Source organism: Polaribacter sp. NJDZ03 (assembly GCF_019263805.1).
In the GTDB taxonomy this organism is placed as follows: domain Bacteria; phylum Bacteroidota; class Bacteroidia; order Flavobacteriales; family Flavobacteriaceae; genus Polaribacter.
The window spans coordinates 3443086-3500756 of the sequence record NZ_CP079195.1 but is presented as its reverse complement, the minus strand read 5'-3'; the positions used below and the strand labels follow the sequence as shown (position 1 = coordinate 3500756).

Here is a 57671-nt window from a genome sequence, read left to right as displayed (position 1 = left end):
AATATGTCTCTAGGTTTTTAAAAGCTAACTACGTTAACTGCTGATAGAAAACATTGCAACCATTTTAAAAGATAATACCTTATACTTTTAGTACGTAATTTTTACGCTAACATATAATAGCAATTTCACACTATAAATTGAATAAAAATGAAATCATACAATTCAAATGTTGCTTGGAAAGAAATAAACGCTTTACTTCCCTTCGACTTTCAAATTAAAGAAAATAACCATCCGGTAGAAGAATCTTGGGATTGGAAAGGCAATCAAATTCATCTTGACCGGTATCCAAATTCAAAATCAGAATATCGAATTTTTCTTCATCACGGAGTTGGAACAAACGGTAGACAGATGAATATGATTTTGGGTCATAAATTAGCAGAACTGGGCTATGATGTTGTTGCTATGGACAACTTAGGCTACGGAATGACCGAAGTAAACCAGAAAGATATTACGTACGATAATTGGGTTCATTGCTTTGCAGACTTCGTTAACGAAGAAACCAAACGAGATTATAAAAAGCCCGTTCTTTACGGATTAAGTGCAGGCGGAATGCTTTGCTACAATTCTGCTTGTCATATGGACGAAGTTCACGGAATAATAGGAATGTGTTTTTTAAAAAATGACGATAAAGAAGTAGGTAAAGCAACTGCAAAATTTGGTTGGTCTAATTGGTTTCTTTTTCCAATTGCTAACCTTTTAATAAAAATGGGTATAAAACGAGTACCATTTCCAATGAAAGCTGCCTCTAAGATGAATGCTTTAACAAACAATAAACAAGCGTTAAAAATTTTCTTAGAAGACAATGCATCAGCAGGGGCAAATATACAATTGCAATTTTTGTATGATTATACTCACTATAATTTACCTATTCCGGTAGCTGAATTTGACAAATGTCCTATCCTTTTAACACAGCCAGAAAAAGATAATTGGACACCTTTACACTTAAGCGAAATTTCAATGAAAGGAATAAAAGCACCTTACACTGTAAAGATTCTAAAAGGTGGTGGTCATTACCCAATGGAAGAAACCGCATTAAATGAATTATTAAAATATAGTAATGAGTTTATAAAAAATCTAAATTAAAGACCGGCTAATAGCAATCTATATAAAGAATGCTACGCTTCATGTACTAAACGGTAACGAAACTAAAAATTAGCAACAACAAAAAACGAACTCTCACAAGTTCGTTTTTTTTATATAAAATATTTCATAAAATCTATTCAAACAAAACTGCTCCAGAAGCAGCAACAGATCTATCAATTTTACGCATTAAACCCTGTAACACTTTACCCGGTCCAACCTCAACAAATTCTGTACCACCATCAGCAATCATTGCTTGTATACATTGTGTCCATTTTACTGGTGCCGTTAATTGTGCTATTAAATTCTCTTTAATTTCTTCCGGACTCGTAACTGCCTTTGCAACCACATTCTGGTACACAGCACATGTAGGTTTACTAAAAGTAGTTGCTTCAATAGCAGCTGCTAATTCAGCTCTTGCAGGCTCCATCATTGGCGAGTGAAACGCACCACCAACAGGTAATAATATAGCTCTCTTTGCTCCTTTTTCAGTTAAAACAGCACACGCTTTTTCAACCGCAGCAATTTCACCAGAAATAACCAATTGCCCAGGACAATTATAATTTGCAGCAACCACTACTCCATCTATTTCTGCACACGTTTCTTCCACAATAGTATCTGCCAAACCTAAAACTGCCGCCATTGTACTTGGTGCAGCTTCACATGCTTTTTGCATTGCCAAAGCACGTTTAGAAACCAATTTTAAACCATCTTCAAAAGTTAAAACTCCATTTGCAACCAAGGCAGATAATTCTCCTAAAGAATGTCCTGCAACCATTTCTGGTTTAAAAGAATCTCCTAAAACTTTCGCTAAAATTACCGAGTGTAAAAAGATTGCAGGCTGCGTAACTTTCGTTTCCTTTAATTGCTCTGCAGTTCCTTCAAACATAATATCTGTAATCGAGAACCCTAAAATCTTGTTTGCTTTTTCAAAGTATTCTTGCGCCAATGCAGACTTTTCGTATAAATCCAATCCCATTCCTGTAAATTGCGCTCCTTGACCCGGAAAAATATATGCTTTCATAAAATATGTATTTTAGTAACTATTTATTCTTTTAATTGGCTGCAAAAATAATCATTTTTATTTGAAGCTAATCCCGCTTTCCGCACTCGCTTTTTTGTAAAAACAAAAAGAGCTCAAACAATTGCTTCAATCGGGGCTAAACCACTTAAAAGACCTATTGTAAAACTAAAAAAGCTATTTTTTTTTAATAACTTCACCTCTTTAAATTGAATAATAGAACACATTAATCTTAATTTAACAAGAATTGGAATCATTTTTGTAATCAACTAAAAAACATTTCGTCTATACTAATAGAAATTATATAAAAATGAAAAAAATACTTTTAACACTAGTTACTCTTTTTACTTTATCACAAGTAAACGCACAAACATCAATTTTTAACAGCTTATTGCAACAGCACGTTACCAAAAGCGGAATTGTAGATTACAAATCATTAAAAAAAGAGGAAGCTAAATTAGACAGCTACATTTCTTATTTAGAAAAAACAACACCAACTAGTTCTTGGTCTACCAATAAACAAAAAGCATTTTGGATGAATGCATACAACGCATACACCATTAAAATTATTTTAGATAATTATCCTCTAAAAAGCATTACAGACATCAAACAAAAAGGAAAAACTGCTTGGAAAACTCCTTTTGCAATAGTAGGCGGAAAAACATATACTTTAGATGATATTGAACATACCATTTTACGTAAAAATTTATTTGACCCAAGAATTCATGTAGGTGTAAATTGTGCTTCTGGTTCTTGTCCTAAATTAGGAAACGAAGCTTTTACAGAAGAGAATGTAGATGCAACCTTAGATAAACTAATAAAAGGTTTTGTAAACGACCCTACGAGAAATAAAATTTCTGCTAAAAAAATTCAAATCTCATCAATTTTCGATTGGTTTAAAGAAGATTTTACTAAAAAAGGTTCAATTATCGATTTTTTAAACAAATACTCAGAAACTAAAATAAACCCGAAAGCAAAAATTAGTTATCTAAAATATGATTGGACTTTAAACGGAAAATAATATTTTTAATTTTCATATAAAACATCAAAAATAAGTATGCCGTTGCACATTAAATAAAATTTGCAAGAACCATACCCCACAACAAAGAACTTGGAAACAAGTTCTTTGTCTATTATAAAAGGATTTGACAATTGTATAAAACAAAAAAAACTTTAACTTTATAGCTTTATATAAGCTGACTTACCTTTTAAGAATACTCTAAAAAAATCGCTATAGAAATTAAAGTCAAATAACACTTACCAAAGGAATACCTATAAAATGAAGAAAATTTTAATTCTTTTTCTACTAATAACATCAACACTAACTGCACAAAAAAAGTTAGATAAATTGTTAAACAAATTCAACAAGAACAATGTTCCTTATATTTCTGTAGATACATTAGCAACTACAAAAACTTTTCTTTTAGATGCTAGAGAAGAAAAAGAATATAAAGTCAGTCATTTAAAAAATGCTATTCTTGTAGGTTTTGATCATTTTAATATCACTAAAACTTTAGAGAAACTGCCAAAAGACAAAAGTGCAAAAATTGTTGTGTATTGTTCATTAGGTATTCGTTCAGAAATTGTTGCGCATCAATTAATTGAAAAAGGGTATACGAATGTTTTTAATTTATATGGCGGAATTTTTGAGTGGAAAAACAATAATTATCAAGTCATTGATACTTTAGGTAACCAGACAGAAAAAATACATACTTTTAATAAAGAGTGGAGCAAATGGCTTTTTAAAGGAGAGAAGGTTTATTAAAAAGTAATCCGTTTTAGTATACAGTTTTCACTGTTGTAATTTTTAAAATAAGTTTGCAGTATACAGTAACAGTTTTCTGTGATCACTCTTTTGTTAAAATAAAAATAGGTTAAAATATAATTCTTACTACATTAAAAACTTAGTCTATGTTTCTAAGTGATGAAAACTTGATACATTAATGGAAAATAAAATAAAAAGTAAAAACTTACTCCTAATCTTCACCAGAAACCCAGAATTAGGCAAAGCAAAAACACGTTTGGCTAAAACCGTTGGTGATGAGAAAGCTTTAGAAATCTATAAATTCTTATTAGATAAAACGAAAGAAATAACCTCTAAAGTAACATCTGATAAAGCGGTTTATTATTCTGTAAAAATTAGAGAAAATGATATTTGGGATGCAAAAAGCTATCAAAAACACCAACAAGTAGGAGAAGATTTAGGCATTAGAATGTTAAATGCTTTTAAACATAGTTTTGCCGCGGGGTATCAAAAAGTTATGATTATTGGTAGCGATTTGTTTGATTTAACCTCAGAAAATATAGAAAATGCATTCCAACAACTAGACTCTAATGACGTGGTTTTAGGACCTGCAGAAGACGGTGGTTATTATCTTTTAGGAATGAATGCTTTACAAGAAGATATCTTTAAAAATAAAGATTGGGGAAAGGCTTCAGTTAGAAAAGATACATTAATAGATTTACAAGATAAAGCAGTATTTTTGTTAAAAGAACTAAATGATGTGGATGTTTTTGAAGATATTGAGCATCATTCTGCATTTCAACAATTTTTACAATAACAAATTTCCCTAGAATTCAGTCCAGAAGGGAATATAATTTAGGTCTCGACTGCGCTCGACCAGACAACAAAATGAAAAAACAACAATTACAAGAAACCATCGATTTTTTAAAATCAAACGGAATTACAAATCCAGAAATAGGAATTGTTTTAGGAACAGGATTAGGGAAATTAGTAAATGAAGTTGCTATTGAAAAAGAAATTCTGTATTCAGAAATACCAAATTTCCCAGTGGCAACGGTAGAGTTTCATTCTGGTAAATTAATTTATGGAGAATTGTCTGGCAAAAAGGTAATTATAATGGCAGGTCGTTTTCATTTATATGAAGGCTATAATGCTTGGGAAGTAACTTACGGAATTAGAACCATGCACGGTTTAGGCATTAAAAACCTACTAATTTCTAATGCTTCAGGAGCCATTAACTTATCTTATAAAAAAGGAGAGTTAATGCTAATTGAAGATCATATTAATTTGCAAGGAAGTTCTCCTTTAGCTTTTAAAGGAGCCAATAATTTTGGAAATATTTTTGCAGATATGTTAGCACCATATTCCGAAGAAATAAATAGTAAAATTATTAAGATTGCCAAAGAGCAAAATATTTTATTACACAAAGGCGTTTACACCAGTGTATTAGGCCCACAATTAGAAACAAGAGCCGAATATAGAATGTTGCAAATTTTAGAAACAGATGCCGTTGGTATGAGTACGGTACCTGAAGTTATTGTTGCAAAACAACTAAATTTACCTTGTGCAGCCATTTCTGTGTTAACGGATGAATGTGATCCTAAAAATTTACAATCTGTAGATATTTCAGAAATTATAGCTATTGCAGGTGAAGCAGAACCTAAAATGATTGCATTGTTTAAGGAGGTTATAAAAGTGATATAGTTTAATTTAAACAAAATTAGAGTACGTTAACCCCTTCAGGTTTTAAAAACCTGAAGGGGCAATATTACCAACATAATGAACAAATACCTAGATATCATAAAAGACTCTTATTCCGGTTATTGGAATTACGTAAAGCAATCTGTTTTAATGGAACTAGATTGGGAGAATTATTTTTACGGATTAATTGTAATTTCTTTAGTAGTTTGGGGATTAGAAATACTTTTTCCTTGGCGTAAAAATCAATCAATTTTTAGAAAAGATTTTTGGTTAGACACCTTTTATATGTTCTTTAATTTCTTCTTACTAAATTTAATTGTCCTCATTGCCTTATCTAATTCGGCAGCAGAATTGTTTAATGATATTTTAGGTATTGTAGGTTTATCTATTACCAGTTTTCAGTTGTTAGAAATTAATAACTATCCGTTTTTTGTTAGAATATTTATCTTTTTTATTGTGATCGATTTTGTACAATGGTGGACTCACAGACTATTACATCAATTCGAATTTCTTTGGAATTTTCATAAAGTACATCATTCGGTTAAAGAAATGGGCTTTGCTGCACACTTACGATACCATTGGATGGAACCGGTGGTTTACAATTCTTTAAGATACGTTCCGTTGGCAATTATTGGAGGTTTTTCTGCACAAGATGTTGTCTTTGTACACTTTTTTAATATTACGATTGGGCACTTAAACCATGCGAATATTAATTGGGATTATGGTTGGTTAAAATATATTTTAAACAACCCAAAAATGCATATTTGGCATCATGTAAAAGAGTTGCCAGAAGATAGAAAAAACGGGGTAAACTTTGGGATAACGTTAAGTATTTGGGATTACATTTTTAAAACAAATTATATTCCATATTCTGGTAGAGATATCGAATTAGGTTTTGATGATGAAAAAAAGTTTCCGAAAGACTTTATTCATCAAGAAATGTATCCGTTGGTTAAAAAATAACGAAACTTGGCAAATACTCTTAGCCCTGATTGAACGGTCTGTTTGAGCTCTTTTTTGTTTTTTTTTTACAAAAAAAGCGAGTAGTGAAAGCAGGAAATAGCTTCTAATACTTATTTATTTCTTCCTTTTTCATCAGGGTATAAACTTGGTAAATCATCACTTTGTACAAACTCTTTTGTATCAATATTTAAGCCTGTTACTTTACCTTTAAAAGCAGCTCCAGTATCTACATTCCAAACATTAGCAATATTCATTGGGTTAGGGTTATTATAATTGGTGGTTGGTGTGTGCCCAATGTAAATTTCTTTATAATGCTGTATTCTTTTAGGATAAAAAACAGACTCTTTTTCAATCGTTTTATCTAGCCCTAAAAGCATTTCCCACAAAGACCTATCTAAGTACAACAACTCTTTAAATTCCTCTTTTTCTACTCCGTGCATAGAAGTAAAACCCGCATGTAAAAATAACCTGTTTTCTGTATCTATATAATGTAGAGGTAAATTATCAAAAAAAGCAACATGTTTTTGTTTTTCTTCTGCAGAAAAACCCTCATAACTCTCCATGGTTTCTTTACCGCCATGCATAAACCAAGAGGGATTTACATCATTAGCATCTTCTAGCCAGTTCTGGCACCAAACATCATGGTTTCCTTTGATAAAAATACAATCGAATTTTTGAGATAATTCTATTAAAAACTGAATAACTTGTGCAGATTCACTCCAACCATCTACATAGTCTCCCATGAAAATAATTTTATCACCATCTTTTAATTCAAGCTTATTTAATACCTGAAGTAATGCTTTTAAGCCTCCGTGAATGTCTCCTATTGCAAAAGTTCTCATCTTAATTTTATTTTTTAGCAAAATTAAGTGTTTCTCTTTAAGAAGTAGGAAAGTAATATTAAATTTAGATTAAAAATATTGTCCTATTCCAAAAACTAAACCTCCTTTAGATTGCCCTGGATTGTTAGAAACTCTAAATCCATAATCGATTCTAAAAGTGGCATTGTATATTTTTTTACTGATAAAACGCAGACCAACACCAGAATAAGCTCTTATGTTTTCACTTTTAAAAAAGTCATTTAACTCCCCTCCCGGATTTCTCCAAGAACCAAAATCTGTAAAAACATTAGTCTGAATTGCCAACCATTTTTTGTCTACAACAGTATACCTATATTCTGTATTCCAGAGAAGTACGCCGGTTCCTCTATCTACTAAAATACCAACTCCTCTTAAATTAATATTATTATCTAAAGCAAAGGGAGCAAAAGGTGTATTCTCATTAGATGCTAAACCAAAACGCAATCTATTAGCCCAATTTCCTTTTTCTTTTATTCTTTTATAATAGAAAAAATCGTTCCAAGCAATTAAAAAATCATTCTGAAAAGCAGTACTAGAAGTTACAAACTGTGTATATAAAACACTTTTAAAACCACTTACATATTGGTAATAGTAATCTAAATCGTTATATGTATATACTAATTTAAATAACGTTTTATCTAGATCTAAATTTTGTGGAATTGATGCATCTGTTACTCCTGATAAATATTGGTATTTTTCATTAAAGAAATTTACACCAAAATTAAATTGATTTTTCAGGTTTATTTGATACAAGCCTAATACTTCAAAAGAAGTGTTGTTGTACAAGTAATTTGCAGTTTTGTTGCCAAAGTACAATGGTTCTTCACTTTTCCAGTTTTGATGGCTTAAAGCTATTCCCCATTTTCTAGAAAACAAATTAGGGGCTTTAAAATTGATGCCATAAGAATCGAATCCGTTGTTTTGATAAAACCCACCAAAGGTGATATTTCTTCCTAAAAAATTATAGTCATACAAACCTAATTTATAAGAAAACTGACTGTTTGTAGTTGTCCATAAGTTAACTTCTGGTATGAGTGTAAAGTTTTCTTCAATATGTATATACACCTTATAAAGATGATCTTGAGATTGAAACACTTGATAATAGGCATGACTAACTGCTGGTAATCTTTTTAAAAAAACGATATCTTTTTCTATCGCTATAGAATCTAAAGCGGTTCCTTTTTTTGTATGAATAAGGTTTTGAATAAAGGATTCTTTGATTTTTTTTATCCCTTTAATTTTAACATCAACAATTATATTCTCTTGCGAGAATACAAAAGATGCTATGGATAAAAATAGAAAAAAAAGACTTTTTTTTAAGATCACTATTCTACTGTAAATGTTTTCTGAATAACCAAATTTACCCAATTATCTGTACTTAACCCCATAACAGTTATTTTATATTCTGCATCAAAAATTAAATCTGCCGGAGTTTCTAGGTTAATCTTATCAATTACATTAGCATCTAAATAATATTGAAATGTTTTTTCTTCTGTAAATGTACCCGATAAAAAATTGTCTTCTTTATCTGTAACTACTTGAAGATACTTAACATTCTCTACAAAAGTTCCGTCTAACCAAGTAAATTTAGGCATTAACCTTTCTGAAGTTTCTATAGTAATATCTGTTAACCATTCTGTTGGTCTTGTTTGAATTTTAATTTTTATAGGATCTGATTTATATAATTTATCATCAATAATAAACGTAACAATACACCAACTGTCATTTGTATCTGTTCTAGAATATCTTCTAAGTGCACCATCAAAAGTAGCTTGGTCTGTTATTTTTTTTCTTCGGTAATTAGAAAAATCAGTTTCATCTACTGCAAGGTTATCGGTTTCATAATACCTCATATCAGACGCTCCAACCAAAGGATTGTAATAAATATAAGAAAGGCTTGTAGACCCACTACTACTTGCCCCAAAGGCAGTTGCTTTCTCTATTGTTTTGGTTGCATTAAAATCTAAATATTCTTCTAAATTTCTTGTAATAAAACTTTCTTGAATAACCGTATTCACCCAATTATCTTTACTAACAGCCATCATGGTAAATAGATATTCGGTATCTGCTACTAAATTAACGGGAGTTAATGGCACATTTATATTATTTACAACATTAGTCGTATCAAAATATGTAAATATTTTATCTAAAGTATAGGTTCCAGAAACAAATGTATCGTCTTCTTTTTCTGAAATTACTTCAAAATATATTGCATTATCTGTAACTCCAAAATCTGACCAAGTAAATGTTGGTTTTAATGTTTCTGGAAATTTAATAGTTACTGCGTTTGTCCAACTTGTTGGTTTTGTTTCATTTTTTAAACGAATTGGATTCGATTTATGTAATTCTCCGTCTAACATATAAGTAACCAAACACCAATTCTCATTATCTCCAGACCTTGCAAAACGCTCTAACTTCCCTCCAAAAACAGCTGTTTTTGTTAAATTTTTTCTTCTGTACTTAGAAAAATCCTGATTATCAATATTTAAACTATCTGCTTCATAATACCTAATATCTGTTGCGCCTGCTTCTGGATAATAAAAAATATAAGACAAATTAGTGTTTCCGCTTGCACTTGCTGCACATGCAATAACATTACCTAAATCATTATTAGTGCTAGCAGTTATATATTCTTGTAAATTTCTTGGTACAGTAACGTCATTATCTTCTGTACAAGAGAAGAAAAAAAGGGAAACAAAAATGATAATCAACAAATTTTTAACAGTCATATATCTTTAAATTTTAATCGTAAGAATTGGTAAGGTAGAATGATTTGCAATATCCTCGGCAATACTACCTGCAAAAATATGAGATAATCCTTTTCTACCATGCGTACTTACAGAAATTAAATCTGCGCCTACTGCATTAGAGAAGTTAAGAATACCTTTTTCTATCGTTCTATCGCAAACAAAGTTTACGTTAATCATTCTATCTGTATTTCCTTCTGCCTTCATTAAAAAATTATTTGCCAAAGCAGCCATTTCGGAAGTTGTTTTAAATTCTTCATTGGGCAAGTTTACATATAAAATATGTTTGCGTGCATTTAAAAAATCTACTAATTTTAACATACTTTTAAAAGCAGGTATTCCTTCTTCAGAAAAATCTGTAGCCACCACAATATCTGCAAAATCGGTATTGGTTATTTCATTCTTAATAATTAAAACAGGTAAATCTGCAAATCTGACTACTTTTTCTGTGTTAGAACCTACAAAAAATTCTTTTAGCCCACTTACACCGTGAGATCCCATAATAATTATATCTGCCTTTACTTTTTCTCCAATAGCATTTATTTCACTAAAAACTTTAAAATGCTTAATAATAGGCACCACTTTTACACCTTCTAGATACTCTTTTATAAGAAAATCTTTAAACTTTTTTTCTGCTAATTTTAAAAAATAGATTGCTTTTTCTTGTTGATTGTTTTCACTTTCTGTTAAAGATAGTTCTTGTAAATCTAACATATGTAAAGCATAAATAGTAGCATTATTTTTTTTTGCTAATAATGCTGCGGCTTTTAAAGCATACTCAGAGTGTTTAGAAAAATCTATAGGAACAATTATTTTTTTCATAATAGTGGTTTATTAGTTATAGTTACAAAGTTACTATCTAAACTTAAAAAGATATAAGATATTCGTCATGTTTTGTTCTTTTTAGTCTTGTTTATACAACTTTCTAAGCACAACTTCTGCTGGTTTATTTTGAGGGGTAAATCTATTATCTTTCTCCCCACCTACTTTAGCGTGTGTATGAAACCATTTCCAAATAAAACCACCTGCAAACCAATCTTCTTTCCAAAACTGGTTATGTATTGCTTGCAACCCATTTACCTGCCCTTGCATATTTACCTGCCCATCTACTCTATTTGCATCCCAAGGTTCTTTACCTGTAAAATCTACACTTCTATACCCAAATTCTGTAAATAAAATGGGTTTATTAAATTGCTTTTGTATCTGTGTAATTACTTTTTTATGAGGTTGCCAACCTAACTCGAAATCTTTTACCGATGGCGTTTTTTTATCACTTAAAGGAAAATAAGCATCAATACCAATGTAATCTAAATCTGCCCAAAAGGGAACTCGTTTAAATTCGTCCCAATTTGCAGCATACGTTAGTTTGCCTTTGTAAACCTCTCTAATTTTAACAATTAATTCTTTCCAATAAGTGGGTCTTTGAAGTACAAATTGCTCTAATTCTGTTCCTATACACAAAATATCTGCTTTTAAATCTTGTGCAGCTTTTGCGTAGGTTAAAATAAAATCTGAATAGGTGTCTTCTAAAATAGTCCAATTTTCATCAGAATTCATTTCTATAAGTCCTGTAAATTCTCCTTTCCAAACCCAAATCTGGGGCTTTACCATGATTTTTACATCTGCTGTCTGAAAATTTTTTGCATACTGATGCAATCCGTTTTTAGTTTCACCAAACCATTGCCTGTCATTGTTATGAATTACCGTTGGAGAAGAGAGTTTTTTAATAAAACCAAAAGGCATCAAAGCAACGTAATTGCCTTGTGCCTTTATAATTGGCGAAATATGTTTTATACTTATAGTATCTCTAGACGCTACAAAACTAATTCCGTTTATTTTTTTCTGTTGACTATTGCATGATAACTGAATGAATATCAGCAATAAAAAGAGGAGTTTATATATTTTCATAAAGCCCTAAAAATAGCTTTTTTTTCTAAAACAAAGCTCTTAAACCAACACTAAATGAATTCCCTAAACCTTGAAAGTTATGACCTCTAACAATGTTACTATATAAAGCTTCTAAATTTAAAGTATCATTTAACTGAATCTTACCTCCAAAACCAAGTGAAGTACTATTTTGCTCGAAATCTCCAAGTCTTTGTGAGTGTTGTACAAACCCTAAAACGGTAGTTGTATTTGATGGAAAATAACTCATAAATACACCTGGTGATAATAAAAATGTTTTATTTGCAAAACTATCTTCATCACCAAAACCATATTCAGTATTTAATTCTGTAAACAACTGCCAATCTCCACTAGGCAAAGTATAATCGTAGAAAAATCTATTTTGAAATGACCAAGCAGATTGATCTAAAAACGCCTTTGATTGATCACTATCATCACCTTTTGAGATTACAGGAATATGTAGCGCAGATTGAAAAGAAAAATTACTAATATTTTTAAATGGTTGAATCTTTACTGATGGTGCAATAGAAGAAAAACCATTTCTACTTGAACTAGAATCTTCAAAGTTAAATGGAGAAAAAGTAGACTGACCTCCTAAAGTATTTGATCTGTACTCTATAATAGCACCAACGTTTATTCTATTATTATCTGAAATACCCGTAAAAACCTCTAAAGTTGATGTAAAAAAGGTTTGTCTGCCTTCAACTATTTTTTTAGAAGTACTATTATCTGCTCCTGTAGATTTTGTTTGTGTATATAAGTTATTAAAAAACTTAAGATCCCATTGTCCTTTATCTAATAATTTAGAAGGTGTATAGGTTTGAATGTTACTTTTACTTGTCTCCTCATCATCTTGTCCGTAAGACTGTAAACTGATAATTAATATTGATGCAAAAAGAATTTTAGATAAATTTAGTTTCATGTTTTAGATAGAATTTGTTAATATTTTAAATATCAGTCTACACAATTCTTAAGAACTTACAGTTTTTAAAATTCAGCGTTATTTAAAATCATTCTAAACTAATATTAAGTTTTAAGTTCTTAACTTTAGCTTCGACTTAACCCCCACAAGCAATCAACTATGGAACATATTGTAATAATTGGTAACGGAATCTCTGGTGTTACTGCAGCAAGACATATTAGAAAAAACTCTGATAACAACATAACTATTGTATCTGCAGAAACTAAATATTTCTTTTCTAGAACAGCACTCATGTATGTATACATGGGACACATGAAGTTTGAACACACACAGCCTTATGAAAATTGGTTTTGGAAAAAAAATAGAATCACGCTAAAAGAAGGCTTAGTTGACAACGTTAACACAGATAAAAAACAACTTAATTTTACCAACGGAGAAAAACTTTCTTTTGATAGACTAATTATTGCAACTGGTTCTAAACCTAATAAGTTTGGTTGGCCAGGGCAAGATCTAAATGGCGTTATGGGCATGTACCATAAACAAGATCTAGAAAAATTAGAAAAATATGCTCCAGACAATAAAACCTGCAATAGAGCCGTAATAGTTGGTGGTGGATTGATAGGTATAGAATTGGCAGAAATGTTAAGAAGCAGAAAAATACCTGTTACTTTTTTAGTGCGTGAAGACAGTTTTTGGAACGGAGTTTTACCTGCACAAGAGTCTGAAATGATTAACGAACATATTAAAGAACATCATATAGACTTACGTTTAAGCACCAATTTAAAAGAAATAAGATCTGATGAAAACGGACGCGTAAAATCGATTATTATTGAAGAAACCGGCGAAGAGATTTTCTGTGATGTAGTTGGTTTAACGGCTGGTGTAACACCAAATATAGATTTTCTAAAAGAGTCTGGTATAGAAATAGGTCGTGGTGTAAAAGTAAATCGTTTTTTAGAAACCAATATTCCTAATATTTACGCCATTGGCGATTGTGCAGAACAACATGAAGCTATAGGACAACGTAGAAATATAGAAGCGGTTTGGTACACTGGTAGAATGATGGGCGAAACTTTAGCACAAACAATTTGTGGTAATAAAACAGCCTACAAACCTGGTCATTGGTTTAACTCTGCAAAATTCTTAGACATAGAATACCAAACCTATGGTTGGGTTTTTAGTGAACGAGGCATGAAAGAAAATGAAGCCTATTTTCAATGGAAACACCCAAAAGACCATAAATGTATTACTATTTCTTTTGATAAAAATACCAACAAATTTTTAGGAATAAATACCTTCGGAATTAGAATGCGTCATGAAATTTTTGACAAATGGTTAACCGAAAATAAATCGATAGAACATGTATTAGAATTTTTAGCGGATGCTAATTTTGATCCTGAATTTTTTAAATTACATGAAGTAGAAATTTTAGCAAAATTCAATCAAGAAAACAACACCAACATACAATCCAAAAAGAAAAGCTGGAAACGTATTTTTTCTAAAATTTAACCCCATCAACCTGCAAGGTTTTTAAAGTACAATAATAACTAATACCTACAAGGTCTTTAAGACCTTGCAGCAAATATAAAACTAAATGAAATTCATAAAACAATCAGGTTTAATTATCTTCTTAGCAGGATTAACCTTCTTTATAGCTACCGTTTTTACAGGTTCTTTTAATTTAACACAATCTCAATTAGATACTTTTATTAAAGAAAAAGGATATAAAAGTGAAATTATAAAAGAAGAATTATCTAAGGCAATTGTAACTCAAGAAAATTTAAATATTTTTCAATTCTCTAGCCGCGTTATAAATGCCTACGAAACATCTAACAACCATTATGATGCATTAATTGCAAAATACAATTCAGAAAAAAATTGGGATAAAAAAGGACAACAATTTCAATATAAAATATCAGGAAAACCACATAGCATAAGTTTTGAACTCGCAAAAAAATCTGGTAAAGGTTTGGCTGCAGACAACACCGGTTTGGCTTGGTTTTTAACCTTTGGTTTAGGTATTATTGGTGCGCTTATGTTTATTGTACCTGATGTAATTTTATTAGGTAAACCAGGAATAAAAAATGATGGAATTTTCTTAAGCGCAGTTACCAATCGTGGTTGGATTGGTTGGTTTACTTTTGTATTTCTTGTAACCTTTTATATTCTACTTTATTTTTATCCAGATTTTATTGTAAACTGGGTGTATTTAGTAGAACCAATTAGTTTATCCCTTAGTGGTAACCCTGCAAGTCAATGGTTTTTATACGGTTTTTTATATTGTACAGTAATGTCTGTAATGGCGGTAAGAATGTATATAAAATACCGTCATAATAAATACCAAATTTTAAGAACTACTTCTGTTTTATTCTTTCAAATTGTATTTGCTTTTTTAATTCCAGAAATCTTGGTTCGTTTCGAAAAACCTTGGTACGATTTTAAAAATGCATTCCCTTTAGATTACGATTTTTTCTTTAGATGGAATTTAGATGAACTACTTGCTAGTGGTGGTTTTGGATTATTTATTTTAGTATGGGGAGTTGTTTTAACAATTGTTGTTGTACCCGTAATGGTGTATTTCTTCGGAAAAAGATGGTACTGTTCTTGGGTTTGTGGTTGTGGTGGTTTAGCAGAAACACTAGGAGATCCTTACAGACAAAACTCTAGTAAAACATTACTTTCTTGGAGAGCAGAACGTATTATAATTCACTCTGTATTGGTTTTTGTGTTAGTAATGACAGGTTTTGCTTTGTATACTTTCTTCTCTGGAGATCAACAAGTTTTAGGGATTAAAACACAAACTATTCAAGACATTTATGGCTTTTTAATAGGTGCTATTTTTGCAGGTGTAATTGGTACAGGATTTTATCCAATTTTTGGTAACAGAGTTTGGTGTCGTTTTGGTTGTCCTTTAGCTGCTTATTTAGGTTTTATACAACGTTTTAAATCTAAATTTAGAATTACTACAAACGGAGGTCAATGTATTTCTTGCGGAAACTGTTCTACGTATTGTGAGCAAGGAATTGACGTAAGAGCATACGCACAAAAAGGAGAAAACATTGTACGTTCTAGTTGTGTTGGTTGTGGAGTTTGTTCTGCAGTTTGCCCAAGAGGAGTTTTAAAATTAGAAAACGGACCAGAAGAAGGTAGAATAAACCCTACAGAAATTTTATTAGGAAACGATGTTGACTTAATGGAATTGATGAATAAGAAATAAGCTAATAGCAATACAGTATTCAGCAAAAAATCTCAATGTTCGGTAACAAGGTTGTATTAATTTCTTTTAATTGATAAAACGCTGTCATAAACCTTTGAGAAAACGAAGCGAAAACAAACAAGAACTCAACAAAAATTAGTGAATTTATTTAACAACATGAAAAAATTACCCCTTATTACTTTTCTCTTTTTCTCGTTGATGCTGTTTAGTCAGAAACAATATCATAAAACTTTCTACAAAAACGGATTAATAAAAGAAGAAGGTTGGCTAAACGGTGATAAAAAAACAGCTTTCTGGAAATTTTATTATAAAAATGGAAATATTAAAAAAGAAGGCAGTTTTACTGATAATTTAGAAACCAATTATTGGTATTTTTACACAAAATTTGCAGCCATAGAAAAAGAAGGTCATTTTAACAAAGGTAAGAAAAGAAATTGGTGGTTATTTTATGATAGCAACGGTGATATTACCCACAAGTGTCAATTAAAAAATGATCAAAAAAATGGTTATTGTTTAATTTACAAAAACCGAAAGTTGGTAAAAGCATCGAAATATAAAAATGATAAAAAAATAAAAGAGTGGACAGACTTTTTATCCTTTAAAAAGGAAAACAGTCTAAGTGATTTAAGATGATAAAACCTATTATAAAAGTTATTATACCTGCTTATAACGAGCAGGATTCTATTACAAATGTTATTAATGACATTCCTAAAATTGTTGATGAAATTATAGTAATTAGCAACAACTCTACAGACAATACAGTAATAAACGCTAAAAATGCGGGTGCTACCGTTTTATCAGAAACTAGAAAAGGCTATGGTTACGCATGCTTAAAAGGAATGAATTATATTTCTAACCAAAAACTAAAGCCTGAAATTGTTGTGTTTTTAGATGGTGATTATTCTGATTATCCAGAACAATTAACAGAAATTATTTACCCTATTTTACACGATAATGTAGATTTTGTTATTGGCTCTCGCGTTAAAGAATTAAGAGAAAGTGGTTCTATGACACCACAGCAAGTTTTTGGCAATTGGCTAGCAACATTTTTAATGAAATTATTTTTTGGTGCAAAATTTACAGATTTAGGTCCTTTTAGAGCTATAAAATATACTAAGTTACTAGCCCTAAACATGGAAGACAAAACCTATGGTTGGACCGTAGAAATGCAATTAAAAGCATTAAAGCAAAAATTAAGTTATGTAGAAATCCCTGTAAAATATAGAAATAGAATAGGCGTTTCTAAAGTCTCTGGTACCGTAAAAGGAAGTATCTTTGCAGGAGTTAAAATATTAGGTTGGATTTTTAAATACAGTTTTAAATAGTGGTTATAGAATACATTATTATAATTATTTACTCGTTATCGTTATTGCTCATTTTTATGTATGCTTTGGCGCAGTTAAACCTGCTTTTAAATTATTTAAAAGCAAGAAAGAAAGTAGATAACTCAGAAAAATTTGATTTCTCAAATACAAATGAGATTCCTTATATTACAATACAATTACCCGTTTATAACGAGTTGTATGTAATGGAGCGCTTGTTAAAAAACATTGCGTTATTAGAGTATCCAAGAGAAAAATTAGAAATTCAAGTCTTAGATGATTCTACTGATGAATCTGTAGAAATTACGGCTAAACTTATCAAAGAAATTCAAGCGTTAGGAATAGACATTCAACACACCAGAAGAACTGACAGAAAAGGTTTTAAGGCAGGTGCGTTAAAAGAGGGTTTAAAAACAGCTAAAGGAGAATTTATAGCCATTTTTGATGCAGATTTTTTACCAGAACCAGATTGGTTATATAAAACGATTCCTTATTTTAAAGACTCAAATATTGGTGTTGTTCAAACACGTTGGGGGCACATTAATAGAAATTACTCTACACTTACAAAAATTCAGGCTTTTGCCTTAGACGCTCATTTTACCTTAGAGCAAGTTGGTAGAAATAGTCAAGGACATTTTATAAATTTTAATGGTACCGCAGGTGTTTGGAGAAAAGAATGTATTTATGATGCTGGTAACTGGGAAGGAGACACTCTTACAGAAGATTTAGATTTAAGTTATAGAGCACAATTAAAAAATTGGAAATTTAAATACCTAGAAGAAGTAGTTACTCCTGCAGAATTACCCGTAGTTATTAGCGCAGCAAGATCTCAGCAATTTAGATGGAATAAAGGTGGTGCAGAGAATTTTCAGAAAATGATGAAACGTGTTATTAAAAGTAAAAACGTTTCTTTTAAAACTAAAATTCATAGTTTATTACACCTATTAAATAGCTCTATGTTTACGTGTATTTTCTTGGTGGCTGTTTTAAGCATACCTATGTTGTATATTAAAAATGAATATGCGCATCTAAAAATATACTTTTTTGTAATGAGCTTTTTTGTAATTAGTTCTTTAATATTTTTTATTTGTTATTGGTATATGTTCAAGGCAATCTATGGAGGTGGATTCATCAAATTTATAAAATATATAGGATCCTTTTTCACCTTTTTCTCTATTGCAATGGGTTTTTCTCTACACAATACAATTGCTGTTTTAGAAGGGCATTTAGGTAAAAAAAGTGAATTTATAAGAACTCCAAAATTTAATATCAGTGGATTAAAAGGAGAATGGAAAAGTAATAAGTACATTACCAAAAAACCCTCTTTTCATGTTATTTTAGAAGGCTTATTGGCTCTTTACTTTGTATTTGGAATGTATAGTGCCTTTATTGTAGGAGACCAGGGTGGAGATTTTGGTTTGTTTCCTTTTCACTTTATGCTTTTTATAGGTTATAGTTATGTATTCTTTAAATCTATATTCTCTAAAGCTTAATGTTGTCTTTTTCAAAATATAAAGACCTAGTACTAATTTTAATTAGCACACTATTATATTTTGCTTTTGCCTATTTTTTAGAAAGAACAGAATTCTATAAACTTTTATTTTTATGGTTTTCCCTTTTCATCTCTTTCTATTTTTTAATAAAAAGTAAATCAATAAATACTTCAACTTTAATTGGATTAGTTATTCTTTTTAGGTTGATTTTTCTCTTCGCGATCCCAAATTTATCTCAAGATTTCTACAGGTTTATTTGGGATGGACGTATGATTCTTGAAGGATTAAACCCATATTTATCATTACCAGAAACCTATATTCAACAAGGGCTTCACCCAGTAGCAGAAACATCTAGCTTATATGCTGGCATGGGCGAGATGAACGGAAGTCATTTTACGAATTACCCACCTATTAACCAGCTTTGTTTTTTAATTGCAGCACTATTTGCTAGTAAAAGTATCTTTGGTTCTATTGTTGTTTTAAGGTTGATTATTATTCTTGCTGATATTGGAATTCTGTACTTCGGAAAAAAACTACTAGAAAGATTAAACTTGCCTGTAAAAAACATTTTTTTGTATGCCCTAAATCCGTTTATAATTATAGAAATGACGGGGAACTTACATTTTGAACCGGTTATGTTATTTTTCTTAATTTGGAGTTTATACAAATTACAGCAACAGAAATGGATATGGGCCGCAGTACTTTTAGGTTGTTCAGTTTCTGTAAAGTTAATTCCACTATTGTTTTTACCGTTGTTTTTTCAATGGTTTGTTCATAAATCATCCAATAAAAGAGAAATTACCTCATCAGAAACATCTCTTAATACCTTTAAGATAAAATGGATTCCTGCCCTCGCAGGATTAAAAAAATTAGTAGCCTTTTATGCAATAATTTTAATAACTATAATCATTTTATTTCTTCCTTTTTATTCATCAGAATTTATTAATAATTATGCTAATTCTGTAGGTTTATGGTTTCGTAATTTTGAATTCAATGCAAGTTTTTATTATATTTTTAGAGAAATTGGCTACTTGTTTAGAGGCTATAATGAGATTGCAATTATTGGAAAAATTACGCCCATTTTAACCATTCTATTCCTTATAATAATCACTTTTTTCAGAAAAAACAAATCTATAATTCAATTAATCACAGCATTATTATTCGGATTGTGTTTTTATTATTTTACAGCAACAACAGTGCACCCTTGGTACCTTGCAACACCTTTAATTTTATCTGTTTTTACAAAATATCGCTTCCCTGTAATTTGGACAATTGTAATTATTTTCAGTTATCAAGCCTATGCAAATACGCCATGGAAAGAAAACCTATGGTTTGTTAGTTTAGAGTATATTGCTCTCTATGGATTCCTTCTTTTTGAGCTTCTAAAGAATCGTCAATATTATAAAATTGTAAAATAATCAATTTTAGCTATTATATTCCGAGAATTTTGTATTTTAGTCTTTAATTTTTTAATCAAATATGAAAAGACTTACCATAAAAGACATTGCTAAAGAATTTAATGTTTCTATTTCTACTGTTTCTAAAGCACTTAACGACAGTTATGAAATAAGCGTAAGCACAAAAGATAAAATTCAAAAATACGCAAAAGAAAAAAACTACAAACCTAACTTTAATGCACTAAGTTTAAAGAATAGACAAACCAAAACGATTGGAATTATAATTCCGAATATGTTAAACTATTTTTTTGCTCAGGTATTTAACGGAATTGAAAAAGTTGCTAACGACCGAGGATATAAAATAATTTCATGTATTTCTAACGAATCTTTTAAGAAAGAAGTAGAAACTATAGAAACACTTTCTAACGGAAGTATAGATGGTTTTATATTATCTCTTGCAGAAGAAACGGTTTCTAAAGGAGATTATAAACACTTTCAAGAAGTTTTAGACAATGATACTCCTATAGTTATGTTTGATAGGGTTGCAGATAAATTAAAGTGCGACAAAGTGGTTACAGATAATTTTGATAGTGCTAGAAGTACCGTTTCTTATCTAGTAAAATCTGGTCATAAAAATATTGCCTTTATTTCTACAATGAATAATTTAGATATTGGAAGAAGAAGACAATTAGGTTATTTAAAAGGTTTAGAAGATTATAATATTAAAGCCGAAAAAAATCTCATTATAAATATAGATGATAACTATAAAAACTACGAGAATATCTTAACACCTATTTTTAAAGACAATACCATAGATAGTGTTATTGCTACAGATGAATCTTCTGCTATTGCCGCAATGAAGGTAGCTATAAAACAAGGACATAAAATACCAGAAAACTTTTCTGTTATTTCTTTTTCTAACGGAATCTTAGCAAGGCATTCTAGCCCCAGAATGACTACAGTTAGCCAACATGGAGAAATTATGGGTGCTACAGCTGCAGAAATGCTTATAAACCGATTAGAAGACAAATCTAAAGTTAAGAAAAAGGCTGAAACTGTTATTGTAAAAACAGATTTAGTTGAAAGAAATTCTACTAAAAAAATATTATAATTACACCTCTATTTACAACACAATGAATTTATCTAAAGTAAAATTAGTAGTTTCCGATATGGATGGAACATTACTAAACTCCAAAGGAGAAGTAAGCCCTTTATTCTTTGACTTATTTAAACAATTAAAAGAAAAAAATATTATTTTTTGCGCAGCCAGCGGAAGACAATACAATAGCATCGTTTCTAAACTAGACGCTATTAAAAATGATATTTATATAATTGCAGAAAATGGTGGAATTGCTAAAAAAAACGAAGAAGTACTCGTATTAAATTTACTTTCTGCAGATAAAATTAAAAAAATTCTTCCTGTTTTAAAAAATATAGAAAACACTCATGTTGTTTTATGTGGAAAAAATGGCGCATTTATAGATTCTAAAAATGAAGATTTCATCGATTTATTTCAAGAATATTATAGCAAATTTCAAGTTGTAGATGATTTATATAGCATTATAAATAATGAAGATTTCTTAAAAGTAGCAATTTATCATTTTACATCTTCAGAAGAATATATATACCCAGTTATAAAAGATTTTGATGACGACTTATTAATTAAAATCTCTGGAAAAAACTGGTTAGATATTTCTGACAAAAAAGCAAATAAAGGTAATGCTTTAAGAAAGGTTCAACAAATTTTAAATATTACCAAAGAAGAAACAATGGTTTTTGGTGATTACCACAATGATATAGAAATGCTAAGAGAGGCAGATTTTAGTTTTTCTATGAAAAATGCTCATAAAGATATTACCAAAATTGCTAATTACGCAACCGAAAGTAATGACAATTATGGCGTAGAAAAGGTATTGAAACAGTTATTAGATACAAAATAGCAGACTTACTTTATTTAGTAAGCAAATGTTGTCCAATAGAAATTACGTTATCTGTTAAGCCATTAATTTCTTTAATTACCCCAACAGTTGTATTAAATTTTCTGGCAATAGAGTATAACGTATCTCCTTTTTTAACTTCATAGTAATTACCAATAGTTTTTTGGGGAATTCTATCCCCAATCACAACTTTTGTGTTATTATCTTCACCATTAAAACCTTTGCTTTTTATTTTATCAAATTCATGCAATCTGTATTCTTCAATAATTTTGATAAGCTTATGAGGATATTGCCTATCTGTAGCATACCCTGCCCTTTTTAATCCTTTAGCCCACCCTTTATAATCGTCACTATCATAGTCAAACAAAAAAGCATACCTTTTTCTTTGTGTTAAAAAGGCAGAATGATCATCAAAAGAAGATTCTACATATTGATATTTTCTAAAGCATTCTCCTTTATGATCATCATCATGATAAACACGTTCTCCTTGCCATTGGCTATGACACTTTATACCAAAGTGATTGTTAGATTTTAAAGCCAATTCACTCCTTCCTCTGCCCGATTCTAGAATACCTTGTGCTAGCGTAATACTAGCAGGTATACTATGTAAATGCATTTCTTTAACAGAAACGGCTGCATATTTTCTAATATAATCTAACGTGTGTTTATTTAAGTTTGAGTTTTTAGTTATTATATCTTTAGTTCGTTCTACTTCACTTGATGTAGGTATTTTTACAGGTTTTGGTTCATTTAAAACAACTCCAGCATCTCTCTTGGTTCTACTAGCTTTTTTGCTAGACCCACAACTTGATAAAACTAACAAACTAATACAAAATAATATAACTCTTAACTTCATATACTTTTAATTATTGGCTCATTTTTCTTCTCTAACATTAGGTTAAACCCAGCTATTCCCTGAATACCACCTGTATGAATTGCTAAAATTTTAGTTCCTTCAGCAAAGAAATCTTTTTTTATTAAATCTACAATACCAAACACCATTTTACCTGTATAAATAGGGTCTAATAAAATACCTGTTTTATCTGTAAAATCGTTAATAAATGTAATTAACGATTCGTCATGCTTCGCATAACCTCCAAAATGATATCCTTTTTGTAATTTCCAATTATCATTTTTTATGGTATATTTTTTTATTTCTTCAGATAAAAAATTACCTTTTAATGCAGGAAAACCTAATACTTTCTGTTTCCTTTTTAAAGACTTTATTAAACCAGCTAACGTACCTCCAGTACCAACTGCAGCACACACATAATTAAATTGAGCATCTTCTTTTGTTAAAATTTCTTCACAGCCATTAACCGCTAAAAAATTTGTTCCGCCTTCAGGAATTAAATAAAAATCGCCCCATTTATTTTTCATTTTCTCTATAAAACCAAACGACGTTTTTTGTCTGTATAATTCTCTAGATACAAAATGAAATTTCATACCATGATCATGTGCAACTTTTAAAGTTGGGTTTTCTTCTAAAGTTTGTTCTAGATTCTTCCCCAATTCCTCGCCTCTAATAATACCAAAAGTTTTTAAACCCTCCATTTTACCAGCAACTGCAGTTGCAACAATATGATTAGAATACGCACCTCCAAAAGTAAGTACCGCCTTCTTTTTAAGCTTTTTAGCTTCTTCTAAATTGTATTTTAACTTTCTAAATTTATTACCCGAAACAAAAGGGTGAATTAAATCTTCTCTTTTTATAAAAAGTTCTATATTTTTTTCTTCTAAAATTGGAAGAAAAACTTGTTGGTTTTCAGCGATAAAATCACTCTCGAAAAAAGTATGGTTTGTATTACTCAATGTTAAGAATTTGTTACGGCAAAAATAACAGATATTATTTTGATAGCTACATAATCTTCGCTTTTTAAAGTAAAAACTACTGCTTAACTTATAATATTAGAAAAAAAGACCCAAAATGCCTTTAAATTAAACGCTTACCTAAAAATTTCCTACTAAAAAAGCTTACAAATAGCCGCAAAAGAAGGAAACTATTCAATTTAGATTTTAAAAACAGGTATTAAACACAGAAATAAGCATTTAATTTTATGAGAGTATCATGAAAAAAAGTCCAATCTACCTATATAAAAAGAAATATATTATTGTTTTTTCGACGAGATAAAAGTAAATCTAAAGTACTTAAAAAACAAACAGCAATCCAGCACTACAAGAACAAACCAAATAGTTGCTTATTTTAAGCAATAAAAAACTATTAGAAATTGAAATTTTCATCAATAGTAAACACAAAACCTCATTAAAAAAGACAAACATAACGTTCATTAGCTACTGTTAATATGAAAGTTAACCATAAAAAATCAACAGAAAAATAATTGCATTTATTTTGTAACTTATGTATTTTCAATCAAAAAAAAGTATAATTTTACTTAAAATACATATCGCGATTATGCTCCATAAATGAACAAATATATTGTTGCCAATCAACCAGAAAAATGGCTTTTTTCTATTGATAATATTACCGTAATTTCCTCACAAGAATATCTTACCAATCCTAAATATTCTACCATAAAAAAAGCGAGGATATTTAATCTTTGTAAAAACTACAGCTACCAATCTAAAGGATACTATGTTTCTCTTTTAGCAGAAGCTAGAGGGCATTTAGCCATACCTACCGTAAAAAACATTGTAGATTTAAAAACATTGAAGCTTGTAAAAATAGTTTCAGAAGAGTTTGAAGACGAGATTCAGCAAAGTTTAAAAAACATTAAATCGAGATCTTTTACTTTAAGTATTTATTTTGGTCAGAATGTTGCACAAAAATACAAAGGATTAAGTAGCTTGTTTTACAAACATTTTCAAGTACCTTTTTTACGTGTAAATTTCAGTTTTAACAACAAGTGGAACATCCAAAGCATTAAAGCTATTTCTGAATCTGAAATACCAAATGAACACTTAGAAAGTGTCTATGAATTTGCGAATCAGTATTTTTCTAAAAAACGTTATGACACGCCTAAACTAATCACTTCAGATTTTGATTTGGCCATATTAGTGGATCCAAATGATCCTGCACCACCAAGCAATGCAAAAGCACTAAAAAAGTTTGTAGACATTGCTGAAAAAATGAATATTTATGCAGAAATTATTGAGCCAAAAGACCTCAGTAGATTATCCTCTTTTGATGCTTTATTTATCCGCCAAAGTACCGAAGTAAATAATGAAGCCTATGCCTTTGCGCGTAAAGCACAGCAAGAAGGTATTGCAATTATAGATTACCCAGACGCTATTTTAAAATGTTGCAACAAGGTTTTTATGGCAGAAGCTTTAAACAATGCCAATATTGCGACTCCAAAAACAATTATAGTTCATAAAGATAATATGGACGCTGTTATTGATAAGGTAGGTTTACCATGTGTGCTAAAGGCACCAGATTCTACTTTTTCTTTTGGCGTGAAAAAAGCAAAAACAGAAAGCGAGTATTATAATTTAGTAAATGAAATGCTTAAAGAATCTGAACTTATCATTGCGCAAGAGTTCTGCCCTTCTGATTACGATTGGAGAATTGGTATTATAGATGATAAACCCTTTTTTGCCTGCAAATACTACATGGCAAAAGGACATTGGCAAATTTACAATTGGAGTGCGAAAAAGAAAAATGAACAAGATGGAGATGCAGATTGTTTGCCTATAGAAAAAGTACCAAAAGTAGTTTTAGACATGGCTTTAAAGTCGGCCAGAATTATGGGAAAAGGACTTTATGGAATAGACATAAAAGTAGTGAATAATAAACCAATGGTTATTGAAATTAACGACAACCCGAATGTAGATTTTGGTGTTGAAGATGCTTTCTATGGTGATTTGGTGTACACCGAAATTTTATCAGCATTAAAAAAACGTTTAGAATAAAATGGGCAAAAAATATAAATTATTTGAGGTTTATGGTATCGAATTAGAATACATGCTAATTAATGATACTTCCTTTAAAGTTGCACCAATTGTAGATACTTTATTGACCAAAAAAAATGGAGAATTAACTTCTGATATCGATAATGGTGCTATTGCTTGGAGCAACGAATTGGTTGCACATGTGGTAGAAATAAAAACCAATGGCCCAACAGCTGATCTTGCCAATTTAGCGGATGAATTTCATGAAAATATTGTAGAAATTAATGCGCTTTTAAAACCATTAAACACCAAATTATTACCTACGGCGTGCCATCCTTTAATGAATCCGGTGCAAGACACACAACTATGGAAACACAGTTATAGCGAAGTTTATGAGCTATATAACCGTATTTTTGATTGTAAAGGACACGGTTGGTCTAACGTACAAAGTACACATATTAATTTACCTTTTTATAATGATACTGAATTTGAAAAGCTGCATGCGGCAATTCGTGTTATTTTACCATTAATTCCTGGTTTATGCGCTAGTTCTCCTATTTTAGAAGGTAAACTTACAGGTTTTAAAGATACCCGCTTAGAGTTTTACAAAACCAATCAAAAAGAAATTCCGGAAATGACTGGTAAGGTTATTCCTGAACAAGTTTTTTCAAAATCGGATTATCATAAAACTATTTTTGATCCTATTAAGACAAAGATTAAAAAACACGACACCAATAATATTTTAGACCATCATTTTCTAAATTCTAGAGGAGCCATTGCCCGTTTTGATAGAAATGCCATAGAGATTAGACTGGTAGATATACAAGAATGCCCTAAGGCAGATGTAGCCATTTGTGTTTTAATTATTGAAGTTTTAAAACAATTGGTAAACGGAAAGTTGTCTAGTTTACAAATGCAAAAGGACTGGAAAGAACAAGATTTATTCAGCATTTTAGACGATGCCATAAAACAAGGTGAAGATTATAAAATTACTAATAAAGAATATTTAGCTGTTTTTAATATTTATAAAAGCAGTACAATTCAAGAAATATGGAAACAGCTTTTTGAACTGGTAAAAGACGATATTACTGAGAACTACAAAGAAGCATTGACTGTAATTTTTAAGCATGGAACGTTGTCTACAAGAATCGAAAATGATCTTAGCAATGATTTTTCTGAAGAAAATATTATAAATACCTACAACAAATTAGCAGATTGTTTAGAAACCAACACTCTTTTTATTCCAAATAATTAGGAATGAAACTTATTATAACTTGCGAGCATGGAGGTAATGAAATTCCAGATACCTATAAGATTCTTTTTACTGATAAAGAAATATTAAGCACGCACAGAGGTTATGATTTAGGAGCATTAGATGTTTTTAATTCGCTAAAACCGTTAGCAACCTACACTGATTACAGTAAAACAAGCAGACTGTTAATTGAGTTGAATAGATCTCTTTGGCATAAAAACTTATTTTCTGAATTCACTAAAAAACTATCTTTTATTGAAAAAGAGGAGATTATAAAATCACATTATGATGTTTATAGAAGCACTATAGAAAACAACATTAAAGCTCTTGTTGCAAACAAAAATGCTATTACACACCTTTCTATACATTCATTTACGCCTATTTTAAATGATGAAATTAGAAATTGTGATATTGGCTTCTTATACGACTCATCTAATAAACAGGAAAAAAAAATAGCAATACAACTTAAAACGGCTTTACATACAATAAACCCCAAATGGAATGTCCGTTTTAACTATCCGTATTTAGGAAAAGCAGACGGGTTTACTACGTATTTAAGAAAGGCTTTTAGTAAAAAATATGTAGGAATTGAGGTTGAAATAAATCAGAAGTTTTCTAAAAATAACAGTATGAATTCGCAACTTAAAGAAGATTTATACAAGGCAATTAGTGAGCTAAAAGACTAAAAACTCACAATATCATTTCGAAATGAGTGCTTTTGCACGATTGAGAAATCTCATCATAACAAACCGTAAACTATAAGATTCCTGGTCGTACCTCACTCGGAATGACACAAACCGACTGAAAACTCACAATGTCATTTTGAAATGAGTCCTTTTTGGACGATTGAGAAATCTCATCACAAGAAACCTTAAACTTCAAGATTTCTCGTCGTACCTCGCTCGGAATGACAATCCGACTAAAAAACTCACTATGTCATTTCTAAATGAGTCTTTTTTGGACGATTGAGAGATCTCATCAGAATAAAACGTAAAAATAAAGATTCCTCGTCGTACCTCGCTCGGAATGACAAACTGACTAAAAAACTCACAATGTCATTTCGAAATGAGTCTTTTTTGGATGATTGAGAAATCTTATCAGAATAAAACGTAAAATAAAGATTCCTCGTCGTGCCTCGATCGGAATGACAATCCGACTAAAAAACTCACTATGTCATTTTGAAATGATTCCTTTTTGAACGATTGAGAAATCTCATCAGAATAAAACGTGAATTTTGAGATTCCTCGTCGTGCCTCGCTCGGAATGACATTCCGACTAAAAAACTCACAATGTCATTTCGAAATGAGTCTTTTTTGGATGATTGAGAAATCTTATCAGAATAAAACGTAAAATAAAGATTCCTCGTCGTGCCTCGATCGGAATGACAAACACACATTAAAAAGCCAACATGTCATTTCAAAATGAGTCTTTTTTACCCATATTAAAATTTTATAATTTTATAATTTAGTTATAAAAAATAGAACTATTTATATAACAAAAAATTTATACATTCGTTTATAAGTATTGGTCTAATTGTTGACTATTCAATTATGAAAAATAAATAAAAATAAAATGAAAAAAATAATTGTAGCATTAGTAGTAATGATTGTTAGTATAAACACAACAATTGCTCAAGAATGGCTAACAGATATTAATGTTGCAAAAAAAAATGCAACCAAAGAAAGTAAGCCAATAATTTTAGTCTTTCAGGGTTCAGATTGGTGTGCACCATGTATTAAATTAGACCGAGAAATTTGGAGTACAGAAACTTTTAAAAAGTATGCAAAAGAGAATTATGTTTTGCTAAAGGCAGATTTTCCGAAAAGAAAGAAAAATAAATTATCTGAAGAACAAACAAAATCGAACGCATTACTTGCTGAAAAATATAATAAACAAGGTTTTTTTCCTTTTGTTGTCGTACTTGATTCCAATGGTAAAGTGTTAGGAGAAAGTAGCTATAAGAAGACTACACCTCTAAATTACATTAAAGAATTAAACACTTTTACAAAGTAATTTGAAACAGATAGTCACCTTATTACTTTTATTCTCAATAACAAGTTATACAGCACAACAATCCTATAAGAGAACGCTCAAACTAATGGGCAGTCGGTTTGATATTACTGTTGTAGCAAACGATTTTACTACTGCAAACAAGTACATTGATACTTCGATTGCTGAAATTACACGAATAGAAAAACTCATATCATCTTGGGATCCTAATTCTCAAACTTCAGAAATTAATCGAAATGCAGGCATACAGCCCGTAAAAGTTGATTCAGAATTATTTCAATTGATAGAACGAGCAATCGGTATTTCAAAATTAACAGATGGTGCTTTCGATATTAGTTATGCTTCAATGGATAAAATCTGGAAATTTGACGGTAGTATGACTGTTATGCCTTCAAAAGAAGAAATAAAAGCTTCTGTACAAAAAGTTAGTTATCATAATATTATTTTAGATAAAAAAAATGGTACTGTCTTTCTTAAGTTAACAGGAATGAAAATCGGTTTTGGTGCTATCGGAAAAGGCTATACAGCTGATAAGGCTAAAACGCTTCTTATTTCTAAAGGAGTAACTTCTGGTATTATTAATGCCTCTGGCGATATGAATACTTGGGGAAAACAACCAAATGATAGTGATTGGAAAGTAGCCATTACAAATCCAATGGATAAAAACAAAGTTTTTGCATTGCTTCCTATTACAAACGGAGCTGTTGTAACTTCTGGAAATTACGAAAAGTATGTAAACTTTAAAGGGAAACGATACACACATATTATAGACCCGCGCACAGGATATCCTTCAACTGGAATTATTAGTGTAACCGTTTTTGCACCAAAAGCAGAATTGGCAGATGCTCTTGCAACTTCTGTTTTTGTTATGGGAAAAGAGACTGGCTTAGATCGCATTAATCAATTACCCAAAATAGAATGTATCATCATAGATGATAAAGGGAATATTACAAAATCAAAGAATATAGAAATAGATAAATTATGATTAAAAAAATTATATACGCTGCATTGATAACTACTTTTTTTAGTAGTTGTGTTGTCGTTAAAGAATACGAAAAAGTAAATATAAATGACCCAGACATGGCATTGTCAGAAAAAAAATGTGACAGAAATGTTTCTACAATGCATTCCTATCGTGAAGCAGCTGTAGGAGCAAATGGAGGTAAAACAGGAGGTGGCTGTGGCTGTAACTAATAAAATAAGAGGTTTGAAAAAAATAATTTTAATATTCTGCGTATTTGCTTTTGTTAAATCATATTCGCAAACAGAACAAGACTCAACCAAAGTTTATAAAAAACGTGTATTAGAAACTATCGAAGTAGATTTTCTAACAAGTTATTATGCTCAAGATGGTGATAATGCTGCAGTAAGTGGCGGCATAGGAACAGAAGAATTAACTGATGTTACAGGAACTTTTGTAGTTTCAATACCTTTAAATGATGATGATATCTTAACCATTGATGCAGGAGTTTCGGCATACACTTCTGCTTCATCAAGTAACATTGGACCTTTTGACAATGGACAAGCAGCCCCTTTTCAAGCTTCTTCTGGTGCATCAAGTAGCGACCTTTGGACAAATTTAACTGGAAATTATAGTCATAGTTCTGACGACAGAAATGATATCTGGTCTGCAAAAATATCAATTTCATCAGAATACGATTACTTTTCAGCTGGTGTTGGTGGTAGTTACACCAAATTATTTAACGAAAAAAACACAGAATTAAGTGTAAATGCAAATATTTATATAGATAGTTGGAATGCTATTTACCCAACAGAATTAAGACCCTTCGGTGAGAATGGCAATGGTTTAAATAATACTTTGTTTACGCAAAATACAATTACCGGCAACACAAATTACACCCCTAGATTTAGTGAATTTAAAGACGAAGGACGTAACTCTTATTCTTTAGGCTTTGGATTCTCTCAAATACTTCATAAAAACGTACAAGGTTCGTTAGCTCTAGATTTTGTAAAACAAGACGGCTTATTATCTACACCATTTCAAAGAGTGTATTTTAGCGATGTTGCAGATTCATACATAGATAATTTTCAACTTGCAGATGCTATTGAACGTTTGCCAGATTCAAGATTTAAAGTAGCAGCTGGTGGTCGTTTAAACTGGTACCTTAATGAAACATTTGCAATAAGAACATTTTATCGCTATTATTTTGATGATTGGGGAATTACTTCTCACACTGCAAGTATTGAAGTACCAATTAAAATAACTGATACCTTTACATTATACCCATCTTATAGGTTTTATAACCAAACAGCAGCAGACTATTTTAACCCTTATGAAAGTGCTTTATCTACCGATGAATTTTATACTTCTGATTATGACCTTTCTGAGTATTCTGCTAATCAAATTGGTTTTGGAGTATCCTACACAGATATTTTTACAAAGGCACATATTTGGAAATTTGGATTAAAAAGTATTGATTTAAAGTTTTATCAATATGATAGGGATACATCATTTAGTTCTAGTATTATTACAGCAGGATTTAAGTTTGTAATGGATTAATTGAATATTAGATATTTATTGGTTTATAAACGTCAACGTAAAAGGCACACATTTTGAACTAAATAACAAACATTAAAAAACAAAACTGAACATATATATAAAACATAGCTATTATAGGTTTTCTGTGAGGTTTTTGTACCTCTATTAAGTCTGCCAAATTTTTATTTTTGTGTATCTAAAAATTAAAAGATAAAAAGACTACTCGTATCTAATTAGAAACGATAGCCTCTTTTTACACGCAATAAAACATATATAAATACTATAAAAAAACGCCAAATACTTTTACGTATTTGGCGTTTTTTTTTATCATATAAATTAGTCTATCCACATTTAGAAGAACCACAATCTTTACAAGTTAAACAACCTTCTTGATAAATTAAATTTGTAGAATTACAATTTTCACAAGTATGTCCTTTTACCTCCGTACCATCTTCTACATAACGTTTTAAAGCACGTTGTACACCGTTTTTCCAAGAACTTATAGATTCTGAATCGAACTGTAAACTTTGTATTAATTCTACAATTTTATCAATAGGCATTCCATGACGAATGGTTCCTGAAATTAATTTTGCATAGTTCCAAAATTCAGGATTAAACTTATGAGACAAACCTTCAATAGTGGTTTTATATCCTCTTTTATTTTGATATTGAAAATCATATCGAGTACCCCCTTCTTCATTTTTATTTTTAATAATAAATCCTTTTTCTACCCAACGCGGAATTAGAATTCCATCTTCATCATCTGCCAATCCTGTAAACACCTCATAAGGTCTTCCGTCTACCAAACCAACAAAGGCAATCCATTTTTCTTTTTGATTTTGAAAACGAACGACATCTCCTTCTAATACTTGCGGACGTTTCTTAGAAAAATTAGTTGTTGTAGTCTCTTTCTTATCATCTGCAGCAATTAAAACTCCAGAACGAGAACCATCTCTATAAACCGTTACCCCTTTACAGCCAACTTCCCAAGCTTTTAAATACAACTCTCCAACCAACTCCTCTGTTGCATCATTAGGTAAATTAACAGTAACACTAATAGAATGATCTACCCATTTTTGGATAGCTCCTTGCATTTCTACTTTGCTATTCCAATCAATATCATTAGACGTTGCTTTATAATATGGAGATTTTTTAACCAATTCATCTATTTCTATCTGCGTAAAATTCTTTGAAGAATCTATGTTATTTACTTCCATCCATTGTTTAAAACGATGATGAAAAACTACATATTCTTCCCAAGAATCTCCAACCTCATCTACAAAATCTATACGTGCATTTTTATCATTAGGATTCACTTTTTTTCTACGCTTATACACCGGCATAAAAACAGGCTCAATTCCAGAGGAAGTTTGCGTCATTAAACTGGTAGTTCCTGTAGGTGCAATAGTTAACAAGGCAATATTTCTACGACCATGCTCTAGCATTTCTTTATACAGTTTGTTATCTGCTTCTTTTATTCTTAAAATAAAAGGATTGTCTTTTTCTCTGTCTGCATCAAAAATAGCAAACGCACCTCTTTCTTTTGCTAAATTAACAGACGCTCTATAGGTTTCAACCCCTAAAACTTTATGTACTTCTGTAGAAAAAACATTTCCTTCTTCACTTCCATAACGAACATTTAAAGCCGCTAACATATCTCCTTCTGCAGTAATACCAATACCGGTTCTTCTCCCCTCTTCGGCTTTGTGCTTAATATTCATCCACAAGTTTCTTTCTGTTGCCTTTACAACTTCTTCCTCTGGGTCTGCAGCTATTTTTGCTAAAATTCCATCAATTTTTTCTAACTCTAAATCAATAATGTCATCCATCATTCTTTGAGCAATAACAATATGTTTTTTGAATAATTCAAAATTGAAAACTGCCTTTTTAGTAAACGGGTTCTCTACATAAGAAAATAGGTTCATCGCTAATAATCTACAAGAATCATACGGACATAAAGGAATCTCACCACAAGGGTTTGTAGAAACTGTTTTGTAGCCTAAATCTGCATAACAATCTGGCACAGATTCATTAATAATGGTATCCCAAAATAAAATTCCTGGCTCTGCAGATTTCCATGCATTATGTACAATTTTCTTCCAAATTTTAGTTGCTTCTATTTCTTTAGTATACAAAGGAGTTTCACTAAATGTTGGATATTTTTGTGTGTATTTACCGTCACTTTTTACAGATTTCATAAATGCATCATCAATTCTTACTGAAACATTTGCTCCAGTAACTTTTCCTTGCTCTAGTTTTGCATCAATAAAATCTTCTGCATCTGGGTGATTGATAGAAACAGACAACATTAAAGCGCCTCTTCTTCCATCTTGCGCAACCTCTCTTGTAGAATTAGAATAACGTTCCATAAAAGGAACAATTCCTGTTGATGTTAATGCTGAATTTTTTACTGGAGATCCTTTGGGGCGGATGTGAGATAAATCGTGTCCAACACCACCTCTACGTTTCATTAATTGTACTTGCTCTTGGTCTATCTTCATGATTCCTCCGTAAGAATCGGATTCGCCATTGTTACCAATTACAAAACAATTTGACAAAGATGCAATTTGAAAAGGATTTCCAATACCTGCCATCGGACTTCCTTGAGGCACTATATATTTAAAATTCTTGATCACTTCAAAAATTTCTGATTCCGTTAACGGATTGGTATATTTTTGCTCTACTCTAGCAATTTCTGATGCAATTCTTTGATGCATTTCATCAGGTGTGCTTTCGTAAATATTATCAGCAGAATCTTTTAAAGCATATTTATTTAACCACACACTTGCAGCTAATTCATCGCCTTTAAAATAGTTAAGAGCTGCTTTTAAAGCTTCGTCTCTAGAGTATGTTTTTGTTGGAATATGTGTTGTAGAAGATTTCATTGTATGATACAGCAATTAGATTGTTTTTTTATTGGATAAATATCCCACAAATGTACAACCTAAAAGGTGATAATTATCATAAAGTCTACAAGAAAAAAACATAGATAACTGAAAATCAATAAAATAAAACTTATTAACACAGAAAAGTTAACAAATAAATTACTTTTTATTAAATTCTCATAGCCTTAAACCACACTACTTATTATCAGTATTTTAAATTTATTTTAGCTTGTTTGTATAAAAAATAAAGGACTTTATTGGATAAAAAAATGTCTTAAATTATACTTTTTGCACAACTTTTCACTAACCAATATTTTAAACTACGGAAAACCGTAATAAAAACTCCTTTTTGTTTTGTACTTTTATATCAGCTATGAATCGAGATAATAAAAGTTTTTATTTTGATATATGGAGTTGTAACAAATTATTCAAATATTATCTACTCCTTTTTTATAATCAAGTCCGTGTTTATTTTTTATTTCGCTCAACTTGTCTTGTAATTCAAATCTAGTCAACTTATGCGAGTGTCCGTACATTGCTGCATTAGTAAGCTCTAGTGCAATTTCACGAACTTGGTCAATAGAATAACTTGCAACAACAACATTTAAAGAAAATGCTTTATTTAGTCCTTCTTTAGAAAGTCTTATATTTTCCTTTATTTCATCATTATTATAGCCTATTGCATCAAGAAAAGTACCTACGCTTATTAATGTTGCTAATATCTTTTTGGGTTCTTTCATTATATATATTTTTATTAATTATTAAATCCGCACTTTCCTTAAATACTACGTTGTAGCACATTAAAAAAAACTACTAAATGAAATCAAAATACATATTATTATTTACAACTTTATGCCTGTTCCATAGCTGCAAAGAAAAAAGTACTGGATTTAATATTAGTCTCAATTCAGAAATTGAATTAGATACAATCTATATTTCAGAATTGATTACTAGAAAACCAATTACTAAAATTTACGAGAATAAAGAAATAAAAAACATTCCATTAGATTATCCAACAGTAGCGAGAATACACACAAAAAAAAATGACAAAATATACCTTACAATACTGGAGCAAAATAAAAATCTGAACATTTCTGTTCTAAAGGATTCTACACTAACAACAAATGACAAAAGCGACTCTTTAGTTAATTACCTATGGAAAAGTAACTTAAAATTCATCCAAGAAAATAGTTCATTCATATTTACAACTCAAAATACAGATTCTATACCTATTTTGTTTGAAAGATTTAGAGTAAAAAGAGAAACCGAAATTAACAAATTCAAAGACCAATTCAGTTCAAAAACATTAGAAGTGCTTGATTTTCAAAATGATGCTCGTATTTATTCTTTTTTGTTTTTCTTTGGTAGAATTTCGAAAGGCTTAAAACCTAATGATAATTATTTTGATTTTATCGAGAAGATTCCAAAAGCTTCTAAAACATTAAAATCTCTTCCCGATATCTATCTTTATAAATACGAAGTAGAGTTTTTAAGGAAAAATAAATCCTTAGAAAGTATCACTGATTTTTTACGGTTTATAGAAAAAAAGACAAACAGTAAAGATTTAGCAGATTATTTGAAAGCAAACTACATCAAATCATTGATAGAAAATCCTTCATATTGGGAAAAACACGAAAAACTATTCAATACAGAAGTTTTAACTCAAACTTTAAATTCTGAAAAAACTAATATTTATTACAGTTTAATAGAACAACCATCTTCTTCTTTTTATGCTTCACAAAATGGAGAAAAAGCATATTTATTTAAGGCAGAAGATAAATTTGGAAATCAATTTAATTTAGAAAGTTTAATTGGAAAGGTCATTTTTATTGATACTTGGGCTACTTGGTGCGGACCTTGTTTAAGACATAGACCAAAAGTTCTTGAATTAGCTGAAAAATTTAAAAATAATAATGAGGTAGAAATTTTATTAGTTTCTGTAGATTCTTCAAAAGACAAATGGTTATCGTTTTTAGATAAGGAAAATGAAGAATTTGGTAAAAATCTATTTATAAAAAACGGTATGCGAACCGAATTCGGAAATAATTATAATATTAAATCAATTCCGAGATATATTCTTATTGGAAAAGATGGGAAAATAATTAACTCGAATATTAACGAACCTTCAATTGCAGTTGAAAAAGAAATTGAAAACGCTTTGATAGAAAAATAACGTGCTACAACAACGTGTATAATTAATGGCTAGTTCTCGCCTACTTACGAAAATCCTCGCGATTTTTTTCTATTCGGTTTTTATTTGCTAAATTCCGTGCTTAAACACGCCACTAATCATACACAAACACGTTCTACGCAATTTGAGAAAAATTTTAAGATTATACCAAATTCTGGTATATCTGAATTAAATTAGTTTCAAATGAATAAAAATACATCAATATCACTCGGGAATTATTTTGACCAATTCATTCAAAGTAGTATTAGTGACGGAAGATTTAAAAACGTTAGCGAAGTTATTCGTGCTGGATTAAGACTTTTGGAAGAAGAAGAAGAAAGCAAGGTTATTGCTTTTAAAAATGCAATTAAAGAAGGAATTGACAGCGGAATTGCTCATGATTTTGACCCCAAAAAACACCTTGAATCATTAAAAGCGAATAAACACTTGAATGTCTGAATATAAACTGACGAACAAAGCTGTTGCTGATTTATCAAAAAATTGGGTATATACATTTGAAATTTGGTCGGAAAAACAAGCCGACAAATATTATGATGAATAAAAACTGCATAGAACACCGTGTATAATTAATTGCTGGTTTTAGCTCTCTTAGGAAATTCTTCCGGAATTTCTCCGTTCGTGCTTTATTTAGTAAATTCAATGCTTAAAACGCGCTAACCTCATAGAAAAAATTTGCCACAAGCAAAATAACAAACTAACAAGAAAAAAAAGACGAAAACTATTTAGTTTTCATCTTTTTTTTCGATAAATTCTGACTGATATTTTTCTAAAAATTTCTTTTGTTTTACAATCATTTTTTGTCTTATTTTATCAATGTCCATAAAGTCCTTACCAAAATTACTTCCAAAAAAATTATCATTAAAGAAATGTTTGCTAAAAAGTGAATCTTGAGAAAAAACATGATCAAACCCTTGATTTTCAAACCCTGAATAGTTGGAGAAAAATCTTGATTTAAAAGATTGCATCAAACTATCTTTATCAGATAACGAGAGGTTATCGAACTCGTCCTTAGAAGACCAAGAATACAGACTGTCATATCTAATCAAATTTCCGTTTTTATCAAATTCTTTATCAACTTTCCAAGTGCCTTTAGGCGCTTCAACTACATCCGTTTTATGAGCTCCCTTTTCAACTTTTTTAGTTTTATTTTCTTGTCCTTTACAACCAATACTTAACAGGCTAACCATAAATATTAAAATATACTTTTTCATCACTTTATATTTTAAGTTAAACTAAATTTTGGGTTTGTAGTATCTCTTTTTAACAAACCACAAGTGTCGATTATTTAATCAATTTATTTTGGCAGAAAACTTTCTTATCATATCATTATAATTTTAAAGAATTCAACTTATAATTAAGAGGATGCTGAAAAGAATCAGCATCCATCTTAATATTTTACTCTAAAATTTAGTAAAACAATTATAAAATCTTAATGCTTCTGGCAGGCTTTTGTTTTGCCTCTTCTTTTTTTGGTAATAGAATACTTAAAATACCATTTTCATAATTTGCATTAATCTTTTCATCGTTTACACTTTCTGGTAAATTAAAGGTTCTTTTAAATGAAGAATAACCAAACTCTCTACGAGTATAATTTTCTTCCCTATGTTCTTTTTCTTCCTTCGTTTCTGTAGAAATGGACAATACGAGATTATCGAGGTCAATATGGAAATCTGATTTTTTAAGACCAGGAACAGCCATTTCTACCATAAAAGCGTCTGCCGTTTCCTTAATATTTACTTTTGGTAAAGTAATACCAGTATTAAAGTTTGAAGTAAATACGGATGGTAAGTCTCTATTAAAAATGTCATCTAACCAATTTGACAAATTTGGGAAGTTTTGATTTGAATTGCTGTTCGCTAAACTTCCATTTTTAGGAACAGTTGTTAAATTGCTCATAATTACAAAATTTTAAATTAAACATTATTTCAAATTTGAAATCTCTACGACTTCATGATCAATTTAAACAAATAGAATACCAAAATAGATTCATTAGTTTTTAGCGCAATTATTAGAGGTTATTCGCTGTAATTTTGTCATAATTATGAATAATTGTCGGTTTTAGAGACAATAAAATGACATATTTATATTTTATATTTAAAACTAGAAATTATCTCTAGAAAACATAAACTGTAGAATCCATATTTAAGATAAGCATACACAAATCAACCTATATAATTTATTGCTTGGTTTTTTAGTTACAAAAAATTCTTGCAGATTTTCTATCTGTTATTTATTTACTAACGTTAGTATTTAACCATGCTCAAACACTTTAGCGGAACAAAACTAAAAAACTCCAAATACTTTTAAAAGTATTTGGAGTTTTTAGTTTTATTATAATTTAAGAATGACTCGGCTTTTTAATATTCAAAAACGCCATACTCAGTTGTAATTGTTAATTTTTTAGTTTCAGAAGCCTCTACTCTACCTACAATTTTTGCGTCTACATTAAACGATTTAGAAATAGCGATGATATCTTCTGCAATTTCTGGCGTAACATAAAGTTCCATTCTGTGACCACAGTTAAAAACCTGATACATTTCTTTCCAATCTGTTTTAGACTGCTCTTGTATCAACTTAAATAATGGTGGAATTGGAAACATATTATCTTTTACAATGTGTAACTCATCTACAAAGTGTAAAATTTTTGTTTGCGCTCCACCAGAACAATGAATCATTCCGTGTACTGTATCCGAAGAAAAATTAGATAAAATCTTTTTAATAATTGGTGCATAAGTTCTTGTTGGCGACAATACCAATTTACCAGCATCAATTGGAGAATTTTCTACTTTATCTGTTAATTTTGTATTACCAGAATATACTAGTTCCTCAGGAACAGCAGCATCAAAACTTTCTGGGTATTTTTCTGCTAAATATTTATGAAAAACATCGTGTCTTGCAGACGTTAATCCGTTAGAACCCATTCCTCCGTTATATTCAGTCTCGTAACTTGCTTGTCCAAAAGACTCTAAACCAACAATTACATCACCCGCTTTTATATTTGCATTGTCAACAACATCTGTACGCTTCATACGAGCAGTTACAGTAGAATCTACAATAATTGTACGCACTAAATCGCCCACATCTGCAGTTTCACCTCCGGTAGAATGAATGGTAACTCCAAAACCTTTTAAGTCTTCGATTAACTCTTCCGTTCCGTTAATGATTGCTGATAAAACTTCTCCAGGAATTTTACTTTTATTTCTACCGATTGTAGATGACAACATAATATTATCTGTTGCACCAACACACAATAAATCATCAATATTCATAATTAAAGCATCTTGTGCAATGCCTTTCCATACAGAAATATCACCTGTTTCTTTCCAATACATATATGCCAAAGAAGATTTTGTTCCGGCTCCATCTGCATGCATGATTAAACAATAATCATCATCATTTGTTAAATAATCTGGAACAATTTTACAGAATGCCTTCGGAAATAAACCTTTATCGATATTCTTAATTGCATTATGTACATCTTCTTTAGATGCAGAAACACCTCTTTGTGCGTATCTTTTAGAAACTTCTTGACTCATGTTGTTGTGTTGTTAGCTGCAAATTTAACTTTCTTTTATCTGCCATCATAAAAAAACCAAATGATTTTTGATCATTTGGTTTTTTCTTATTAAATATTTCCGTTTTAATTACTCCCAATCTGGCATAATTGCTCCTGAAAAAATTTCTTCTCTACTATTATCACCATCAATTGGAGATGTAAATATTTTCTTTTCCGAAATACCATCGTTAGATGTATTTACATAAATTATTTCTGCTTCATTGGGTGAGAAACGAGGATCTAAATCATTAGACCCTGATGGTTTTGAAAGAATCATTTCTGTTTCTATCATTGTTAAAAAATTATATTTAAAAACTTTATTATTCAACCTTCTATAATTTGATGATTGAAAATCACTTACATCTTTGGTATAAATTAACAAGTTGCCATCTACAGATAAATTTAAGCCACCTAAAGCACCAACATTTGCAGAGACAACTGTATTTAGTACATTTCCACTCATATCAATAGTATAAATAGCACCATCATAACCATCAGAATTATTTGTTCTTAACACTATTTTAGTACCGTCATTACTCCAATCACATTCGGTAATTAAGTGTCCATTTGCCGTTTTATATACCATTTGAAGACCACTACCATCTTTATTAATTCTATACAACTTATCAAAACTTGGGTAAATAAGTTGATCTCCTGTTGTTGACCAAGAGAAATCTACCTCATTCAAATCAAAAGCATTAACAGGAATATTAGAAGTTACTCTTTTTACCTCCGAACCATTTGGTTTCATGGTAAAAATATGGGCCTCGTTGTTATACAATCTTAAAAAAGCAATTAAATTTACAGTGTTATTTTTTCTAGGCCTCCAAGAATTCGCGCTAGATTCTGTTAATTTAACAGTATTAATTTCATCAAAATCGGCATCTAAACTAGCTGAATAAATTACAGTATTACCTCCTTCAACCTTAACGTAAGTATACCTATTTTCTGGATCACCCTTTACTGTAAATGAATTTGAAGTACTTAACACTTCAGAATTTATATGATCTGTTACTGCTACTTGCCAAAAATATTTACCTCCAAATTTTAAATTAGGAACTACATAAGTTGTATCACTAAGATTTTGAACTTGAATTATATTATTATCAAAATCATTTTTAATCTCTAATCTATACGTTAACTCATCATCATCTACACTAGAAGAAGACCAAACCAACTCTACTGAACTATCGGTATCTAAAGCACCATCCATTGGCATTAACAATACAGGCGTTGTTGGCGGAACATTAAAAGCAGTTTCTACCTGCATTTCAAAAACAATATTTACTGTTGCACCTACTTCTACAGAAACTGGCTCAAAACTATTTAGAAAACCTTCTTTAGAAGCCTCTATAGAGTATTCATTTACCGGAACCTCTTCATAAGAAAACTCTCCATTCGCATCTGTAAATGTAGTATTATTTGTTGGAGACAAGGTTACTTTAGCATTTTCAATAGGTTCAAAATTACTTGTTTCCACCACCTTTCCTGTGATTACTCCAAACGCTACACTATCAATAGTATCGTCTTCTCCACAACTAAAAAATAGGCCTACTATTATAAGAATTAATATTTTTTGTATCGTTTTCATACTAATTTATTTTTTTTTTAAAAATAGAAATTAATTCCTGCTCTAACATTCCAAATTTTATCATTTTTATCTCCCCTAACCAAACCATCTAAATTGTCTGTTGATATAATATTTTGCTCCCCCCTTAAGATAAGTCCTAATTTATCTGTAATAAGATACTCTAAACCAACACCATATTGATATTTAAAATAGTTATCACTTAAGTTTTTAGTTGAAATAGAACCAACACCAACATAAGCATAAGGAGTTATCCTATCCTTAGGTAATAAATAGTATTCGAAATTTACATTAGAATCATAAATCCTTTTTTCAAATATATTTTTATTAGAAAGCGTGCTAGAACCTAACCCTAAAGAAAATGCAAATCTAGATTTATTTAGCATGAATTTAAGTAGCATATCTGTTCCCAAACCAAACTCAGCATCAGAATAATCACCAACAATTTTAGACACTCCACTCACAGCCCCAACACTAATCTTACCTCTTCTATATTCTTGTTTTCTATTAAATAATTCTGTTAACTCCGCCTCTTCTTGTTCTTTCTTGTAGTTCTTTTTTACAAAATCTACAACTTCTTGTCCTCCACTAGGTTCCCATATACCATCTATAATACCTTCTGTAATTAATAACTCTACAGCTTTATCTATAGCTTCTTTAACCGCTAATTGAGCAGGCTCATTTTTTGTAATACCTGTTTCTGCCTCTAACAACCTTCTTAAAGATACATACTTAAACAAATTAGCAGAAAGGCCTTGTGACAAAATAGTTTTAGATACGTACACATTTTTAAGAATTTGACCTGTTGATGTAGAAACGACTCTTAAATATACCGTTATTCTGTCTTGTCGATATTCTCCAGAAGCACCAACTCCAAAGTAACGCAAACCAGAACCACCTGTAATAATATTTGAATCATAAGACACAACACCACCTTCTACAATGTAATTTGCAAATAATAATGGTGGCATTTTTATAGGTTTATTATCTCCAGCATATTCTTGTCGAGTATTTCTTATTATTTGTCTTTCATTTAATAAATTACCAATATTCTCTCTTTCAATTGGCTTAAACCAATTAGACTCTTCTAATGATTTTAATAGTATAGAAGTACCTCCCTGTGTAACAGCTGTACTAAAAGTAGAACCATTTTCTACTGGTTTATATTGACCAGTATGATCTCTAAACTTATAAACACCCACTACCGTTTTTTCTTTTGGTGAAAAACTTTTTATAGACATTTCAGGAGATGAATTTTCTCCAATTCTAGCTCTTGACTGATCTAAAGGTTGGTTAAAATAAGTTCCACAACTCGAAAAAAACATTGCTATTAGGAAATAGCATAAAATAAAGTACTTCCTTTTCATAGATTTCAATTAATTGTTTGGAATAGTTATTTGAGTTTGTTCTCCTGTTGATGTGTTTAAAATACTTACGCTCAATCCACCAACACCTGGACTAACCTCTACAACCAAAGAGCCATAAACATAAGTTCCTTCTGTTAATCCCTGACTGCCAATTTGTTCCTGAAATAAGCCCTGTGAGAGTGAGTTTAATAATTGTCTATTTAAAGTATCTGTAAAATTATCTATCTCTGAAGATTGTGTAAATTGATTTGTATTTTCCTCTTGAAAATCATTTTGAGCATTTGCAGAAGCTAACAACTGCTGGTATGCAAATGAATCTCCTCCTCCAAAAAATGGGTTTATTGACTTATAAACCAATTGCTGAGAAAATGAAAAACCAGTAAAACAAACAAATAACACCAATAACAGTACTTTATCTTTCATAACAATTTTATTTTACATTTTACTTTTCTTTCTTAACTCTTCCCTTTGTTTTGCATAAAAGTATAATCGCTCTAATGCAACACCTACATTCAATTTTAAAAATTCTTCATCTGGTCTAGAAAAGAACTCATGTATTTTAATTTCTTCAACCTCTACGAGAATAATACTCGTTCTCCCCATACCTGGTTTTTCTTTTATTTTTATAATAAAAGGATGCTTTATTCCAGACAATAAATACGATTGATAAAAAAGATCATGATAATCTTTACCAATTTTAGTTATAGCCTCATCTACGACTATACCTTTAAGAAAAAAATCTTTCTCATCTGTTTTCTCAGCAACTTCCTGCTGTATATTTTTAGGTAATATCCAAAGTGAATCTTTAGATATTAATTTTTCGTTTTTTTTAATAAATAAATAAACTTTTAATTCTTCGTCTCCATTTAAGTTAACTTTTATGGTGGAAACCTCCATGTTTTCGTTTGGTTGTATAGAAAATTCCCCAGACTGTCTATTGTTAGAGTAATTACCTCCTTTTCCTTTTTTTAATGCAATTAAATTATAAAACAACTTATCTATATGCAGCAAACCATCATTATTTACTTCTGCTTTTAAAGTAATAAAATTGTCTTTTTTATCAATATTAATCTTACCGTAAACATCATTTTTAGATTGACTAAAACTAATGCTACAACTTATTAAACATAAAATAAAAAAATAAATTTTAGCAAAATACATTTAATAGTTTTTAATAATAAGTGCCTGATTATTGCTGTTTTGAATTATAGCAGCTCCGTTCATCATTGAATTTGTACCATAAATTTGTAACGAATTAGCGTTACCTTGTTGATGAACACCAAAGTTGATAGGATTACTATTATAGTAATTAATAAAACTATAATAGTTTTCATTTCCTATTTGGTTTACATTTTGAGAAGTCTGATTAGAACTCTTTATATCTGCATTATTCTCAAACCCAACCTGGTTAAGTACTACACTATTTATGTTTCCTGATTGTTGTTTAAATAAGCTATTCAGACCATTCTCATTTGTCATTAAATTATTATTATCCATAAGTAAAGAAGTATTATATGGACCTAACTGAGATAAATTATTTGAAAAATACGTGGGTAACTTTTCTTGTTGCGCAGAAACCTCAGTTACAGATAAACTACAAAAGAATAACAGAAGAAAATACCATATCTTTTTATTTTTTTTCATGATAAAGGGCATTAGAAGAATAAGTAAGGAGAAAAAACCTCCTTACTTATTAAATTAATTAAATAATTTCTTGATTTTTAGTTACCAATTTGCTCTACACAAGCTTGATTACCTCCACCACTTTGCATAACAGTACTCATATTACTAGATAAGTTAGCTGTTTGAGTTACTGTAGCTGAGTTTCCAGGAGTCCAAGCATTTACACCTGCAACATTAGTCTGTGTAATTGAACTTGTGTTATTTCCCGCAACAGATGCTTGTGTTACACAAGCTAAGTTACTACCTAACCATGGAGTGCCAACAAAAGTTTGATCTACTGTAGAAGTATTAGAATAAGCACTACCTGCAACAGATGTTTGGTCTTCAGCAGAAGTATTACCTATACCATTTTGAAGAGAATACGCGTCATTATTACTTCCTCTTTGCTTTTGTTTTGCTTCGTTAAATGAACCAGTTTGGTCTATTTCTGCAACACTTCCTGCTACACCATTAGCCATACTGCTTTGGTCTTGTTCTGCATAATTTGCACCTAAACCAAATAAACCTGTACCTACTTGCGTTACAGTTGCTGTGTTATTATCATAACGTTGTTTTTGAAACGAAGTATTTAAAGTTCCTGTTTGAAAAGCACTTGTAACATTATCCTCCGAGTATCCAACACCAACGTCTTGCTTCGCATAGTTTTCATATCCTCTTTGTTCAACCACACCTGTGTTACGGTCTCCATGCTGCTTAACATCTGAATGGTTTCTTGTACCTTCTTGATAGACTCTAGAATTATTACTATCTCCTCCATTACCAACACCCATATTCTTACCATCTTGATCTATTATAGAGTAGTTTCCATTCCCTATTTGATAAGCATTTGCAGTATTTAAGGTACCATTTTGAGTGATATCACTCGTATTGTCAACAGCTCCTCGTGGCCCAGTAGTCATTTGAGTAAAAGAACAATCGTCACAATTTGCTTGTGGAGTTTGAGCATAAAATGCTCCTGTAGCTAAACACATAGCCATTATTACTAATTTTTTCATGATAAATAATTTAAAATACGTTAGTTAAAAATTAAGCATATCAAAATCCTATTCAATATAAATTGAACATGATATACTACAATAAATTTTTAGGGGTAATTAAAATTATTAGGGATAAAATGTAAAGTTATTAAGGATAACTTTTCATTTTCAGTCAACACTTAAAGTTAAGAGTTGTTGTAAACTATATAGTTTGATCGATTCTTTGTTTAAACAAGTCAAATATAGGTAATTATTTATCTAATTCCAAAAAAAAAAACAGAAACCACAAACAACATAGATATATAAATAACTAAAAATCAACCACATATAAATAAAAACAAAAGAAAAACAAAATAAAAACAGGGAAAAACACCTATAAAAATAGGGTTAAAAATGAATAATTATCATTATTAACCCTTACTTTTTAACAAAAAAACAATTTAACCCCTATTTATTTAGTAAATAACAACTCCCTATATTTAGTAAGTGGCCATAAATTATCATCAACCAAGGCTTCTAATTGATCACAATGATACCTAATATCTGTAAAAAAAGGTTTTATTTTATTACTATAATGCGTTGCTAATTTAAAACCAGAATATTTATTTACTTTCACTTTTTCTGCTTCCATTTTAACTACCAAAGCATTAATATTTGTAATATGTTTAGAAATTAGCATAATTAATTCTATTTGCTCTTTGGCAATAATTTTATATTCATCACCAAAAATTTCTTTTAAATTCTTAGTATTCTCCAACAAAGTGTTCTGATAAATTATTGCAGTAGGCACTACTTGATTTCTTGCAATATCTGCCAAAACACGCCCTTCTATTTGCACCTTTTTGGCGTATGATTCTAAATCTATTTCATAACGAGCTTCTAATTCTACTTTACTCATTACTTCCATTTCTTCAAATAAAGAAATTGTTTTCTCAGAAACTTTTGCTTTTAAAGCTTCCGGAGTTGTTTTATAATTAGTTAAGCCTCTTTTTTTAGCTTCCTTTTCCCAAGCTTCACCATAACTATCTCCATCAAAACGAATTGCCTTAGAATCTTTAATATATTCTCTTAGAATATTAAAAACAGCTTCATCTTTTTTAAGATCCTTTTCTTCTATTAAAGCATCTACCTCAATCTTAAATTCTTTTAATTGCTTTGCAACAATTGTATTTAAAACGGTCATTGGTATGGCACAATTTGCCAAAGAACCAACAGCTCTAAACTCAAATTTATTTCCCGTAAATGCAAACGGAGAAGTTCTATTTCGATCGGTATTATCTAATAAAATTTCAGGAATTTTACCTATAATATTTAACTTTAAATCGGTTTTTTCTTGCGGAGAAAGCTTCCCTTTAGTTACATTTTCTAATTCATCTAAAACTGCAGATAGTTGACTACCAATAAACACAGAGATAATTGCAGGCGGAGCTTCATTAGCACCTAATCGATATTCATTACTTGCAGAAGCAATAGAAGCTCTCAACAATTCTTCATAATGATATACCGCTTTAATTGTATTGATAAAAAAAGTAAGAAACTGCAAGTTCTTCATAGGGGTTTTACCCGGACTTAATAAATTAGTTCCGTTACCAGTAGACAAAGACCAATTGTTATGCTTCCCAGACCCGTTAATACCTGCAAATGGCTTTTCATGCAACAACACTTTAAAGTGATGTCTTCTAGATATTTTTTGCATCACATCCATTATTAATGAATTATGATCTACCGCTAAATTAGCTTCTTCGTAAATTGGTGCAATCTCAAACTGATTTGGCGCAACTTCATTATGCCTTGTTTTTACCGGAATACCTAACAACATACACTCTTGCTCTAGATCTTGCATAAAACTCATAGCCCTTGCAGGAATGGTTCCAAAATAATGATCATCAAGTTGTTGCCCTTTCGCTGGTGAATGCCCTAATAATGTTCTACCAGTAAACTGTATATCTTGCCTAGCAAGCACTAAAGCTTCATCAATTAAAAAAAATTCTTGTTCCCAACCAAGGGTTGCACTTACTTTATTTGCATTCTTATCAAAATACTTACAAACAGCAGTAGCATGTGTATCTATAGCTTGTAACGCTCTTAATAAAGGCGTCTTATTATCTAAAGCCTCTCCAGTATAAGCAACAAAAATTGTTGGAATACAAAGGGTAGTTTCATAAATAAAAGCAGGAGAAGTTGGGTCCCAAGCGGTATAACCTCTTGCTTCAAACATATTCCTGATTCCTCCGTTAGGAAAACTAGATGCATCTGGCTCTTGCTGAACCAATTGTTCTCCATCAAATTTTTCCATAGCAAGGCTACCATTTATAGATTCAAAAAAAGCATCGTGTTTTTCTGCCGTTGCTCCCGTAAGTGGCTGAAACCAATGTGTATAATGCGTAGCACCTTTAGACATTGCCCAGTCTTTCATACTTACCGCAACTTGGTCTGCAATTTTTCTATCTATTTTGGTTCCATGATCAATTGCATTCATTACACTTTCGTATGCAGCACGTGTAAGATACTGTTGCATAGCATGTTTATTAAACACATTTCTACCAAAAAGAGTTGATCTTTTTTCATTCTGAACTACTTTTATAGGACTTCTACGTAGTGTTTCTTGTAATGCATTAAATCTAATCCTTGACATATTAGTAATATTTTCTACTTATATTTAACTTAATACAAAGATACCCTTTCAAATTTAGGGATAAAATTATTTTTTAGCTATTTTAAATATTTTACCCCTATTTTTTTTGATATCTAATGAAAATATTTGATTTTTGTAGAACGAACATCACATAAACACATATATATTATGGCAAAAATTAAATTAGAATACATTTGGTTAGATGGTTATTATCCAACTCAGAACATGAGAAGTAAAACCAAAGTTGAGGAGCATGAAGATTTTAAAGGAACAGTTGAAGAATTGGGACTTTGGTCTTTTGACGGTTCATCTACAAAACAAGCTTCTGGAGGAGCATCTGACTGTATTTTAAAACCTGTTGCTATTTATCCAGATCCAAATCGTATTAACGGTTATTTGGTAATGAATGAAGTAATGAATGCAGACGGAACTCCACACGAATCTAATGCACGTGCTACTATTGAAGATGATGATAACGATTTCTGGTTCGGTTTTGAACAAGAATACTTTATTATGAATACAAGTACAGGATTGCCTTTAGGATTTCCAAGAGGTGGTTACCCTGCTCCACAAGGACAGTACTACTGTTCTGTAGGAGGTTTATATACACATGGTCGTGATATCGTTGAAGAGCATGCTGATTTATGTATTGATGCTGGTTTAAACTTTGAAGGAATTAACCAAGAGGTTGCTTCTGGACAATGGGAGTACCAATTATTTGCAAAAGGAGCAAAGAAAGCTGGAGATGAAATCTGGATATCTAGATATTTATTAGATCGTTTAACTGAAGGAAAAGGGATGTACATTGAGTACCACCCAAAACCATTAGGAGATACTGATTGGAATGGATCTGGAATGCACGCTAACTTCTCTAACTCTATTTTAAGAGAATGTGGTTCTAAAGATAAATATATCGAAATATGTGAAGCTTTCCGCCCAGTAGTAAAAGAACACATTGAAATTTATGGTGAGTTTAACGACCAACGTTTAACTGGTAAGCATGAAACTGCTGCAATTACTGACTTCTCTTGGGGAGTTTCAGACAGAGGAGCATCAATTCGTATTCCAATTATCGTTGTAGAAAAAGGATATAAAGGATGGTTAGAAGACCGTCGTCCATCTTCAAACGCAGATCCATATAAAGTAGCTGCAAGAATTATTAAAACTGTAAAACCAGTTAAATAATTACAAGTAGTATAAAATCTTAAAAAGCACTTACAGCAATGTAGGTGCTTTTTTTATATCATTATTTTGGGCGTTACCAAAGGTCGGGCTATCCGTTATATCTTTTTTCTTTTGGCTTATCGCCAAAAACAAAAAAGGATACCACTACTATCCCTAACGCAAAAAACAGCAAATAATAAACAAAAGCAGTGAAGTGCTTTTAAATATGACCTAAAATAATTACTTTTAATACATGAAAAACACTATAAAAATAGCATACTGCACACAATGTGGCTGGTTATTACGCGCCTCTTATATGAGTCAAGAATTATTAACCACTTTTACAGATGAAATTACAGAACTCACCTTACAACCAAGTACCGGAGGTATTTTTAACATTACCGCAAATGACCAATTGGTTTGGTCACGTAAAGAAGAAAATGGATTTCCAGAAATTACAGAATTAAAAAGACGTATTAGAGACGTTATCGCTCCAGAAAGAAACCTAGGTCATATAGACAGAAAAAAAACGCCAACAAATTAATGCTGGCGTTTTTTATATCTAAATTTTATATGCGTGCTACTTAAAGCACCATATAAATAAACAATGCATATCCTAAAAACAAAAAGACACCTTTAAACCTGCTTAAAACAAACTTCTTAGGCAAAAATACTAACAATAATAAAATAGCAGCAAAGCCTAACATCCAAAAAATATCTCTAGATAAAATTTGAGCTTCTGTAACCGGTATTTCTTTAATAATAGCTGTTAAACCTAACACAGAAGCTATATTAAAAATATTAGAACCAATTAAGTTCCCTAAAGAAATTGCTTTCTCTCCCTTCATGGCTGCAATAACAGAAGCAGCTAACTCGGGTACACTCGTTCCAATTGCAATCATAGTTATAGAAATTACACCTTCACTAACTCCCATATTTTGTGCAATATCTTTTGCGCCGTTCACTAAAAATTCCGATCCAAAATACAAAGCAACTCCACCAATTAACAGCCAACCAAATATTTTACCATAACCTATAGAAGCCAAAGCATCGTCTACCTCTTCTACAACCACATCTTCTTTTCTTGCACTTCTTATCAATACAAATAGAAAAACAGCCAACCCAACTAAAAGAATAATACCTTCTAACTGTGTTAAAACACTATCGTTCCATAAAAAGTAATACAAAACCAAAGAGAACAACATCATTACAGGCCAATTAAGCTTATAAAAGTCTTTACTCACCGCAATAGGTCCAATAATAGCCGTAATACCTAAAACCAACCCAATATTAGCAATATTAGAACCAATAACGTTATTTAACGCTATGGCTGGTGAACCATCTAAAGCAGCCTGTAAACTAACTAATAACTCTGGTGCAGAAGTAGCAAAAGAAACCACTGTCATACCAATAACCATTTTAGAGATGTTCAGTTTAAAAGACAACCCTATAGAAGATCTTACCAAAAACTCACCACCTACAACTAACAGTATTAATCCAATAATTACATAAAAAATACTCATACATTTTATTTTTGACGAAGATACATTTTTATCACTTTAAGAAGTAAATAAAAAATGAAAAGCCCAAAATTCTCAATTTAAAAAAGAGAATTTCCTTTGCTTAAAAAAAAACAGCAACTAAACACCCTTTATTTACTTATAATTATTTACAAAAAACACTAAATTAAGTTTCAATAAATAACTTAATTAAAGCAAATAAACCTACACATTATAACCAATACCACTTTATGAGTTATAAATAGAAAATCAATTTAATTAATAGTTATTTATTCATTTGGCAACAAGCCTTTAAGAGCTATATATTGATAAAACAATTTCGAAATTAACCTAAATTACTAACTTTAAAACCCAAACTACTATGATTCTAATTGTAACTAAATTTATTAAAGACCTGTCTGATATTATATTTCAAATATTATTATAACAAAAAAATAACAGTACTATATTATGAAGATAGATAAAAGTAGTTTATCTTTAAACAACTCAATCTTTAAACACTGAGTTGTTTATTTTAGTAAATTTGAAAGCTAATTTACGACCAATGAAAAAACAAGTTTTTAAAACACTTGCAAAGATTAATAAATTAATTTTACCTTCCTTTACAAAGAAAGGATTGGATATTTCTAAAGCCTCTAAACTTCAACTAGCAATTATTGGGTGGAGAGCTTTTATAACTAAAAATGCATTAACCTAAAAAATAAAATTATGTCAGAAGATTATACTAAAGTATTTACTGATAACGCTATATTAGTAAACAGATTACATTTCTTATTAAATGAAGCATCTATTAAATCTAGAATATCAGACCGAGTAGAATCGGCAAGATTGGGAGGTTTTGGTGTACCTACAAATTCTGTAGAATTATTTGTATTAAATAACGACCTAGAAAAAGCGCAATCTATCATCGATTTATTTAAGGCAGAAATAAATTTATAAAAAAAAATGACATTTATCTTTCTAAATCAAAAAAAGGAAACTATATTTGCACCCGCTTAACGGCCTCGTGGCGCAACTGAATAGCGCACTTGATTACGGCTCAAGAGGTTGCTGGTTTGAATCCAGCCGAGGTCACCAATAAAACCAGTACTTTACAACGATTTGTAAATTACTGGTTTTTTCATTTTTACACAATTTGCCCACTTTTTTAGAATTAATCCATTCACTCTAAAATATTTTAGGTATTTTAAAGAGGCATTTACTACATAACTTTAAAAATAATCTAAGTTTTTCAAAAACAGCTTTTAATTAAACCGCCCTACCTACCGAACAACCACTATTTGATTTTCTGCATCGTATTTATACTCCATTATTTTTTCGGTTATAATTAGCGCTATTGCTTGCTCTATCGCTTCTAAGGGCACTATAAACCATTCTCTAGGCGTGTGTCTTCTTCCTTTTTCATCAAACACATCTACTTCTAAGCAAGAGTTCCCGAAGAATTTATGAATTAGTTTCTCAAACTTTTGAGCGTTCATATTATAGCATTTCCAAGAAGATTCTATTTTTACAGCTGCCATTAAATAGGTGACTTCTTTTTCTGCATTTTTAATACGTTCTTCTACTGAGTTTGTAGAATACCCTATTTTATATAAATTCTGTATAGTTGCTATTTCTTCTTTTTTACTTTCAGATTTTAAAACATAGATATAACCTGCTTCTTTGTCCTTTTCTGTAATATCACTAAATTTTTCTATAAACTCTTCCGAAATATGATCCATATTTTCTGTAACAACGCTTCCGTTAGCGTATAAATTTTTTTCTACAGAGCGTTTTAGAATATTAGATTCAGTACCATTTTCGAAAATACACCTCGTTCTTCCGTCTTCTCTAACTCTTGTTCCATCTTTTCTGTAATGCTCTTTTTTAGTATAATTGATGCTTTCTAATAAAAATAAGATGCCATTGTGAACATAGTAATTCCCGATTCTTAAATTCTTCTCTTTAAAGTCTACTAATTTGCGTTTGCCTAAATTCAAATCACTTTGAACTTCTTTAAACAAATCCTCATAATCTTTAAAATTTTTACAAGGAACTCTTTTACCAACAAAATCTGTTTCTGCTCTTTTAAAGTCTTTTGGTGTGTGTTTAAAATCAAATAAACCTTCGGCATCATCACTAAAAATATCTAAAGCATCATCATTAAAAATATCATCAATAGAGTTAATCTCTTTTTGTTCCGTAGGTAATAAGCCATATTTATCTTGTGGCTCTAAAGCTAAACTTTTCTCATTATTTTCTCGCAATCCTTTTAAAGTTGCGTACAATTGATACTCAGAAATATTTGACAAATCTGGTTTTGGTTCTCTTTTATTTTTATCAAAAAAATCATTGATGGCATCAAAAGAAGACGCTAATCTTTCATCAGAAGTACGAACCGCAGTTCTTACAGGCTTTACAACCAATAAACCTAACGGATCGTCGCTAAATATTTCGTCTAAAATACGTTCCTTATCCATTGTTTTGTGCTGCTCTTTTTTGTTTTTCTGCTTTTAAATAAATAATACATTCTGCCAGTCTTTTTTCTGAACCTATTACAGAATTTATATTTGGCTGGCGATTGTGTGTTTTTACAAACTCATTAATTTTAGGCCACAATATTTTTGCTTCTTCAAAATCCATTTTTATACGAGTAGCTTCAATAGTATCTTGTATTACTTTTAAAGTTTTAGATGATACTGATTTAGACAATACTTCAAATGCTTCTTGAAACGGATTTACACTGTCTATTAAATCGATATGAAGATCGTCTATATCTACAAAGGAACCTGCCATTCTTATAAATCTTTTGTCGGCTACTTCTTTAATTGTTCCGTTTTTAATGACTGAATCTGCTACCACATATTGCCTAACTTCTTCTACTTGCTCTTCTGTAAGGTCTGGGTACTTCATTCTTATTACCTTTGGTATTAACGACTTGTTTATTACCTTAGGATCTAAAGATTCATCTGGCATTGCTTTTAGCATTTCCTTATCTTGAAATATATCTGCTTTTAAATCGGTTAAATCTGCTTCAATAATATCTTTTACACGTTGAGAAGTAGGTTCTTTTAAACCTCTAATTCGTATCTCTCCTGGCTTTGCCTTTGTACCATCATCAATATCATGTTTGGTTTTAAAGGTCCAATTTGGTGCTAAAACTTGCTCCATTAATAAAGATGCTGTTATTGCTTTTAGCATGTTATTTACAGAAAGTTTTACCTCATCATCTTGTGCATCTGGTTGTGCGATTAAGTTGGTAAACTGTGCGTGTGTTTTATTAGTACTATCTCTTGTTGCTCTACCAATAATTTGAATGACTTCTGTTAACGAACCTCTATAACCTACCGTAAGTGCATGTTCGCAATACGGCCAATCAAAACCTTCTTTTGCCATTCCTAAAGCAATAATGATGTCTATAGCATCTACCGCATCACTTACACGTAAGTAGTTTTGTATTTTTTCTCTTTCTTTTGAGGTGTCTTCTACTAAATCGGCAATTTTTAAGATTTTACCATCAGACTTTCTTTTTACAAAAATAACGCCTGTTGCTTCATCTTGCTTTACCACATCGCCAATGGCATCAATTATAAAATTGACTTCGTTTTCTTTGTCTTTGGTAGATTCTCCTGAGTTTACATTTGGTATGTGTAATATTGTTTTTTTATCGGTATCTAACACTTCCATGATGGCAGAAGTATATTTACCTTGATAAAAATGATACCCAATACCTAATGTTTTTAGATAATTATAACCATTTAATTGTTCGTAATAATTGTACGTAACTTTTGTAAACTTCGCTTCATCTTCTGGCATTAAAATTGGTACGGAATCTCCTCTAAAATAAGAACCTGTCATGGCAACAATATGTGCCGTAGATGTATTGATGATATTTTTTAAAATTTCTCCTAACTTGTTATCTGCGGAAACAGAAACATGATGAAATTCATCTATTGCCAATAAGGTATTATTAAACTTCGTTTCGTCTAAACCTTCACAAGCAAAGCGCAATGTAGCGTGTGTACAGATTAAAATTTGCTCGTCATTATTCATAAAATTATGAAAAGCAGTTACTTTACTTTTACTGCCATCACTACCTGGTGTACATAAATTGTATGCTTCTTTTGGAGACCAATTAGCAAAAAAACCATAGGTTTTTAAATCTGTTACAGCAAATGAACTACCAATAGAACGCTCTGGCACCGCAACAATTACTTTTTTAATACCTTGATTGATGAGTTTGTCTAAACCCAAAAACATTAATGCTCTTGATTTACCAGATGCTGGTGGCGATTTTAATAGTATATACTGCGCATCACTATACTCAAAGGCACGTTCTTGCATTTCTCGCATTCCGTACTCATTGGTACTTTTACTATTTCCTGTTTGGTGGTATGCTACGTTTACTAAATTTGGCATTTTCTTTTTTTTAGCTTTTTTTATTCTTGCTTAATTGATTTAAAATATTGCTTAGTAGATTTTTTTGCATGAAATGACGGTATTTTACTTGTACTATACCTGACATAAATGTCTAAATCTCGTCTAAAATGTCTAAAATTAAATTTCATAAATCACTGCTCTTAAACACCTTAATTAACTTTTATAACTAAAACTCAGCTAAAAACGTCTAAAGTTTAACTAATTCTCGTCTAAAAATGTCTAACTATTTTTATTTAGACATTTTCCAAAGTTTGCCTTCAACAACTATAACACCTTGCTTTTTTAATGCTTGAATACTATTTTTTATTTTATTTATTTTTTGAGAAATGTCTAAACCTTCGGATAATTTATTTAATAGAACATTTTCTAAATCACTTCTTTTAGCGCTCTCAAACTTTGTAAGATAATCTGTTATTATTTTTTGAATATAATCATTATCAATCCCTCTCATCTTTATATATTCTCCTTTTTCATCAACTACCGATGCTACTTTAGATGCTATATAAAAATTAGGTTTCCTTCCTTCAATTAATTTTTTTGAATATAAAATACCAGTTGTAAAGTAATTCTTTACAACTGAATTTTCTTCTAACTCTTTTTCTTCTAGTATGTTAGATGTATGCTGACCTATATTTTGTTTAGAGGTGTCAAAAAGTACTGCAAGCTGACTTTGGTTCATCCAAACATTGCCGTCTTTGGTGTATAAACGTACCGCAGTTTTACCATCGTTGGCAGTATGTCGGAAATCCCGACACACTAAACTTTCTTGTAATTCTTGGGTACTAAACAGGTTTTTAAGATGTTCTGTAATGGTAGAACGACCTTTTTGAAGTATGTCAAATGTCTAGTATTGTAACAAATTCACCAATAACTTTTAGTTCGCTTATTTCGTTTCCATCTAATACTATATCTTCAAACGTAGAATCAAATGATAGAGGCTTTAATGTAATTGATTTATGAGACCAACTTTCTTCTGATATACTTTTTACACTATGATATGATTTAATTGTCAAGCCAGAACCAAAATCAGCATCTTGAATGTTATAATGTTCAACTAGTACAATTTTACCTTCTCTACTTCCACCTGGGTCTTTTTTGAATAAACACCAAGAACCATTTTCGATCTTTTTATTCATTGATTCGCCAATAATTTGGCAAACAAAATAGTCTTTTCTTGCAGATATGTTAATAGGCAATTCTACCCAGTCATAATTTTCATATTCAGTCTGAATTTGTAATTCACTAAATCCGCCAGCAGCAGCATATATGTCAAATATAGGAACTGCATTTACAAAAGGTTTAACATCTATAAAAGGTAAAGTTCTTAATTTACTTTCAGATTTGTAGGAGGAAATATGTTCTTTAAAGTATTCTCTTAGATCCTTGTCACAAGCATAAATATAAACTCCTTTAATACCTCTAAACATTATCGTTTTGTAAATATTGATTATATAAGCTTTAAGTTCTTCAATGTTGTCTAATCCTCTTTTTCCATTTTTATCAAAGTACTTTGCTTTATCTATTTCGATTACTCTAGTGGATTTATTAAACGAAATTTCTTCTCCGAAAATAACTCCCGTATAATTTAAATCATATCCTTGGGTTGTATGAATACAACCAACTTGTCTGAAAGAATCTTCTGAATTTATCCAATCCTTATCGGTTTTGTTCCATTGTAATTCAACACCATCAATTGCAATATCAATTGCGTTAAGGTCTTGATCAGTCTTTTTCTTTGGGTCTGATAACCAAGGCCAAGAATATCC

At 30.5% G+C, this 57671-nt stretch carries 53 protein-coding genes, 1 tRNA gene and 1 pseudogene (1 of these 55 running past the window's edge); 29 read left to right on the top strand and 26 right to left on the bottom strand.

Annotated elements, in window-relative coordinates:
* The first annotated feature begins 147 nt into the window (after positions 1–147).
* Positions 148–1083, top strand: coding sequence for an alpha/beta fold hydrolase (locus KV700_RS14865; protein ID WP_218598354.1), 936 nt, complete (start codon positions 148–150; stop codon positions 1081–1083).
* 133 nt (positions 1084–1216) lie between these two features.
* On the opposite strand, the gene fabD is transcribed toward KV700_RS14865, so the two are convergent.
* Entirely contained in the window at positions 1217–2104 is an 888-nt protein-coding gene (fabD, locus tag KV700_RS14860; protein ID WP_218598353.1) for an ACP S-malonyltransferase, read from the bottom strand.
* 307 nt (positions 2105–2411) lie between these two features.
* Here fabD and KV700_RS14855 point away from each other — a divergent pair, with 307 nt between their 5' ends.
* From KV700_RS14855 to KV700_RS14835, 5 genes are all read left to right on the top strand, one after another.
* Positions 2412–3122 carry a DUF547 domain-containing protein gene (locus KV700_RS14855; RefSeq protein ID WP_166386550.1) on the top strand — a complete coding sequence of 237 codons (711 nt, stop codon included), beginning with the start codon at positions 2412–2414 and terminating at the stop codon, positions 3120–3122.
* A 258-nt stretch (positions 3123–3380) separates the two neighbouring features.
* Positions 3381–3866 (top strand): rhodanese-like domain-containing protein, encoded by a 486-nt coding sequence (locus KV700_RS14850; protein ID WP_166386548.1) that lies wholly within the window; start codon positions 3381–3383, stop codon positions 3864–3866.
* 178 nt (positions 3867–4044) lie between these two features.
* Positions 4045–4662 (top strand): TIGR04282 family arsenosugar biosynthesis glycosyltransferase, encoded by a 618-nt coding sequence (locus KV700_RS14845; protein WP_218598352.1) that lies wholly within the window; start codon positions 4045–4047, stop codon positions 4660–4662.
* Positions 4663–4733: 71 nt separating this feature from the next.
* Entirely contained in the window at positions 4734–5549 is an 816-nt protein-coding gene (locus KV700_RS14840; protein WP_218598351.1) for a purine-nucleoside phosphorylase, read from the top strand.
* 75 nt (positions 5550–5624) lie between these two features.
* Positions 5625–6509 (top strand): sterol desaturase family protein, encoded by an 885-nt coding sequence (locus KV700_RS14835; RefSeq protein ID WP_218598350.1) that lies wholly within the window; start codon positions 5625–5627, stop codon positions 6507–6509.
* A gap of 110 nt (positions 6510–6619) precedes the next feature.
* Here KV700_RS14835 and KV700_RS14830 read toward each other — a convergent pair whose 3' ends face one another.
* From KV700_RS14830 to KV700_RS14805, 6 genes are all read right to left on the bottom strand, one after another.
* Positions 6620–7351: a metallophosphoesterase family protein gene (locus KV700_RS14830; RefSeq protein WP_218598349.1), complete on the bottom strand. Its 732-nt coding sequence runs from the start codon at positions 7349–7351 to the stop codon at positions 6620–6622.
* 69 nt (positions 7352–7420) lie between these two features.
* Positions 7421–8695, bottom strand: a complete 1275-nt coding sequence (locus KV700_RS14825) for an outer membrane protein assembly factor (RefSeq protein WP_368384761.1) — start codon at positions 8693–8695, stop codon at positions 7421–7423.
* Entirely contained in the window at positions 8695–10098 is a 1404-nt protein-coding gene (locus KV700_RS14820; RefSeq protein WP_218598348.1) for a hypothetical protein, read from the bottom strand. Before KV700_RS14820 ends, KV700_RS14825 begins: the two co-directional genes overlap by 1 nt.
* Positions 10099–10104: 6 nt before the next feature.
* Entirely contained in the window at positions 10105–10938 is an 834-nt protein-coding gene (locus tag KV700_RS14815; RefSeq protein WP_218598347.1) for a universal stress protein, read from the bottom strand.
* A gap of 81 nt (positions 10939–11019) precedes the next feature.
* Positions 11020–12024: a glycoside hydrolase gene (locus KV700_RS14810; RefSeq protein ID WP_218598346.1), complete on the bottom strand. Its 1005-nt coding sequence runs from the start codon at positions 12022–12024 to the stop codon at positions 11020–11022.
* Positions 12025–12049: 25 nt separating this feature from the next.
* Positions 12050–12943: a transporter gene (locus tag KV700_RS14805; protein WP_218598345.1), complete on the bottom strand. Its 894-nt coding sequence runs from the start codon at positions 12941–12943 to the stop codon at positions 12050–12052.
* Between the two features lie 159 nt (positions 12944–13102).
* Here KV700_RS14805 and KV700_RS14800 point away from each other — a divergent pair, with 159 nt between their 5' ends.
* From KV700_RS14800 to KV700_RS14765, 8 genes are all read left to right on the top strand, one after another.
* Positions 13103–14452 (top strand): NAD(P)/FAD-dependent oxidoreductase, encoded by a 1350-nt coding sequence (locus KV700_RS14800; protein ID WP_218598344.1) that lies wholly within the window; start codon positions 13103–13105, stop codon positions 14450–14452.
* An 85-nt stretch (positions 14453–14537) separates the two neighbouring features.
* Positions 14538–16160, top strand: a complete 1623-nt coding sequence (locus KV700_RS14795) for a 4Fe-4S binding protein (protein ID WP_218598343.1) — start codon at positions 14538–14540, stop codon at positions 16158–16160.
* Positions 16161–16316: 156 nt separating this feature from the next.
* Positions 16317–16793 (top strand): toxin-antitoxin system YwqK family antitoxin, encoded by a 477-nt coding sequence (locus KV700_RS14790; protein ID WP_166386524.1) that lies wholly within the window; start codon positions 16317–16319, stop codon positions 16791–16793.
* Positions 16790–17485, top strand: coding sequence for a glycosyltransferase family 2 protein (locus KV700_RS14785; protein ID WP_218598342.1), 696 nt, complete (start codon positions 16790–16792; stop codon positions 17483–17485). Before KV700_RS14790 ends, KV700_RS14785 begins: the two co-directional genes overlap by 4 nt.
* The gene (locus KV700_RS14780; RefSeq protein ID WP_218598341.1) at positions 17485–18975 is read left to right on the top strand and encodes a cellulose synthase family protein; all 1491 of its coding nucleotides are present in this window, start codon (positions 17485–17487) and stop codon (positions 18973–18975) included. Before KV700_RS14785 ends, KV700_RS14780 begins: the two co-directional genes overlap by 1 nt.
* On the top strand, positions 18975–20393 hold the full coding sequence (locus KV700_RS14775) for a mannosyltransferase (RefSeq protein WP_218598340.1): 1419 nt from the start codon (positions 18975–18977) through the stop codon (positions 20391–20393). The genes KV700_RS14780 and KV700_RS14775 overlap by 1 nt, the downstream gene beginning before the upstream one ends.
* Before the next feature lie 61 nt (positions 20394–20454).
* Positions 20455–21483: a LacI family DNA-binding transcriptional regulator gene (locus KV700_RS14770; protein WP_166386516.1), complete on the top strand. Its 1029-nt coding sequence runs from the start codon at positions 20455–20457 to the stop codon at positions 21481–21483.
* Positions 21452–22312, top strand: a complete 861-nt coding sequence (locus KV700_RS14765; protein WP_317168385.1) for an HAD family hydrolase — start codon at positions 21452–21454, stop codon at positions 22310–22312. Before KV700_RS14770 ends, KV700_RS14765 begins: the two co-directional genes overlap by 32 nt.
* 10 nt (positions 22313–22322) lie before the next feature.
* Here the strand turns inward: KV700_RS14765 and KV700_RS14760 are convergent, their stop codons facing one another.
* Positions 22323–23165 carry a glucosaminidase domain-containing protein gene (locus KV700_RS14760; RefSeq protein WP_218598339.1) on the bottom strand — a complete coding sequence of 281 codons (843 nt, stop codon included), beginning with the start codon at positions 23163–23165 and terminating at the stop codon, positions 22323–22325.
* On the bottom strand, positions 23162–24082 hold the full coding sequence (locus KV700_RS14755) for a 1-aminocyclopropane-1-carboxylate deaminase/D-cysteine desulfhydrase (RefSeq protein WP_254713013.1): 921 nt from the start codon (positions 24080–24082) through the stop codon (positions 23162–23164). Before KV700_RS14755 ends, KV700_RS14760 begins: the two co-directional genes overlap by 4 nt.
* Before the next feature lie 651 nt (positions 24083–24733).
* Between KV700_RS14755 and KV700_RS14750 the strand changes: the two genes are divergently transcribed.
* The 7 genes from KV700_RS14750 to KV700_RS14720 all read left to right on the top strand — a co-directional run bounded on the left by KV700_RS14750 (position 24734) and on the right by KV700_RS14720 (position 31941).
* On the top strand, positions 24734–26179 hold the full coding sequence (locus KV700_RS14750; RefSeq protein WP_166386510.1) for a RimK family protein: 1446 nt from the start codon (positions 24734–24736) through the stop codon (positions 26177–26179).
* 1 nt (position 26180) lies between these two features.
* Positions 26181–27413, top strand: a complete 1233-nt coding sequence (locus KV700_RS14745) for a glutamate-cysteine ligase family protein (protein WP_218598337.1) — start codon at positions 26181–26183, stop codon at positions 27411–27413.
* Positions 27414–27415: 2 nt separating this feature from the next.
* Entirely contained in the window at positions 27416–28096 is a 681-nt protein-coding gene (locus KV700_RS14740) for an N-formylglutamate amidohydrolase (protein WP_218598336.1), read from the top strand.
* A gap of 886 nt (positions 28097–28982) precedes the next feature.
* Positions 28983–29423: a thioredoxin family protein gene (locus KV700_RS14735; protein ID WP_218598335.1), complete on the top strand. Its 441-nt coding sequence runs from the start codon at positions 28983–28985 to the stop codon at positions 29421–29423.
* Position 29424: 1 nt separating this feature from the next.
* Positions 29425–30405: an FAD:protein FMN transferase gene (locus tag KV700_RS14730; protein ID WP_218598334.1), complete on the top strand. Its 981-nt coding sequence runs from the start codon at positions 29425–29427 to the stop codon at positions 30403–30405.
* Positions 30402–30614, top strand: a complete 213-nt coding sequence (locus KV700_RS14725) for a DUF4266 domain-containing protein (protein ID WP_166386500.1) — start codon at positions 30402–30404, stop codon at positions 30612–30614. The genes KV700_RS14730 and KV700_RS14725 overlap by 4 nt, the downstream gene beginning before the upstream one ends.
* A gap of 13 nt (positions 30615–30627) precedes the next feature.
* A complete protein-coding gene (locus KV700_RS14720; protein WP_254712928.1) occupies positions 30628–31941 on the top strand; it encodes a DUF3570 domain-containing protein in 1314 nt (437 codons plus the stop codon).
* Positions 31942–32261: 320 nt separating this feature from the next.
* On the opposite strand, the gene KV700_RS14715 is transcribed toward KV700_RS14720, so the two are convergent.
* Entirely contained in the window at positions 32262–34805 is a 2544-nt protein-coding gene (locus KV700_RS14715) for an adenosylcobalamin-dependent ribonucleoside-diphosphate reductase (protein WP_218598332.1), read from the bottom strand.
* 428 nt (positions 34806–35233) lie between these two features.
* Positions 35234–35545 carry a hypothetical protein gene (locus tag KV700_RS14710; protein ID WP_218598331.1) on the bottom strand — a complete coding sequence of 104 codons (312 nt, stop codon included), beginning with the start codon at positions 35543–35545 and terminating at the stop codon, positions 35234–35236.
* A gap of 77 nt (positions 35546–35622) precedes the next feature.
* Between KV700_RS14710 and KV700_RS14705 the strand changes: the two genes are divergently transcribed.
* The 3 genes and pseudogenes from KV700_RS14705 to KV700_RS17320 form a co-directional block, all read left to right on the top strand.
* Positions 35623–36978, top strand: a complete 1356-nt coding sequence (locus KV700_RS14705) for a TlpA disulfide reductase family protein (RefSeq protein WP_218598330.1) — start codon at positions 35623–35625, stop codon at positions 36976–36978.
* 201 nt (positions 36979–37179) lie between these two features.
* The gene (locus KV700_RS14700; RefSeq protein ID WP_218598329.1) at positions 37180–37434 is read left to right on the top strand and encodes a type II toxin-antitoxin system ParD family antitoxin; all 255 of its coding nucleotides are present in this window, start codon (positions 37180–37182) and stop codon (positions 37432–37434) included.
* A pseudogene (locus tag KV700_RS17320) lies at positions 37427–37528 on the top strand (type II toxin-antitoxin system RelE/ParE family toxin); the annotation flags it as partial. The gene KV700_RS14700 and the pseudogene KV700_RS17320, both read left to right, overlap by 8 nt.
* 190 nt (positions 37529–37718) lie before the next feature.
* On the opposite strand, the gene KV700_RS14695 reads toward KV700_RS17320, so the two are convergent.
* From KV700_RS14695 to KV700_RS14650, 10 genes are all read right to left on the bottom strand, one after another.
* On the bottom strand, positions 37719–38207 hold the full coding sequence (locus KV700_RS14695) for a hypothetical protein (protein ID WP_218598328.1): 489 nt from the start codon (positions 38205–38207) through the stop codon (positions 37719–37721).
* Between the two features lie 208 nt (positions 38208–38415).
* The gene (locus tag KV700_RS14690) at positions 38416–38892 is read right to left on the bottom strand and encodes an Hsp20/alpha crystallin family protein (RefSeq protein ID WP_218598327.1); all 477 of its coding nucleotides are present in this window, start codon (positions 38890–38892) and stop codon (positions 38416–38418) included.
* Between the two features lie 461 nt (positions 38893–39353).
* A complete protein-coding gene (locus KV700_RS14685; protein ID WP_218598326.1) occupies positions 39354–40532 on the bottom strand; it encodes an AIR synthase related protein in 1179 nt (392 codons plus the stop codon).
* A gap of 108 nt (positions 40533–40640) precedes the next feature.
* Complete coding sequence (locus KV700_RS14680; RefSeq protein WP_166385552.1) at positions 40641–42143, bottom strand: carboxypeptidase regulatory-like domain-containing protein; 1503 nt, start codon at positions 42141–42143, stop codon at positions 40641–40643.
* A gap of 17 nt (positions 42144–42160) precedes the next feature.
* Positions 42161–43465, bottom strand: coding sequence for a CsgG/HfaB family protein (locus KV700_RS14675; RefSeq protein ID WP_254712927.1), 1305 nt, complete (start codon positions 43463–43465; stop codon positions 42161–42163).
* Positions 43466–43516: 51 nt separating this feature from the next.
* On the bottom strand, positions 43517–43930 hold the full coding sequence (locus KV700_RS14670) for a curli assembly protein CsgF (RefSeq protein WP_166385556.1): 414 nt from the start codon (positions 43928–43930) through the stop codon (positions 43517–43519).
* Positions 43931–43942: 12 nt separating this feature from the next.
* A complete protein-coding gene (locus KV700_RS14665; RefSeq protein WP_218598324.1) occupies positions 43943–44668 on the bottom strand; it encodes a curli production assembly/transport protein CsgE in 726 nt (241 codons plus the stop codon).
* Positions 44669–45151, bottom strand: a complete 483-nt coding sequence (locus KV700_RS14660; RefSeq protein WP_218598323.1) for a hypothetical protein — start codon at positions 45149–45151, stop codon at positions 44669–44671.
* Between the two features lie 77 nt (positions 45152–45228).
* Positions 45229–46185 (bottom strand): hypothetical protein, encoded by a 957-nt coding sequence (locus KV700_RS14655; protein ID WP_166385562.1) that lies wholly within the window; start codon positions 46183–46185, stop codon positions 45229–45231.
* A 433-nt stretch (positions 46186–46618) separates the two neighbouring features.
* Positions 46619–48802 (bottom strand): glutamine synthetase III, encoded by a 2184-nt coding sequence (locus KV700_RS14650; protein ID WP_166385564.1) that lies wholly within the window; start codon positions 48800–48802, stop codon positions 46619–46621.
* Positions 48803–48970: 168 nt separating this feature from the next.
* On the opposite strand from KV700_RS14650, the gene KV700_RS14645 reads away from it, so the two are divergent.
* A complete protein-coding gene (locus KV700_RS14645; protein ID WP_166385566.1) occupies positions 48971–49987 on the top strand; it encodes a glutamine synthetase beta-grasp domain-containing protein in 1017 nt (338 codons plus the stop codon).
* Positions 49988–50219: 232 nt separating this feature from the next.
* Entirely contained in the window at positions 50220–50510 is a 291-nt protein-coding gene (locus KV700_RS14640) for a SelT/SelW/SelH family protein (RefSeq protein ID WP_218598322.1), read from the top strand.
* A gap of 40 nt (positions 50511–50550) precedes the next feature.
* Here the strand turns inward: KV700_RS14640 and KV700_RS14635 are convergent, their stop codons facing one another.
* Entirely contained in the window at positions 50551–51489 is a 939-nt protein-coding gene (locus tag KV700_RS14635; protein ID WP_218598321.1) for a calcium/sodium antiporter, read from the bottom strand.
* A 541-nt stretch (positions 51490–52030) separates the two neighbouring features.
* Here KV700_RS14635 and KV700_RS14630 point away from each other — a divergent pair.
* The 3 genes from KV700_RS14630 to KV700_RS14620 all read left to right on the top strand — a co-directional run bounded on the left by KV700_RS14630 (position 52031) and on the right by KV700_RS14620 (position 52563).
* Entirely contained in the window at positions 52031–52183 is a 153-nt protein-coding gene (locus KV700_RS14630; RefSeq protein WP_166385572.1) for an SsrA-binding protein, read from the top strand.
* A gap of 11 nt (positions 52184–52194) precedes the next feature.
* Positions 52195–52425 (top strand): DUF2007 domain-containing protein, encoded by a 231-nt coding sequence (locus KV700_RS14625; protein ID WP_166385574.1) that lies wholly within the window; start codon positions 52195–52197, stop codon positions 52423–52425.
* 61 nt (positions 52426–52486) lie between these two features.
* Positions 52487–52563: transfer RNA gene (locus tag KV700_RS14620), tRNA-Arg, on the top strand.
* Positions 52564–52748: 185 nt separating this feature from the next.
* Here KV700_RS14620 and KV700_RS14615 read toward each other — a convergent pair.
* The 4 genes from KV700_RS14615 to KV700_RS14600 all read right to left on the bottom strand — a co-directional run.
* On the bottom strand, positions 52749–53945 hold the full coding sequence (locus KV700_RS14615; RefSeq protein WP_218598320.1) for a GIY-YIG nuclease family protein: 1197 nt from the start codon (positions 53943–53945) through the stop codon (positions 52749–52751).
* Positions 53938–55884 (bottom strand): DEAD/DEAH box helicase, encoded by a 1947-nt coding sequence (locus tag KV700_RS14610; protein ID WP_218598319.1) that lies wholly within the window; start codon positions 55882–55884, stop codon positions 53938–53940. The genes KV700_RS14615 and KV700_RS14610 overlap by 8 nt, the downstream gene beginning before the upstream one ends.
* Before the next feature lie 250 nt (positions 55885–56134).
* On the bottom strand, positions 56135–56662 hold the full coding sequence (locus tag KV700_RS17405) for a hypothetical protein (RefSeq protein ID WP_368384760.1): 528 nt from the start codon (positions 56660–56662) through the stop codon (positions 56135–56137).
* 79 nt (positions 56663–56741) lie between these two features.
* Positions 56742–57671, bottom strand: the 3' portion of a protein-coding gene (locus tag KV700_RS14600) for a DNA/RNA helicase domain-containing protein (protein WP_218598318.1). It continues 1290 nt past the right edge of the window; 930 of the gene's 2220 nt are visible here — the last part of the coding sequence; the start codon falls outside the window, past its right edge — the gene reads right to left on this strand; it ends in the stop codon at positions 56742–56744.

Bases quoted from the DNA above. Each gene is read 5' to 3' on its own strand.
- KV700_RS14610 (WP_218598319.1), bottom strand. From the start codon at position 55,884: ATGCCAAATTTAGTAAACGTAGCATACCACCAAACAGGAAATAGTAAA.
- KV700_RS14760 (WP_218598339.1), bottom strand. From the start codon at position 23,165: ATGAAGTTAAGAGTTATATTATTTTGTATTAGTTTGTTAGTTTTATCA.
- KV700_RS14615 (WP_218598320.1), bottom strand. From the start codon at position 53,945: ATGGATAAGGAACGTATTTTAGACGAAATATTTAGCGACGATCCGTTA.
- KV700_RS14830 (WP_218598349.1), bottom strand. From the start codon at position 7,351: ATGAGAACTTTTGCAATAGGAGACATTCACGGAGGCTTAAAAGCATTA.
- KV700_RS14700 (WP_218598329.1), top strand. From the start codon at position 37,180: ATGAATAAAAATACATCAATATCACTCGGGAATTATTTTGACCAATTC.
- KV700_RS14630 (WP_166385572.1), top strand. From the start codon at position 52,031: ATGAAAAAACAAGTTTTTAAAACACTTGCAAAGATTAATAAATTAATT.
- KV700_RS14820 (WP_218598348.1), bottom strand. From the start codon at position 10,098: ATGACTGTTAAAAATTTGTTGATTATCATTTTTGTTTCCCTTTTTTTC.
- KV700_RS14735 (WP_218598335.1), top strand. From the start codon at position 28,983: ATGAAAAAAATAATTGTAGCATTAGTAGTAATGATTGTTAGTATAAAC.
- KV700_RS14705 (WP_218598330.1), top strand. From the start codon at position 35,623: ATGAAATCAAAATACATATTATTATTTACAACTTTATGCCTGTTCCAT.
- KV700_RS14725 (WP_166386500.1), top strand. From the start codon at position 30,402: ATGATTAAAAAAATTATATACGCTGCATTGATAACTACTTTTTTTAGT.
- KV700_RS14625 (WP_166385574.1), top strand. From the start codon at position 52,195: ATGTCAGAAGATTATACTAAAGTATTTACTGATAACGCTATATTAGTA.
- KV700_RS14695 (WP_218598328.1), bottom strand. From the start codon at position 38,207: ATGAAAAAGTATATTTTAATATTTATGGTTAGCCTGTTAAGTATTGGT.
- KV700_RS14635 (WP_218598321.1), bottom strand. From the start codon at position 51,489: ATGAGTATTTTTTATGTAATTATTGGATTAATACTGTTAGTTGTAGGT.
- KV700_RS14840 (WP_218598351.1), top strand. From the start codon at position 4,734: ATGAAAAAACAACAATTACAAGAAACCATCGATTTTTTAAAATCAAAC.
- KV700_RS14815 (WP_218598347.1), bottom strand. From the start codon at position 10,938: ATGAAAAAAATAATTGTTCCTATAGATTTTTCTAAACACTCTGAGTAT.
- KV700_RS14670 (WP_166385556.1), bottom strand. From the start codon at position 43,930: ATGAAAGATAAAGTACTGTTATTGGTGTTATTTGTTTGTTTTACTGGT.
- KV700_RS14785 (WP_218598342.1), top strand. From the start codon at position 16,790: ATGATAAAACCTATTATAAAAGTTATTATACCTGCTTATAACGAGCAG.
- KV700_RS14680 (WP_166385552.1), bottom strand. From the start codon at position 42,143: ATGAAAACGATACAAAAAATATTAATTCTTATAATAGTAGGCCTATTT.
- KV700_RS14850 (WP_166386548.1), top strand. From the start codon at position 3,381: ATGAAGAAAATTTTAATTCTTTTTCTACTAATAACATCAACACTAACT.
- KV700_RS14740 (WP_218598336.1), top strand. From the start codon at position 27,416: ATGAAACTTATTATAACTTGCGAGCATGGAGGTAATGAAATTCCAGAT.
- KV700_RS14660 (WP_218598323.1), bottom strand. From the start codon at position 45,151: ATGAAAAAAAATAAAAAGATATGGTATTTTCTTCTGTTATTCTTTTGT.
- KV700_RS14650 (WP_166385564.1), bottom strand. From the start codon at position 48,802: ATGTCAAGGATTAGATTTAATGCATTACAAGAAACACTACGTAGAAGT.
- KV700_RS14800 (WP_218598344.1), top strand. From the start codon at position 13,103: ATGGAACATATTGTAATAATTGGTAACGGAATCTCTGGTGTTACTGCA.
- KV700_RS14750 (WP_166386510.1), top strand. From the start codon at position 24,734: ATGAACAAATATATTGTTGCCAATCAACCAGAAAAATGGCTTTTTTCT.
- KV700_RS14665 (WP_218598324.1), bottom strand. From the start codon at position 44,668: ATGTATTTTGCTAAAATTTATTTTTTTATTTTATGTTTAATAAGTTGT.
- KV700_RS14795 (WP_218598343.1), top strand. From the start codon at position 14,538: ATGAAATTCATAAAACAATCAGGTTTAATTATCTTCTTAGCAGGATTA.
- KV700_RS14805 (WP_218598345.1), bottom strand. From the start codon at position 12,943: ATGAAACTAAATTTATCTAAAATTCTTTTTGCATCAATATTAATTATC.
- KV700_RS14845 (WP_218598352.1), top strand. From the start codon at position 4,045: ATGGAAAATAAAATAAAAAGTAAAAACTTACTCCTAATCTTCACCAGA.
- KV700_RS14690 (WP_218598327.1), bottom strand. From the start codon at position 38,892: ATGAGCAATTTAACAACTGTTCCTAAAAATGGAAGTTTAGCGAACAGC.
- KV700_RS14790 (WP_166386524.1), top strand. From the start codon at position 16,317: ATGAAAAAATTACCCCTTATTACTTTTCTCTTTTTCTCGTTGATGCTG.
- KV700_RS14810 (WP_218598346.1), bottom strand. From the start codon at position 12,024: ATGAAAATATATAAACTCCTCTTTTTATTGCTGATATTCATTCAGTTA.
- KV700_RS14685 (WP_218598326.1), bottom strand. From the start codon at position 40,532: ATGAGTCAAGAAGTTTCTAAAAGATACGCACAAAGAGGTGTTTCTGCA.
- fabD (WP_218598353.1), bottom strand. From the start codon at position 2,104: ATGAAAGCATATATTTTTCCGGGTCAAGGAGCGCAATTTACAGGAATG.
- KV700_RS14655 (WP_166385562.1), bottom strand. From the start codon at position 46,185: ATGAAAAAATTAGTAATAATGGCTATGTGTTTAGCTACAGGAGCATTT.
- KV700_RS14715 (WP_218598332.1), bottom strand. From the start codon at position 34,805: ATGAAATCTTCTACAACACATATTCCAACAAAAACATACTCTAGAGAC.
- KV700_RS14640 (WP_218598322.1), top strand. From the start codon at position 50,220: ATGAAAAACACTATAAAAATAGCATACTGCACACAATGTGGCTGGTTA.
- KV700_RS14645 (WP_166385566.1), top strand. From the start codon at position 48,971: ATGGCAAAAATTAAATTAGAATACATTTGGTTAGATGGTTATTATCCA.
- KV700_RS14855 (WP_166386550.1), top strand. From the start codon at position 2,412: ATGAAAAAAATACTTTTAACACTAGTTACTCTTTTTACTTTATCACAA.
- KV700_RS14775 (WP_218598340.1), top strand. From the start codon at position 18,975: ATGTTGTCTTTTTCAAAATATAAAGACCTAGTACTAATTTTAATTAGC.
- KV700_RS14770 (WP_166386516.1), top strand. From the start codon at position 20,455: ATGAAAAGACTTACCATAAAAGACATTGCTAAAGAATTTAATGTTTCT.
- KV700_RS14710 (WP_218598331.1), bottom strand. From the start codon at position 35,545: ATGAAAGAACCCAAAAAGATATTAGCAACATTAATAAGCGTAGGTACT.
- KV700_RS14675 (WP_254712927.1), bottom strand. From the start codon at position 43,465: ATGTTTTTTTCGAGTTGTGGAACTTATTTTAACCAACCTTTAGATCAG.
- KV700_RS14745 (WP_218598337.1), top strand. From the start codon at position 26,181: ATGGGCAAAAAATATAAATTATTTGAGGTTTATGGTATCGAATTAGAA.
- KV700_RS14835 (WP_218598350.1), top strand. From the start codon at position 5,625: ATGAACAAATACCTAGATATCATAAAAGACTCTTATTCCGGTTATTGG.
- KV700_RS14865 (WP_218598354.1), top strand. From the start codon at position 148: ATGAAATCATACAATTCAAATGTTGCTTGGAAAGAAATAAACGCTTTA.